This window comes from Flavobacterium sp. Root420 (genome assembly GCF_001427905.1).
Taxonomy (GTDB): domain Bacteria; phylum Bacteroidota; class Bacteroidia; order Flavobacteriales; family Flavobacteriaceae; genus Flavobacterium.
The window spans coordinates 1-57,671 of sequence record NZ_LMEF01000031.1 but is presented as its reverse complement, the minus strand read 5'-3'; the positions used below and the strand labels follow the sequence as shown (position 1 = coordinate 57,671).

Below are 57,671 nucleotides of genomic sequence, written 5' to 3'. Positions count from 1 at the left end.
TTTACTTCAATTCGAATCGCCTGATAAATCTGAGCTAATATTTTATTCTTTACTCTTTCAGGTAAAAATTTCGCCAAAACATCTTTTAATTCGTCTGTCGTTTTAATCGGACGATGTTCTCTGGCTTCTACAATTGTTCTTGCTAAAACTGGTGCATTTTTCAACTCCCCATAATCAAAAAAAACACGACGTAAATCCTGTTCTTCATATTCGTTAACCACCCGGTAAGCATTCAAATCATTTTTCTGACTCATCCGCATATCCAGTTCGGCATCAAATCTGGTTGAGAAACCTCTTTCCGGAACATCAAACTGATGTGATGAAACTCCTAAATCAGCCAAAATTCCGTCAACACTTTTTACTCCGTGAAAACGCAAAAATCTTTTTATAAATCGAAAGTTCTCATTAATTAAGGTAAACCTTTCATCCGGTAATGCATTTGCAAGCGCATCTTCATCCTGATCAAAAGCAAATAATCTTCCGTTTGGCCCTAATCTTTTCAAAATTTCTTTTGAATGACCACCGCCTCCAAACGTAACATCTACATAAATGCCGTCAGGTTTAATATTTAAACCATCAACTGTAGGATGAAGTAAAACCGGATTATGATATTCCATTGTCGTCGTCATTAATATTTCCCATTACTTCTTCGGCCAGATCTGCAAAATCCATATCTTCGCCGCTTATTGATTTTTCATATAAATCCTTATCCCAAATCTCTACAATATTAACCGCAGATGAAAAAACCACATCTTTAGCAATACCTGAAAAAGCCACCAAATCTTTTGGCACCAATAATCTTCCTAATGCATCAATCTCTACCATTTTAACTCCGGCAGTAAATCTTCGAATAAAATCATTGTTCTTTTTTACAAAACGATTGAGTTTGTTGATTTTTTGCATCATCAGGTTCCATTCATCCATCGGATACAATTCTAAACACGGTTGAAAAACAGAGCGCTTCAAAACGAATCCGTCCTGAAGAGAAGAAGCCAATTGCTTTTTCAAAGGCGCAGGCATCATTAGCCTTCCTTTAGCATCGACTTTACACTCATATGTTCCAACAATTGTGTTCAAGAAAAATCAATTAATATGTTATAGGACAAAAATATAAAAAATATTACCACATTTTACCACAATATACCACTTTGTTAATAAGTTTAACCACTTTCTTCCCACTACCGCTAATTTACAACCAATCAATACATTAGCTAATTATTATTGAATCTTCAATTACACTAATCAATCAAAAAAAATACGCACCATTTTTCTTAAAAAACTATCTATTCCGCAGGTTTCTTAACATTTAGCAATTGTACTAAAAACATCTCTAAATTCTGATTTTTAACCACTTAGATGTTCTACGCAAATTATCTAGTTAAAAAACGGTGGCAAAAATTCATTTTTATTTATTAAACCCTATATTTGTCCAAATTGAAATTGGCATTAAATTAAATGGACAAACACTACAAAAAAGAAGGCAAATACAGCTATTATGAAGCTGGAGAAGGAACTCCTATCGTTATTTTACATGGCTTAATGGGAGGCCTTAGCAACTTTGATGCTGTAGCCGAATATTTTCCAACAAAAGGGTACAAAGTTGTTATCCCGGATTTGCCAATATATACCCAAAGCATTTTAAAAACGAACGTAAAAAGCTTTGCGAAATACGTAAAAGACTTCATCACTTTTAAAGGCTTTGATCAGGTAATTTTATTAGGTAATTCGTTAGGCGGACATATTGCACTTTATCACACAAAATTATATCCTGAAAAAGTCGCAGGACTTGTAATTACCGGAAGTTCTGGTCTTTACGAAAGCGCTATGGGAGATAGTTACCCAAAAAGAGGTGATTATGAATACATCAAAAAGAAAGCAGAAGATGTGTTCTATGATCCTTCAATTGCTACTCCGGAACTTATTGATGAAGTTTACGCAACTGTGAACGATCGTATCAAATTAATTAAAACCTTAACGATAGCCAAGAGTGCAATTCGTCACAATATGGCCAAAGATTTACCAAAAATGACAGTGGAAACCTGTATTATTTGGGGTAAAAATGACGCCGTTACGCCACCAAATGTTGCCGAAGAATTTGATAAATTATTGCCTAATTCAACTTTGTATTGGATAGACAAATGTGGACACGCTGCTATGATGGAACATCCTCAGGAATTCAACAAACTTCTTGAAGAATGGCTCGTTGAAAAGAAATTATAGCATCTAACTTTCGACTTTTAGGAGGTTTAAAAAACAAAAAACATGAAAATTACAACCGCCGAATTTATTGTCAGCAATTCTGAAGTGGCAAAATGTCCTGCAGAATTTTTGCCGGAATATGCTTTTATCGGAAGATCAAACGTAGGTAAGTCGTCGTTGATCAATATGCTTACCAATCATAAAAATTTAGCAAAAACATCAGGAAGACCCGGAAAAACGCAATTAATAAATCACTTTAAAATCAACAATAATTGGTTTTTAGTGGATTTACCAGGTTATGGTTACGCTAAAGTATCCAAAAAAACCAAATCTGTTTTTCAGCAATTTATTACTGATTATTTTGAAACCAGAGAACAATTGGTTTGTGCTTTTGTTTTAATTGATATTCGTCACGAAGCTCAAAATATCGATATTGAATTTATGTCCTACATGGGTGAAAGCGAAATTCCGTTTTGCATCATTTTCACGAAAGCAGACAAAATCAGCAAGACAAAAATTGACTCCCATATTGCAGCATACAAAAAACAAATGTTTGCCAACAACTGGGAAGAAATGCCTCAATATTTCGTAACCTCATCTACAGAGTCAACCGGAAAAGAAGAACTTCTATCTTATATTGATGAAGTTAATCAAGAGGTTTTTAAAAACAACTCGCAATTTTAAAAATAAATTCCCAAAAGGAAAATATTCAATATAAAAAATCCCAAATTCCAATTTGTAAAACTTAGAATTTGGGATTTTTTATTTTTGGAATTTTAACGAAATTTTACTTCGTAAGTTCTAGCTTCTCTGCAAAATAATCACAGAAATCTTTCATAGTGTCCGACATTTTTTCGTCGTCTGTTGCACGTTTAAAAGTATCTGACATTGCTACTAAAGTCTGGTGAAAGAAAATCTTCATTTCATCAACCGGCATATCTTTTGTCCACAAATCAATACGCATTGTTTCTTTAGCTTTGCTGTCCCAAATAGACAACATAATTGCTTTTGCTTCTTCGGCTTGCACTCCACCATCTTGCGCGCTCCAGGTTAATTTTTCCGGAACACGGTTTTCGTCTAATTCTATATTGAATTTAATTTCTGAGTTTATTGTATCTGACATTATTTCTTAGGTTTATATTTTGACTTTTCAAAAATCTCTTTATTATCTGTTTTTAATAATTCCGGCAAAGTAACATTGTTGTTCTTCATGTACGAACGTACCATTTGCCATCCAATCCATGCACCTACACGTCCCGGAGAATCATTATCTATTTCTAAATAAAACTTAGAAAACGGCGCTGATGTCATAAATCGGGTTGTTAATTTAGGATCATCACTGTACAAGATTTCCTTTTCCATAAAATAGCGCCACATATACGCTTCATTTTCTTCGCACCATTTTATCTGTTCAGGTGTATAGCCAATTTTATCGGCATCTGAATATTCAGGCAAAAGCAAATCTTTTGCGTACAATTGTTTTCCTTCAAAAATCATTTGAGAAACTAAATTTCTATCTGGAAAAGCTGGAATATTTCTGTAGGCAAAACTCGAAACCACATCTGGCATAATTTGTTTTTCTTCAAAATTCTGCTTCAGATAATTTGGAAACTCATAAAATTTATGGTCTTTTCCTAAGTACAATTCCAAAGCAACAATTACCAGACTGTCTGCATAAATTGCTTTGGCATTATAATCCATTTCTCCAATTACCGTAATTACTTTAGGTGTTTTAGTTTTAGGGAAATAATATTTTACATGTTGAAAAAGAGAATTGAACTCCTCGCGTACAGGCTCAAAATCCGAATATTTCTTTTGTACTTCAGTATAAACTTCTCTCCATAAAGGATCCTGCATTTTATTTAACCAAACATTGTCATCATTACCGACCGGAAAAAAGAAAGGATATTGTCTTTTTATTTTAGCAAGATCTTCTGGTTTTGTCTCAAAAAAGACCTTATCAAAACGTTCTACTTTAATATCAACAGGAATTTCTTCAACTTCTTTTTCTACCTTACTTTTTTGATCACAAGACAAAAAAAACAAGCACAGAACCACTGCAAAGCGATATATTTTCATTTTATTTTAATTAGATTTGTGTTGCATAAATTTAAATAAACACTTATTTAGAATATTTGTGCAAATATACATCCCTGTATCTTAAAACTTGAACTATTATGACTAAAAAAAGTACTATTCAGACAGAAAAAGTAAATACCCATATTGTAGAGTGGTTAAAAAATTATGCCAGCAGCGCAAAAGTAAATGGTTTTGTAATCGGAATTTCTGGCGGAGTTGATTCGGCAGTAACCTCTACCTTGTGTGCTCAAACCGGCTTACAGGTTTTATGTGTAGAGATGCCAATTCATCAGGCTAAAAGTCAGGTTTCGAGAGGAAGAGAGCATATTGAACAATTAAAAAAACGTTTTCCAAACGTTTCAGATATTAAAACAGATTTAACTGCCACTTTTGAAGCTTTTAAAGGCTCCGTTCCAAAAACTGATGATGAAGCTAAAGTAAGCTTGTCTTTGGCTAATACACGCGCTCGTTTGCGAATGACTTCATTATATTATTTGGCTGGATTGCATGGCCTATTAGTTGCCGGAACAGGAAACAAAGTTGAAGATTTTGGAGTAGGTTTTTATACTAAATATGGCGATGGAGGTGTCGATTTAAGTCCGATTGCCGATCTAATGAAGTCCGATGTTTATGCTCTTGGGGAATTTTTAGCAATTCCGCAATCAATTTTAACAGCAGCTCCAACAGATGGATTATTTGGTGACAACAGAACAGATGAAGATCAATTAGGAGCAAGTTATGACGAACTTGAATGGGCGATGTTAGCGGCAGAGTCAGGAAAGACGGCAGCTGACTTCAATGGGAGAGAAAAATCTGTCTTTGAAATTTATAAAAGGTTAAACACCAGCAACAAGCATAAAATGGATGCAATACCGGTCTGCATAATACCGAAAACGTTAAAATAAAACTTTTTAACATTTACCTTCGATTAATTACAGAATTTATTTATTAATTTTACAGCTCCAAAAACATGATAAAACAATTCTAAAAAGGTAAAAATTATGATTAAAGTATGTCTTGCAGACAATCATCCTGTGACTCACTTTGGCGTTAAGTCTTATTTTAAAGACCACGATCAAATTTCAATTGTTGCCAATGTAGGCAATTTTTCAATGGTTAGAGATATTCTTCAAACGAAGGAGATCGACATCCTAATTCTAGATTTAGAGTTAGAAGGTCTTTCGAGCATCTTTGAAGTTAAATCAATCCTGAAAAACTTCCCAAAAACAAAAATTGTAATTTTTAGTGACCTCGCTGAACAAATGTATGCTCCAAATGCTATTAAAGCAGGAGTTTCCGGGTATGTGCACAAAACAGAAAAACTTGAAACTTTAGGTCTTTCTATTATTAAAGTACACGAAGGAAAAATTATCATCAACGAAACTGTTCGTAAAAACATGGCTCTAATTGCTAAACAAAGCAAAAGCGAACGTTTGTACAGAAAACTGTCAAATCGCGAGATTGAAGTTTTACGTTATTTAAGTGATGGTAAGAAAAACAATGAAATCTCTAAAATCTTAAATCTGAACGAAAAAACGATCAGTACTTACAAATTAAGATTATTGACTAAATTGAATGTTACTAATTTAGTTGATTTAGTTAACAAAGCGAAGACTTTAGAAATTATTTAATGGTATCTCGACATCACTCTTCCGAGTTTTTTCGAAAACGAATTAACTAGTTTTGAGTAATCGACAACCATAGACAAAAGCTCTGTATTATCTGAATTATCAGGTTGTATAGAGCTTTTTAATTCTTCAATAATACGGTCGACCAAAAACCAGCGCATAGACATAATTGTTTCGGTAACATATTGCGCTATACCTGCTTGTTTGTCTTTTGCAAAAATATTCTGCCCCTCCCAATTGTGCAGCGTTACTTTTTCATCTTCCATCAATATATCTGTTACTTCCTGAGCAAAATCAGGCTGCAAACGCATTAAATATTGTTCCAGGCTAAACTTTTCATTTTGATGATAAAATGCCATTATATCTGTAAAAATATCACGGAATAAATTATTAGAAAGCTCTACTTCATCTTCCTGCAAACTTAAATAAATACGCTGGTGAACTTTATATTGTTTCTTTTCCGTAACCATTTCTATTTCTCCTTCGTCATTGCTTTTCAAAAGAACATCCTCAAATTCTTCAGTTTTATCTCCATAAAGCAGTAGAATTTCAATTACTTTTCGCTCTAAACGATACAAAATATCAACCTTTTCAGCTTGTTGCTGTTCCGGATATCCCGGCTCTCCAGGATAACCATCTGGCGGCCCTACTCTTGGATCTTCCGGATCTCCTCCTGAAAAACCAGCATTTGGGTTTTGGTTTCTAAAAACCTGGAAAGGTTTTTGGTCCTGCTTTTGCTTTTTATTAACTTCTGTAAGATCTTTTTGAATCAACTGTGCCAATGTACTTACTAAAACCTGCTCCGATATATCCATAATTCGGGCACATTCCTGCGTATACACCTCTCGCTGAATACGGTCTGGTATTTTAGAAATACTTGTTACCATATCCCGAATCAAATCTGCTTTTTTTATAGGATCGTTCTTGGCTTCTTTCATCAAAAGTGAAGCTTTGAACTGTATAAAATCTTTGCTGTTTTCTTCTAAATAAGCCACTAAATCATCATGAGAATTTTTTCGGGCAAAACTGTCCGGATCTTCTCCATCAGGAAAAGAACAAACCCTAACGTTCATTCCTTCCTCCAAAATTAAATCGATTCCACGAATAGATGCTCTTAATCCCGCTGCATCACCATCAAAAAGTACGGTAATATTTCTCGTTAGGCGATTCACTAATCGAATCTGATCTGGCGTTAATGCTGTTCCTGAAGACGCTACAACATTCTCAATTCCGGCCTGATGAAACTGAATTACATCGGTATATCCTTCAACCAAATAGCAATTATTTTGTTTGGCGATGGATTGTTTGGCCTGAAAAATCCCATAAAGGACTTTACTTTTATGGTAAATATCACTCTCTGGCGAGTTTAAGTACTTCGCTGCTTTTTTATCATTCGTTAGAATACGTCCTCCAAACCCCAAAACACGTCCCGACATACTTTCTATCGGAAACATTACACGCCCTTTAAAACGATCAAAAGGACGATCTTCTCTGGGAATCGTCAAACCGGTGCTCTCCAGAAATTCCAATTTGTATCCTTTACCTAATGCCTCTTTGGTAAGCGCATCCCATGTTTCAGGAGAATATCCCAGACTAAACTTCTTGATGGTTTCATTTGTAAAACCTCTTTCCTTAAAATACGAAAGTCCAATTGCTTTTCCTTCCTCCGAATTTAAAAGCGTTTGATGAAAATAATCTTTTGCAAATTCAGAAACCAGATACATACTTTCCCGAACATCTGTAATAGCTTTTTCAGCATCAGTCTGCTCGGTTTCTTCAATTTCAATATTGTATTTTTTCGCTAGATATCGAATGGCTTCGGGATAGGTAAACTGGGAATGCTCCATCAGGAATTTAACAGAGTTTCCTCCTTTTCCTGTACTAAAATCTTTCCAAATCCCTTTTGCGGGAGACACCATGAACGATGGAGAGCGCTCATCTGAGAACGGACTCAAACCTTTAAAATTACTTCCGGCACGTTTTAAATTAACAAAATCACCAATAACCTCCTCTACACGAGCAGTTTCAAAAACAGAATCAATTGTACTTTGTGAGATCAAAACGTAAAATATTTTTAAAGTTGAAAGCTTGTAAAAATACACAAATCCTTCTTGAAATTTATGGTTTTCCATAAAAGAAATTTTAGGGAAAATCATAAAAAAAGCGCCTCTCTCAAAGCGCTTTTTCAACTAACCAAACTCAAACTTTGCTCTTAGTTTAAATCTAAACGTAATCCCAAAGAGATATTTTTTTCCTCTGTTAAATTATCCTGAAACAATGGATTCAAATCGTATTTTACATACAAACTCAAAGCTTTGTAACCCACGTAAGAACTTAATCCGTAAATGAAATTATTTACATTATAATCTCCTTTAATTGTCGTTTTATAATCTAAATCGTCCTGATCGTATTTTAGAATTTGTTTCGATTTTACATTGATTCCCGCATAACCTCCAATTCCGAAACGAAAGCTTTCATGTGTTCTGAAGTATGTTTTTCCGTTACTCACTTTAGGCTTCGTGAAATCAAATTCTAAATGAACCGGTAATACAATATATACGTTTCGAAAACGAGATTCGTCCAAATTTATAGCATTTACTTCTAAATTTGTCTGATTTCCATTGACTACAAAACTACGGTTGTCTGTCGGACGAATATTGTTGTACATCAATGAAAGTCCATATTTGGCATGCAATAAATTGTCGTTTTTCATTAATCTTGAATTATAGGTAAAACCCCATTCGTAAAAATGCGAACCTATAAAGCTATAATTCGAATCCTGAAGTTTTCCGTCGACCATCGTATTATTCAAACCCATTGCGAATACAAATTGTGAGGTTGTTCTTCTCTCACCGTGAATCGAGTCCTTGCTTTTTTTATTATTCCAGTTATTTTTATCCCAGTAGATAACCATCCTGTTTTTTCTTGTTGAATCCTGTTCTTTTATCTTTCCATCCACTTTTTGTTGGACCAAATCGTTTAATTCATTTTGGGCCAAAGTCACTTTTTCTTCAATAATTACAGCTCTGGCTTCGGCTAATTCTTTTTTGCGTTTGTCAGCTTGCTCCTGTGTAATTTTTCCTTCAGACAATTGCACGTTTACGGCTTCAACTTCTTCTTTTAAAGTTGCTTTTTCTTCTTTAGTAATTTTCTCTATTTTGTTGGCGATGTTTTTCGCTTTTGATTCAAAAGTTTCCTGACCCAACACTTTGCTAACAAACAAAAGGATTAGAATTACGAGATAAATGGTAAAATTTTTCATGATTGATGTTTTAAATTGATTGTTGATTGATGATGATTAATTGTTAATTATAAATGGTAAATTGTGAATGCTTTATTCCTTCTCCATCGGGTTAAAACCCGACGCTACAATATGGATCGTTCTTCCGGAACTAAAAATCTATATTCTATCTTCTTGTCTCTTTATTCTTTACTCCTGCTGATTTCTGTTTGCCAAAGCCACTTTTACTGTTTGGTAGTTTTTATTGACTTTTGTAATAACTTTTTCCCTAAAGGAAAGTTCTAATTCGCCATCAACCTGATTTAGTAAATCGTTGGCATTGACTTTTACTTTTGATTTTGGCTTAACCGAATTCTCAGCTACAACAGTTTTTTCAGCTGAATTCAGCAATTGATCAACATTTTCCTTTTTTGGAGTTTCGGCAACTGAAGTTTGATTATTAATTGATTGTTTTTCCTGATTGTTTTTGATGATGATTGAAGACTCCGCTATTTGATTTGATTCATTTTTGATGCTTTTAACTGGGTTTTGATGAAGATTTATTTTTTTTGAAATTGAAATTTTGGTTGAAGTTTCAGTTGCATCTTTTTCAGAAACAGCAATTTCCGTTTTAACCGAATCAATTATGTTTAAAGTTGGTTTTACAACCGAATTTTTCTTTTGATCTTCTTTAACAATAGTATTTTTTGGAGTTTCAATTTCGTTTTTCTTCTGATTAAAAAAGAAAGTACCAACCAATAAAAACCCAACAAGGCTTGCTGCTATATACAACCAATTTCTTTTTTTCTTAGGCTTTTTGTTTTCGACAACACTCAACATCGCATCCAATCGATCCCAGGCTTTATCGCTTGGTTCAATTTTGCGTTGGTTTAGTTTTTTACGGAAATCCTTTTCAAAATTATTCGGTTCCATTATCTTGTTTTTTTAAAATAGTAATTTGTGTTTGCAGCATCTTTCTGGCGTGCGATAATTGCGATTTCGATGTTCCTTCATTAATTCCTAACATCTTGGCAATTTCATTGTGTTTATATCCTTCAATGGCGTATAAATTGAAAACCATTTTATAACCGTCCGGTAAAGCATCAATTAAAAACTGAATCTGATCTATTGAAAACTGACTATCAATTGCATTGAAACTTTCTTCGACATAAATCTCATCTTCAACAAATTTAACCTTCTTTTGAACTCTTAAATAAGATATGCATTCATTTACCATTATTCGGCGGATCCAGCCTTCAAAACTTCCTTTATGTTCAAATTTGTTTAGATTAGTAAACACTTTCATGAAAGCCGTGATCATTACATCTTCGGCCAATTGAATGTCTTTAATATATTGTCGACAAACACTCAGCATTTTCGAAGAAAACCGACTATATAGCTGTTGTTGAGCCTGTCGATTATTTTCGACAGCCAACTTTATAAGCTTAGTTTCTTCCTGATGTAAATGAATAATTTTCATTAATAAGCGTTCTGATTTTGGTTTACTAACAGACTTCTATTAGCATAGACGAGTTAGGTTGAGAAATGGTTGCATTGGAAATAAAAAAAATCACAAAATATCGCGAGGCTTCGGGACCAAATTCCAAAATAAAAAATAAAAACAACTGATTTACAACCAAGTAAAACAATTATCTAATTTTCTAATTGGCAAATTATCTAATTACTTTTTTCTCTCAATAACGTAGTTCACCATCAAAATAAGAGCATCCTTAAACTCAGAATCGGGGTAATTCTCTAAAAGTAAAAGTGCTTCGTGCTGAAATTCCACCATTTTATTTTCGGCGTAAGCCAAACCATTATTGTCTTTTACAAAAGCAATAACTTCTTTAACGCGTTTTTTGTCTTTGTTGTGGTTTTTGATCGAGTTGATCAGCCACTTTTTTTCTTGTTGGGTACAAGTATTTAAAACATGAATTAAAGGCAAAGTCATTTTTTGCTCTTTAATATCAATTCCGGTTGGTTTACCAATGGCTTCTTCGCTGTAATCGAATAAGTCATCTTTAATTTGAAAAGCCATTCCGATAAGTTCACCGAATTTTCGCATATTTTCCACCTGAATATCATCTTCAATTACCGATTTTGCACCAAGCGCACAACAAGCCGCAATAAGTGTAGCGGTTTTTTTTCGAATAATTTCGTAATAAATATCTTCGGTAATATCAAGTCTTCGTGCTTTTTCGATCTGAAGTAATTCTCCTTCACTCATTTCACGAACAGCAACTGAAATGATTCGGAGTAAATCAAAATCACCATTATCTATAGAAAGCAGTAATCCTTTCGACAATAAATAATCTCCAACTAAAACGGCTATTTTATTTTTCCAAAGTGCATTGATGGAGAAAAATCCGCGACGGCGATTGCTGTCGTCTACCACATCATCATGAACTAAAGTCGCAGTATGAATCAATTCAATTACAGATGCACCACGATAAGTTCTCTCATTTACAATGCCTCCGGAAACCATTTTTGAAGTCAGAAAAACAAACATAGGACGCATTTGTTTTCCTTTTCGATTTACGATGTAATACGTGATACGGTTTAGTAATGCAACCTTTGAAGTCATCGATTCATGGAACTTTTTTTCAAAAAGTTCCATCTCGTTAAAAATGGGTTGTTTTATTTGAGAAGTAATATTCATTTCGACTCCAAATATACTATTTTAAATAAAAAAACGTTGTGTATTTTAAGTTAGTATATCAACAATTGTGTACTAATTTAAAAAAATCACCAAAAAAACATAATCTGATTAAAGCCTAATTTGAATTCATTAATTTAAAAATCACCTAAACAAATTATTATGAAAGCAAAATTTTTATTTATTGGAACATTAGTAGCTTTATCTTTTTTTATCAGCTGTAATTCTGATGAAAAAACAAATGACGGAGTATCAGCAGCAATTACAAAAGACGAAATTATTACAAATTCTAAAATTGACGCCTCAATAGATGATGTAACGAATATTGCTGAAGATCAATTTAGCGCACAACAAAACAGCACTAATAAACCAAGCGGACCCATTAAAAGCTTTTTACCGAGCTGCGCTACAATTACAACAGTTTTAACCAATAATACCTGGACAAAAACTGTCGATTTTGGTGTTGAAGGTTGTACTCTTGAAAACGGAAATACAGTAAAAGGAAAAATGGTTATTTCTTTTTCTAATGATTTTTCGACAGCTACACAAACAATCAGTTATACTTTTGATGGATTTTATCACAATGGCAAAAAACTTCAGGGAAGTAAAAGCATTGTACGAACTGTAAAAACTACAGATTTACTGGCAACAGCACATCCTGTTTTGACCGCTGCAATCGATATGACCATTACTTTTGATGACGGAGGTGTTTATACCAGAAAAGGTTCTTTGGTAAAAGAAATGGTTGAAGGTTATGATACCTGGTTCAATTGGGAAGATAATGCTTATCTTGTAACCGGAAGCGGCACCACTACTTTCCCAAATGGAGACACTTATACAGCTGAAATCACAACACCTCTACAATTTAAAGCGGTGTGTAAAAAATCATTTGCTGTAAAAGGTATTGTAACAGTATCTAAAAACGGAGCTTCAGCAGTTGTTGATTACGGAGACGGAAGCTGCGATACACTTGCTAAAATAACTAAAGACGGAGTAACGGAAGAGGTTGATTTGAAAAAATAATAACCCTTTTTGCCCAGAAAAAAAGCATTAAGAACAAGAAGACCTCTCGTTTTTAATGCTTTTTTGTTTTTAATATTTAGAATCCAAGTTTAGTCACTATTGGGCATTTTATCATTTTTCTTTCATTAATTTTCTACCAACATTTAATTCCTACGGAATAATTATAGTAACGAATATTTTATTTACATTCTACAATATGTCTCGTAGAGACTATATATTGGTAAAAAAAAATCATTATAACTGTCTTGTCCCGTAGGGACTACACATGTTTTTCTATTTATCCTTCTTTGTTTGCCAATTGCCCGCACGCAGCATCAATATCTTTTCCTCGGCTACGACGTACTTTTACCACAATTCCAATGTTTTCCAAAGCCTTTATATAAGCCATAATAGACTCTTCTGAAGCTTGTTGAAACTCACCATCGTCAATTGGATTATATTCAATTAAATTGACCTTACAAGGCACATATTTACAGAATTTTACCAAAGCATCAATTGAAGCTTTGTCGTCGTTTATTCCTTTCCAAACCACATATTCGTAAGAGATTTTACTTTTGGTTTTTCTATACCAATATTCTAAGGCTTCACGTAATTCAGATAAAGGGAAATTTTTGCTGAAAGGCATGATTCGCGCACGAATTTCGTCGATAGCCGAATGCAATGAAACTGCCAATTTGAATTTTACATCATCATCAGCCATTTTCTTAATCATTTTCGGAATTCCGGAAGTCGATACTATGATTCGTTTTGGCGACATTCCCAAACCTTCTGTTGATGTAACCATATCAATTGCTTTAATGACATTATTATAATTCATCAAAGGCTCTCCCATTCCCATAAAAACGATATTCGAAAGCGGATGATTGTGGTACAACCGACTTTCTTTATCGATTGCCAAAATTTGATCGTAGATTTCGCCCGGTTCCAGATTTCGCATTCTTTTCAATCTTGAAGTTGCGCAGAAATTACAATCTAAACTACAACCCACCTGACTTGACACACAAGCTGTTGTTCTGGTGTCTGTCGGAATCAAAACCGATTCGACTACTAAACCATCATGAAGACGAACTGCATTTTTTACCGTTCCGTCACTACTACGCTGCATAGTATCAACCTTAATATGATTGATTACAAAATTATCTTCAAGCATAGAACGCGTTGTTTTGGCAACATTCGTCATATCCTCAAAACTGTGTGCTCCCTTGCTCCACAACCATTCATAGACTTGATTTCCACGAAAAGCTTTGTCATTATTTGCGACAAAAAAATCTCGTAATTGATCTTTTGATAAGGCTCTTATGTCTTTTTTCTCGATTTGCATGGTGCAAATTTAAGGATTTGTTCATTTCTAATGGCACAAACCGCTATACAATCTTAAAAATTGATTAGGAAGCTATTCTAAAAACGACTAATTCTAAAAACTTTAACACGCATTTATACAATTAAAACCTGTGGAAAAATTATTGAAATCGATGTAGTTATAAATATCATTTTAATAAAATTTTAACAATGATTTTTATCAGTAAAATCTTCGGATATGAGAGATAAATTTGGTTCAAGTTAACAAAGGATGCTTTTAGTACTAAGGCAGAATTGGCTAAAAAGCCATAAACATTTCAATAAATATTATCAAATGAAATCAATAAAAATAAAATTACTTGTAATTGTAATTTCCTTTTTAGGAATTACGTCAGTCGCATCTGCACAAAAAAATTATGCTTTAGACAGTAAATCAACCTTTTCTGTTTCAGGAACGTCAACGCTGCATGATTGGGAAATGAAATCGGGTTCAGGAAGCGGAACGGCCAATTTTACGATTGTCAATTCTAAACTAACTGAAATCGAATCATTGTCTATAACGCTATTAGCAGAAAGCATTAAAAGCGAGAAAAAAAGTATGGATAAAGTAGCTTACGAAACTTTGAAAACAGACAAGCAAAAAAACATCAAATATATTTTAAAATCTGCCGAAAAAGTAAACGAATCTAATTGGGAACTAACCGGAACTTATACCATCGCAGGAGTTAGTAAAATCTTAAAGACAATTGTCAAAGCTACTCTTACTAAAGATGGAGTAAACCTGCAGGGCTCAAACAAAATCACTTTTGCCGATTTTGGAATGAAGTCACCAACTGCTTTACTCGGCACCATTAAAACCGGTCAGGATTTGACCTTAAAATTTAATTTAAACTTTAATTTATAATCGCCATGAAAAAAATCTATATCCTGTTTATAGCCTTAGTAAGTACGTTTGCTGTAAATGCACAAGTCAGTTTTGGGCACATTCAGAACCAAATTCCAAGGAATCAAAAAGGCATCAATCAGTTTGACGTTAAAAAAGATACTGTTGCTTTTAAAGGTATTAGTGTGGATATGGGAGCTGCATTTGCACTTCAGTTTCAAGCTTTAAACTCCTATAATGATCAGGCAAATTTAGCAACTGCCCCTAATTACAGATTAAATAATCTGGAAAACAACTTCAACTTACCTAATGCTAATTTCACTATTGGAGCACAGTTATTTGACGGTGTGCGTGTAAACTTGGATGTTTACTTAGCCTCAAGACATCATAATGAAACCTGGGTGAAAGGTGGTTATTTACAAATTGACAAACTTGACTTCATTAAAAAAGATTTCTTAGCCGACTTCATGCAATATACAACGATCAAAATTGGTCAAATGGAGAATAACTACGGTGATGCTCATTTTAGAAGATCTGATAATGGAAATGCCTTTATGAATCCGTTCGTAGGAAATAATATTATGGATGCTTTTATCACCGAAATGGGAGCTGAACTTTACTACAACAGATCTGGATTTGTTAGTATGATTGGAGTTACAAACTCTAAATTAAATCAGGATGTTAAAGAAATTGTTCCGGCACCAACTACTGCTATAAAACCTGACAATAATACAACTATAAGTCCTTCTATCCTTGCTAAATTAGGCTGGGACAAGCAAATTAATCCGGATTTGAGAATTAGGCTTACAGGATCCTATTATCACACCGCAAATTCTAGTGGAAATTTATATGCGTCAGACAGAGCAGGAAGTCGTTTCTATGGCGTAATGAGCCATGCCGATTATAATGTTATAAATCCTGCAACAGGAGCTATTACACCTGTCTTAAATAATTTTGATCCAACTGCAAACAAAGATACCGGAAGATTTAATCCGGCTTACGGAAACTGGGCAACATCTTATATGGTTAATCCATTTATAAAATATAAAGGTCTTGAGTTTTTTGGAACTTTAGAATTTACTTCAGGAGGTGATTTCAAAGGAACGGATGACACTCGTAAGGTAAATCAATATGTTGGAGATCTGGTATATCGTTTTGGTGAAGGAGAACGTTTTTATATAGGCGGAAAATACAATTTAGTGGATGGAAAACTGGCTAATGCAAATACTCAGGCAATTCAGATTAACAGATTCGAAGCTGCAGCAGGTTGGTTTATGACAAAAAATGTTTTGGCCAAAGTAGAATATGTGGATCAGAATTATAAAAACTTCTCTCAATTTAACGGAGCAATTCCTAACGACTTATACGGAGGCAGTTTTAAAGGATTGATGTTTGAAGCCGTAATTTCATTCTGACATAATGTTTAACAGAATACTAATTTTAACTTTGGGTTTAGTAATTTTCTTTTTCTTGGGAAGTGCTAAACCCACTTTTTTAGAAGATGATGCTGTGATCATAATTAATAAAATCAGAATTGAAATTACGGGAACATCTACTGTTGGCAAGTACAACTGTTCCAATTTATTTATGACAAAAGATACCGTGTACTTAAACTCAATCAAAAAAAACATTTTTAACACTGAAATCAAAATGTCAAATTTTGATTGTGGAAATAAAATAATGACAAAGGACTTACAAGGAACGGTAAAAATAAAACAGTTCCCAAATAGTACCGTTTGCATTAGGGATATTAGACAGGTTGGGAAAAATTACAAATGCAACCTTAACTTCCTGATCACTAATAAAACCCTTAAATACAAAGATTTTATACTTTATACAGATGTTAACAAAATTCAGGGAACACTTAACTTAAAATTTTCTGATATCGAACTAGAACCACCAACAAAAATGGCTGGTTTAATTAAGGTCAAAGACGAACTTGTTATCAATTTCAGCTTATACAAATAATTGTTAACCAAATCTGATTAAGGCTTGCATCAAATGTTTTCATGTTTATTTTTTTTTTCGAAAAGGTATCGTTCTATAGGGTACCTTTTTGTTTAAACAAAACTTCTAATTATTCTTTTCTAAATTATAAAACTTGGCACGGGAATTGTCTTCTACTCAAAAGGAAAATAATCTTACAAAGCGCGCAATCATTTTAAAATTTGTATCTTTATTTTTCAGCTTTATAACCTTTAAATTTTATAACCTAAAAAAAATTGATTCATTATGAAAAAACAAATTTTAAGCTTAGCTGTTGTTGCTTTGTTAGCATTCGCTGTTCAATCTTGTGAGAAGAAAGAACCAAAACCAGGAGAAGACGAATTAACTCTTGGAAACAAGGTTGATACTTTGACTACAGATATCGAACAGGCAAAAGACAGCGCTGTAATTAAAGCTGAAAACGCTGCCGCGAAAGCGAAAGAAGCTTCTGAAAATGCTGCCGAGGATGTGAAAGACGCTACAACCAAAGCTGCACAAGATGTAAAAGAAGCCACTAAAAAAGCTGCAGACAAAGCAGAAGCTGCTGCAAAAGCTGCTAAAGACGGAACAGTAAAAACTGCTAAAGACGTTAATGAAGCATTGAAGAAATAATTGAAGAATTTACAAACTAAAACCATCCCACGGCGGATGGTTTTTTTATGAAAAAAAGTGAGCGAATATTTTTTGTATTTTTGCTTTAAATTAGAAGATACTACAACATGCATTTTATTTCACAAGACTTAGAAGACTATATCGAACAGCATTCTGAAAACGAACCAGAATTGTTAGCAAAACTGAACAAAGAAACCTACCAAAAAATTCTTTTACCAAGAATGTTGAGCGGGCATTTTCAAGGAAGAGTTTTAAGCATGTTATCCAAATTAATTCGTCCGGTAAATATTCTGGAAATCGGGACTTATACGGGTTATGCGGCTTTGTGTCTGTGTGAAGGAATACAGGAAAACGGTCAATTGCACACCATTGATATTAAAGAAGAATTAATTGATTTTCAGCGAAAATATTTTGATGCCTCGCCTTGGGGGAAACAAATTTTTCAGCATTTAGGAGAAGCAATTGCTATTATTCCGACTTTGGATGTGAAATTTGATTTGGTTTTTATTGATGCTGATAAGGAAAACTACCTAAATTATTGGGAAATGATTGTTCCGAAAATGAATAAGGGCGGAATCATTTTATCTGATAATGTTTTGTGGAGCGGAAAAATCCTCGAACCAGTTCATCCAAATGATGTTAGCACGAAAGTCCTTTTAGAGTATAATTTACTTTTGAAAAATGATCCGAGAGTGGAAACGGTTTTGTTGCCTATTCGTGATGGATTGACAGTGAGTAGGGTTCTTTAGAAAAAGGTCCACACTAAGGCTCTAAGTTGTTTTTAATATCGTTAATTATAGATTGAATTAAAAGATGGATTCTTCAAAAGAAATAGATGCTGAAGGTTTTACAATTATAAATAATGTTTATACTGAAAATGAAGTTGAAAAATTAATTTCGTTAATTGAAAATCTAACCAAAAATGATAGTGACAATGCAACATTCAGAAAATCTCAGGATTTATTTGCCATCAGACAATTTCATAAAGAAGTTCCAGAAACTTTAGATTTCATTTTCAATCAAAATTTAAAAGACATTATTGCATCTACATTTGGAGAAGACTACTTTATAACGAAATCAATCTATTTTGATAAACCCGAAAAATCAAATTGGTTTGTCGCTTATCATCAGGATTTAACGATTTCTGTTGACAAGAAAATTGAAATCGAGAACTTCTCAAACTGGACTATAAAACAAAATCAATTTGCAGTTCAGCCTCCACTAGAAATCCTGGAAAATAATTTCACTATCAGAATACATCTTGATCATACCACTAAAGAGAACGGCGCATTAAAAGTCATTAACAATTCGCATTCAAAAGGAATTTTTAGAGTTGAGAATCTTCAGACTGAAAATGAAACGATTTGTGAAGTTGAGAAAGGCGGAATCATGATTATGAGACCCTTACTTTTTCATGCTTCAAACAAAACTACCAATAACGAAAGACGAAGGGTTATTCATATTGAATTTAGTAATCACCAACTTCCTAACGAATTAGAATGGAGTGAGAAAACGTTTTTTAACAACTAAACTTCTTTTGAAAATAGTTCCCTAGCCCGGATGGAAGCGGTATCCTTTTTCTGGCTCCTTTAGCCAGGAAAAGATATAGCGGACAGCCGGAAATAGCTCCTGAAAATTATCCCGGAAAATATAAAGGTTTTAGTTTTCGATAAACCAAAAATAGCAGTGATCCAAAAACAGCTCCGAAGAAATAACCGGTAAGAATGTCTCCAGGATAATGCAATCCTAAATAAATTCGGCTATAAGCGAAGATTAAAGGCCATAAAAACAAGAATCCTAAATACTTGAAATGGCGTTTTAAAATCAAGAATAAAAAGGTTGCAACAGCCATTGTGTTAGCGGCATGACCTGAGAAAAAACTATAGGAAGTACGAACCTGAACAATACGAATAAATGAATTTATTTCGGGATTATTACACGGGCGTAAACGTTCGAAAGTATGTTTGAACAAATTAGTCATCTGATCTGTAAATGCAATTAAAACTGCAATGAAAAGAAGAATATATAAGGTTTGTTTTATCCCTATCTTTTTATAAATAATAAAAAACAGGAATAGAAAAAAGGGTGTCCAATACAATTGATTGGTAATAATCAGCCAAAGTTTATCGTATGTTTCAGAACCTAAACCATTAAGATACACAAAGAGATTGGTATCTAATTCTTGTATTTTTTCAAGCATATTACATTTGGCGTTTTACAGGTCCGGAGATTGAATCGATGTCTTCTTTTACTTTGTCTATTTCTGTCGCAGTATCACCTAATAAATTACCAGACAAACTGGTAGTATCACCTAAAAGGTTCGATTTTGCGTCGTTAATCTGTGCGTTAATATTCCCTGTGATATCCGTTAAAGATTTTGTATCAAGTCCATTTGCCTCTGCTCCTTTTTGAATCTCACTTTTAATGTCGTTGGTTGCGTTCTTTAATTGCGCCATAGCTTTTCCCATGGTACGAGCAATTTCAGGCACTTTATCAGACCCAAAAAGCATTAGTACGATAAACAGTATAAAAACTAATTCTCCTCCTCCTATACCAAACATAACTTTTATTTTTGTGTGCCACAAAGATATTAAATTTTGCAGCCGACTGTTTTAAAATTTACTTAAAAAAAAAGACTCTAAATTTTTAGAGTCTTTTTAGTTTATTCTTAATCAAATTTTGATTTTTCTTCTGTCTTTGGCCACGAGTTATTGGTTACATCAATATCAGCGGTCATCAATTTTGGATCTACCTGAATACTTTTGATTGCTTTTTCAGTTGCATAAACTTTCTTAGCGGTATCATTGTTTTTTCTCCAGATTTGTGCCGGATACTGGAAGTTTTGTTTTGAACCATCTTCGTAAGTGATTTCAACCAAAATTGGCATAATCATTCCGCCTGGTTTATTAAATTCCACTTCGTAGAAATATTTTGGCGACTTTAAACTTGCTTTTTCTTCAGCGGTAAAACTTTGATTTACGTAATCTGCCAATAATTTCACATCGTCCACTTTCAAAGCTTTTTTCTTTGAAGCATTTACTTCTGCATTATCGCTTGCCACTAAATAAACGAATGGTCCTTTATCAAATCCGAAACGTCCTTTTTTTACTTTTACATCTTTTAAATCAGCTGTTGGAGTATCAGAAACATAATATTGTTTTACGTCTTTAATTCCGATATCTACAAAATCAGTGGAGTAAAACCATCCTCTGAAAAACCAATCTAAATCTACTGCCGAAGCATCTTCCATAGTTCTGAAGAAATCTTCAGGAGTTGGATGTTTAAACTTCCATCTGTTTGCGTAGGTCCTGAATGCATAATCAAACAATTCTCTTCCCATTACTACTTCTCTTAAGATATTAAGACCTGTAGCCGGTTTTCCGTACGCATTATTTCCAAACTGTGCAATTGTTTCAGAGTTAGACATAATTGGCTCTAAAAACTTTTGATCCCCACTCATGTAAGGGACAATGTTTTTTGCCGGTCCGCGTCTTGAAGGGAAATTTGGATCTAATTCCTGCTCTGCCAAATATTCTAAAAATGAATTTAAACCTTCATCCATCCACGTCCATTGACGCTCATCTGAGTTTACAATCATCGGAAAGAAAGTGTGTCCTACTTCGTGAATTACAACACCAATCATTCCGTTTTTAACTTCTTTGCTTGTCACTCCATTTTCATCAGGACGACCAAAATTCCAACAAATCATCGGATATTCCATTCCCTGATCTTCAGCAGAAACTGAAACTGCTTTTGGATAAGGATAATCAAAAGTATGAGAGGAATAGCTTTTTAAAGTATGCGCTACTGTCATTGTAGAAGTTTCTCCCCAAAGCGGATTTGCTTCTTTGGGATAAACAGATTCTGCCATAACAATTTTACCACCCAATTTTACAGCCATTGCATCGTAAATAAATTTTCTTGAAGAAGCAATTCCGAAATCGCGTACATTTTTAGCACTGAATTTCCATGTTTTTTTCTTTTCAGAGAAACCTTTTTCAGCAGCTTCAGCCTCAGCCTGAGTAACAATCACCACAGGTTTATCAAATGATTTCTGAGCTTGTTCGTAACGTTTAACTTGCTCTGCAGTAAAAACTTCAGCTCTGTTTGTTAATTCTCCTGTTGCATCAATAACGTGATCTGCAGGAACCGTAATATTTACATCGAAGTTTCCGAAAGGAAGAGCAAACTCTCCGCTTCCCCAGAATTGCATATTTTGCCATCCTTCAACATCGTTGTAAACTGCCATTCTTGGATAGAATTGAGCAATTACATATAATTTATTTCCGTCTTTTTCGAATAATTCATAACCTGATCGTCCGCCTTCTTTTCTATAATTATTGATGTTGTACCACCATTTTATAGCTAATGAAATTTTTTCACCTGGTTTTAAAGGAGCAGCCAAATTAATACGCATCATCGTTTCGTTGATCGTATAGGACATCGGGTTTCCTTTTGCATCTTTTACTTGTTCGATGTTGAAACCACGCTCTAAATCTTTCTTCAGATATTTACTAGAAAAACCATCCAATGGCAATACCTGATTGATTTTTTCGCTTTCAGCTAATGGCGCCTGAGTATTTGCTTTAGCCTGATTTTGATCTAACTGAATCCATAGATATTCTAAACTATCCGGAGAATTGTTTGAATACGTAATTACTTCAGAGCCTGTTAATTTTGAATTTTTATCGTCTAATTCAATATCGATTTTATAATCTGCCTGTTGTTGGTAATACGCAGGACCTGGTGCTCCGGACGCCGTACGAAACATATTTGGCGTTGCCAGCAAATCGTACATTTGACTGAATTTGTTGGTATCGTACTTACCTTGTTGTTTTGGAGCAACTGTGGTATTTTTTTCCTGAGCCATTAATAAGGCAGGGAAAATTAATAATAATGAAAGTTTTTTCATAAAATATAATAGGTAATTTTATCAGGGTGTGAAAATAACAATTAAAATGATAATTATATCTATTCATTAATACTTTAACACTTCTTTCCTTGAAGATTCCGTAAAGAGAACACTCTTTTTAGTACCGAATGCTGAAATATGTGTAATATTTTGCTGCTCAGCATTCCAATCTACTAAAATAGTATTTGAAATTTCAAGTGTCTTAAATTTATCGATCTCTTTTATTCGGGAATAACAAACCAGTACATCGCCAGCCTCAACTTCTTTAGATAAAAAAGTAATTGGTTTTGGCTGACCGTTTACTTTTATTGTGAAATTTTCTGAAAGGTATTTTTTAAATAATTCTAAATCTTCGGGAGTTTCTTTCTCCGTTCCGATGAAAGTTTTTTTATGGTATTTTTTTTCCATCCCGTTATTCAGATCATCAATAAAAATACGGGATGTAATTTGTATCATTTTCTTTTCGGCCGCGTAATTCACCTGAAAAACGCCCATATAAAATTTATGAAAAGCAAACGAGGATAGCGATAAAAATAATACCCCAATTAAGGGGTAGATTAATTTATTTTTCATTTTTAGAAACTGTAATATTCTTAAAATCTTTATTCTTATTAATCATAAAATCAATTAACTGAAATTTATCATCTGGTTTTAAATAGCGCTTAGATTCCGGGTCATTAGAGCAATACATTAAAAACAGTTCTATTTCATCGTCTTTTAGATTCAGTGTTTTATTAAAAAAATCAGGTGTAAAATTATCCCTCGCATAAGCCGTAAAAGCAATATCACTTATAACTTCTTCCTGAACCTCATCATTTTTACGCAAAAGCTTCTTAACATCCTTAAATATTCGAACAAAATCAGTTCCGTATTTAATGGTTTGATCAGAATACATTACGGTATTTTTTGCTGTCGACTGTTTGTCATCTTCAAACTGTAAATCGACTATTGCCTGAGAACCACCTCCTAATGCTTTTACTTTTAAATCTTTATGAACCAAAACTTCCTTAAGCTGATTGTTTACTAAATCTAAAGGAACATTAAAGAGAATTTGGGCACAATCTTTTTCTGTCAAAACAATCTTTCTGGACTGAAATGCCATTCCGGTAAACAGCAAAGTATCTTTGGGTTTTGCCATAATATCAAACAATCCGCCAGAACCAATAAAAGTTCTGACATTGGCATTTATATTCATTACATATCCACTTTCAATAGCAAGTGATGGGTTTGTAACTTGTCCGTGTAACGGTTTCCTTGTTTCATTTTGTCCGAATGAAATTTGACAAAAAAGGCACAAAACGAGTATTCTTAGGCTACTTTTCATTTTCGAGGATTTTAAGATATTTTCTGGCTAATTCAGTGATTAAAAACATACTCATTGTTTTGTTTTTACTATTCAAAGATACGGCAAATTCAGAATCCTCTACACAATATAATTGAAATCCTTTAATATCTTCTAACGAAATCTTTAATCTTTCTGTATAGTAATTCTCATCAAAAAGATATTCCAACTTCCTGAAAAGCATCTCCTTTTTCTCTACTTTTATCTCTTTTTTCAGCATTGAAGTACGACCTGACATTGCATTTATCAACTTGTCTACCGAAGTTGATTTGGCCGTATAAAGTTTTCTTTCAGCCGGAGTATAGGTCTTTTGTCCATGCGGAACAATCCCAAGATTTTCAGCATTAATACCTGCATTGTCGTTTACAACAACCTCTTTCAGCTCGATTTGTTTTGCGGTCATTTTGATCTGAATCGAAGTAGAATTCAAATCTTCTGCTGAGATTCTATGTTTTAAGGGCTCCAGATTAACAGAAGAAAAAATTAAAACATCTCCTTCTTTCGCTGTAATCGAAAACATTCCATTTTCATCCGTAACAGCAGTAATTTGAGTATTATTATTGATGACATTCACCCCTTCAACGAAAGATGATTGTTCAAATACCTGCCCCAGAATTTCTTTGGTGCCAGAAGTTTGACCAAATGAAATTTGAGCAAGTACTAAAAATAAAATCAATAAGGTATTATTTGTTTTCAACAGCTAATATTTCTTTGTATTTAACAGCCAATTCAGCTAATAAAAATTCTGTCGAAGTTTTATTTTTAGAATTTAAAATAACTGTAAACTTATCATTTTCTACAGCATAATACTCGAAGCCTTTCACATACTCAGTCGGAATTTTCAATCTGTTAACAAAATGATCGAGACTAAACATATTTTCTAAAAGCTTCATGAAAAATTCCTTTTTTTCAACTATCAGTTCTTTTTTAAGCATTTTTGTCCTGCCTGATAAAAAATTCAAAAAAGGATCTGCAGAAATCGAACCACCTGCCATTCCACTTGCACTTGCAGTCGCGTCTAACGCGGTAGCAGTACGTAATTTTCTCTCACTTTCTGTATATGTTTTTTGATTTCCCGGAACAATTCCCATTGCCCTAGCATTTATATTATCGTATCGTTTTACAATCACTTCCTGCAATTGATGCATTACCAGACTTAGCTTTATAGTAAAATTAAGATCCGTAAAGTTTTCACTGGTCAACAAAACCCGATTTTCTTTAAATTGAATAGAAGAAAAAACAAGCGTATCTCCGGGTTTAGCCATGATAGAAAAAGCGCCTTCGGCGTCTGTCGTCACCATAACTTCAGTTTGTGCGTTTACTACATAAACACCTTCCAAATCATTTGTATTCGAAACGATTTTGCCGTTTACAATAGCACGATCCTGATTTTGAGACCACGCAGTCTGACTCAAAATAATAACCAAAACGCATAAAACTCTGTTGATCAAAATAAAAAAATTAAAATTACCGTTAAAAGTGTAAAAATATCTTAATGTGTTCCAAAATTAGTATTAACGGCTTGGTAAAAATATGTTAATTAAACTCTTGTTTTCTCTTGTAAAAAAAGAGTTTTTAATACCTTTAACCTAAACAATCTGAGTACATAATTTATGAAAAGCATCATTATTGCCAGCACTTCTACGCTGCACGAAGGCAGTTATTTAGAGTATTTATTACCTACCTTACAAGTACATTTTAAAAATTGCAAAAGCATTTTATTTATTCCATTTGCCCGCCCTGGCGGAATTTCACATAACGATTACACTGAAAAAGTAGCGCAGGCATTTGCAACTATTAACATTTCTGTAAAAGGAATTCATGAGTTCGAAAATCCTGCGGAAGCAATAAAAACTGCAGAAGGGATATTTACCGGTGGAGGAAATACGTTTTTATTGGTTACGCAATTGTATCAAAAAAATATTATACAGCTTCTTTCTGAAACTGTAAAAAATGGGACACCCTACTTAGGAACCAGTGCAGGAAGCAATATTTGCGGTTTATCCATGCAGACAACCAACGATATGCCAATTGTTTATCCTCCAAGTTTTCAAACGTTAGGATTAATTCCCTTCAATTTAAACCCACATTATTTAGATCCCGACTTACAATCGAAACATATGGGTGAAACGCGCGAAACCAGAATTAAGGAGTTTCATGCTTTTAATGCAATCCCGGTTTTAGGCTTAAGAGAAGGAAGCTGGCTTGAAGTAAAAGGCAATAAAATCACTTTGAAAGGAAGTCTGACCGCTCGTTTGTTCAAACAAAACGAAATTCCGACAGAACTGGAAACAGAAAGTGATTTGAGCGACTTAAAATAATTTTTCACCATATAAGTGACATAAGCTCATTTAAATAAGGCCTGCGTAAAAACGGATCAACGCTAAATGTTGTGGAAAAACATAAAAGAATATATTCCCTAATTATTTTTTACCACAGAGAACACAAAGATTTTTATTTGTGAATGCCGCAGAAAACACAGAGTTCGCAAAGCGAGATCAATATAAAGCCTTGCGTCCCGAGGCTTCGGGATACCTTTTTATAAAGTTAAGAATAAAACTTAGTGCTTACTGCGGTAATTTTTTTTACTCTCTCCCACGTTTTGGTTTGTTTAACCGCAAGGGACGCAAAAGGGTTACGCAAGGGACGCAATGTATAGCTTTGCGAACTTAATAAAGATCCTGCAAACACAGCAGAAAAAAAACTTTGCGTGCTTTGCGATAATTTTTTTTACAGATCCACAGGTTTTCGTGTTGATCCTTTCTTATAGTACTTATATGGTTTAATAAGGTCCTAAAAAGCAAAAAATCCCCAAACAAATTGTTTGAGGATTTTGAAGAGCGAAAGACGAGGCTCGAACTCGCGACAACCAGCTTGGAAGGCTGGAGCTCTACCAACTGAGCTACTTTCGCATTAACAGGGTGCAAATATAAATAATTAAATCATTTAAAAAAATAAAAATCAATAATTATTTAATTTTGATAAAAAAACCGAAACAATTAAGTTTCGGTTTTTAGAGCGAAAGACGAGGCTCGAACTCGCGACAACCAGCTTGGAAGGCTGGAGCTCTACCAACTGAGCTACTTTCGCATTACTGGTGCAAATATAAAAAATAAGTTCAGTTCAAAACAAGCTTTTTTTCAAAAAAAATGAATTAAAAGCAACAATTTCTTATAACCTATTTAAAACTAAAAAGTTAAAGAGCCAATTATTTTTCATAAATTATGATTCAAATTAAAGAAATACCATCAAAAGAAACTTATATCGTTCGTCAATCTGTTCTCAGAAAAGGAAAACCTATAGAAAGTTGTATCTTCGAGGGAGATGACTTAGAAACAACACATCATTTTGATCTTTTTGATAATGAAAATTTAATAGGAATTATTTCGTTATTCGGAAAAATCAATACTATATTTGCCGAACAGAATTAAGCACAAATTCGCGGGATGGCCGTTTTAGAAACGCATCAGAAAAAAGGATTTGGGGAGGCTTTAGTAACATTGTGAAACCTACTGCAATGCAAACAAAGTCGATTTGATTTGGTTCAACGCCAGAACCGCCGCTGTAGGCTTTTATAAAAAATGGAATACCACCCCCTGGATAAACCATTTGAGATTAAAGATGTTGGCGAACACTATTTGATGTATAAAAAATTATAAAATGAGAAAACTTTACTTTCTTATAATCGCATGTATTTTTATTAGTTGCAAAAAGGAGACTCCAAAAGTTATTCCTGCAAAAACAACAACTCCACCCCCAGCAATCATACTTACCGACGAAAGAAAAGTTTCTATCGATACCGCTTTAATAAATACTTTTAAAAGCAAAACTCTCGGCGAATTCTACACTTCTTCAAACAATCAAACTGTTTGGGGAAATCTCAAAAAGAGAACTTATGTTTTGTCCCAATTAAAAAATTGTAAAGCATTAGGCTTAAATCCAGCCGATTACAAATCTGTAACGCTTGAAAAATACGAAAAACGAATCAGTATGCTAAACGACAAAGAATTAGCAACTTATGACATTTTGCTAACGTATAACTTCGAATTGTATCTGAATCATTTGCACAAAGGCAAACTAGATCCTAAAAAACTATACGCGGACTGGGATCTTCAAGAAAAAAAATTGGATGTCAACAGTGTTCTGATAAAAGCATTTAATAAAAACAAATTAGATAGCATTGTTGACAATATTCAGCCAAAATCAGATACTTACAAACAGCTTTTAAAGGCACTTGAAATTATTGATACATTTCCGAAAGACGATATCGGAATAATTACTGTTGACTCTCTGACAAAGAAAATATCTTTAAATGAAAGCAATAAAGCTTTAGTTACTATCAAAAAAAGGCTTTTGTTTTGGGGCGATATGTCCGGAAAAGATAGTTTAAGTACTACATACAATCAAAAGACATTTGAAGCGGTAAAAAGGTTTCAGGAGAGACATGGTTTGGCGCCTGACGGAGTAATTGGACGAGGAACAATAAGCGCCCTAAATTATTCTAAAGAAAAAAGAAAACAACAAATTATTGCCAATTTAGAGCGTTGGCGTTGGTACAACAATGACTTCGCCGAAAATTATTTCATCATCAATATTCCAAATTACAGCTTAAATGTTGTTGAAAGTCAAGACACTACTTTAGTCCGTAACATTGTCGTTGGAACAAGTAAAAGAAAAACACCAATTATTACATCGGTACTAAAAACAGTTGTTTTTAATCCAACCTGGACAGTTCCTCCGACCATTTTAAAAGAAGATGTAGTTCCTGCGATGAAACGTAATCGTAATTATTTAAAGAATAAAAATATAACGATTTATGATACTACAGGCAATGAAGTTGACCCAAATAACTGGAACGAAAACAAACCAGGCAATTATAAATATGTACAAAGTCCGGGTTATAATAATTCGTTAGGACTGATGAAAATCTTATTCCCGAATCATCATAGCGTTTATTTGCACGATACCAATCATCGTAATTATTTTGGAAGAAATAACCGTTCACTGAGTTCCGGATGCGTTCGTATTGAAAATCCGCTAGAACTTGCTGAACATATTTTAAATGATAGTATTTCGACAAATTGGCCTAAGGAAAAAATCGATTCAATTATTGAAACCAAAACCACAACCAACATTCGCATAAGAAAAAAATATGCTTTGTATCAGTGGTACTGGACAGCCTGGAGCAAAAAAAATCAGCTCATTTTCAGAGCTGATATTTATAATTTAGATTCGGATTTGTATGCTAAATTAAGAAATTAGTCTTTCTTCCATCGCAAAACTTCTTGACGGATGGTAGATATACAAACACGATTTGTTTTTTATAGTTTCAATTATTTTGTCTCTTAATTCAAACGGAATTGCAGGACAGCCCTGGCTTCTGCCTAATCTTTTATTATTCCTGATAAAAGACTCTGAAACATAGTCGGCAGCATGCATTACAACACCTCTTTCACGAGCGTTATCATTCACGCCATTTTCTAAACCATCTAAACGAAGAGAAACTCCGTGTTTTCCCTGATAAATTTCGCCTGTAGCATAAAAACCAAGACTGCTTTTATTAGATGAATTATTGTTTGAAAAAACAGATGCATATTCTTCACCAGTATTTCTTCCGTGAGCCACTAAAGATTGAAACAAAACAGTATTTGTTGCCAAATCAATTACCCAAAGACGTTTGGTATTGGATGACAAACTGAAATCAATTAATGTTAAGATATCTTTTTGAATAACTCCTCTTTCCTTTAATAAATAAAATCCCTTTAAGGCTTCAGAAAAAGTTCTAAGTTCAGGCAACTGATAATTGTTTGGATTCAAGGCATAATATACACCTTCAATTTTAGCTTCAACTGTAAGCTTCTCAACTTTAGCAATACTTTTAGTTGCTTCTTTTTTAATTTCGGGGGTGCTTTTTGAATCTTTACCAAAAGATAATAAGAAAAACACCAGCAGTGGATAAATTTTGTAAATCATTGAATTTCTTTAGGTTAATAACAAATTTGGGTTTGACAAAAGTATAAAAAAAATATGCGGCACAAAATAAATCGCTGTAAATCAGGCACGTTTTGTTTAAAATTTAACAGATCAAAAACAAAAAATTGGCATACTGACGTAAAAATCTTATTTTTACACATTATTTTAACTTTTATTACGTAGCGATATACTTACAATAGTAAAAAGATGTAATTTTTAGATTTTAAAGTGTAACATTTAACAGAATTGAATGTCTATATTATCTCAAGCATCCTTCATCATACCAAATGAAAAAAGTAGTTTTCCTTTATTTTCTGCTCTGTGTAACTTTCGGCTACAGCCAAAAGAAAACCCTACAAGCACAATCTACCTCGCAGTCCATTATTATCGATGGAAAACTAGATGAGACCGCTTGGGAAAACGCTCCGATTGCTTCTGATTTTGTCATGTTTGAGCCCGATAACGGAAAACCAATTCCCGAATCTCAAAAAACAGAAATCAAGGTTATATACAATAATGACGCTATTTACATTGGTGCCATGATGTATGATAACGAACCGAACAAAATTTTAAAAGAAATTTCACAACGTGATAATTTTGGAACTGCTGATATTTTTGGCGTTTTCATCAACGGGTTTAATGACGGACAACAAAATTTTGAGTTTTTTGTTTCTGCAGCAGATGTCCAGGGCGATTGTATCATGACAGATGTCATTGGAGAAGATTATTCCTGGGATGCTGTCTGGATTAGCAAAGCAAAAATAACGGATAAAGGCTGGATTGTTGAAATTAAAATTCCGTACGCCGCTTTGCGATTCTCTGCAGAAAATAAGCAAACCTGGGGAATTAATTTTTTCAGGGAAATAAAAAGAGAACGTAGAAAATATACCTGGACACTAATTAACACCAAAATAGGAACGTTTACACAACAAAATGGGGAATTAACCGGAATTGAAAACATCAAACCTCCTACCCGATTATTTTTTATGCCCTATGCGTCATATTATTTAAATGCTGCTGATGGTCAGAAAACCTACGGCACAATGAAAGGTGGTATGGACATTAAATACGGAATTACAGACGCCTTTACTTTAGATGCGATTCTGGTTCCTGACTTTGGACAAACAAAATACGATGATCAAATTTTGAATTTGAGTCCGTTTGAGCAACAATTCAACGAAAACAGAGCCTTTTTTACAGAAGGAACGGATTTGTTCAATAAAGGAAATATCTTTTACTCCAGAAGAATTGGGGGCGCACCTTCTATAGACCCCGAATTAAATGATAATGAAGAAGTAATTGAAACTGTTCAGAATGTCAATCTTATAAATGCTTTGAAAGTTTCAGGAAGAACAAAAAACGGATTAGGAATTGGAGTTTTAAATGCCGTTACTGAAAAAACTTTTGCCACTGTAAAAGATACCATTTCAGGAGACACAAGAAAAATAGTTGTGGAACCTTTGACCAATTATAATGTTTTGGTTATAGATCAGCGCTTTCGGAAAAATTCTTCCGTAACCTTTATAAATACAAACGTTACAAGAAATGCACATTACAGAGACGCCAATGTTTCGGGCCTAGTCTGGGATTTAAATACAAAAGCAAATACCTATAATTTATCTGGAAATGTAAAATACAGTATTATAAATGAAACTGAAGATAAAACGGGTGTCTTCTCAACAATTGGCTTTGCCGAAACTACTGGAAAATACCGATATAGTGTAGGTACTGATTTTGTTACAAAAGGTTACGATCCCAACGATCTCGGAATTAACTTTTATACCAATTATTACAATTTCTACGGAAATGCAAATTATAGAATTCTAAACCCAACAAAGCTTTTTAATAGCTTTAAGGTAAACTATAATATGTATGTTGAATTCAATAAAGAATCAGGAAAAATACAAGACAATAATATTGAGGCAAATGTAAACCTGAGCACGGTAAAAAATAATTATTATGGCGGAGGATTCACAGTATTTCCTTTAGTCTCCCATGATTATTATGAACCAAGAGCAAACAATCGTTATGTTATACTTCCGAGAAGAGTTGAAGCTTGGGGCAGTATTTCTACAAATTACAACCATAAATTTGCTTTAGATCTAAATCCGTCAATTGCTATTGCTGATGAGCCTGGAAGAATGGCTTACGGTTTTGATATTGGGCCCAGATATCGCTTTAGCGATAAACTTTTAATGGTTTATACTTTTAGCTATTTTAGAAAAAATAACAACAAAGGGTATATCGACGGTTATGATGATGATGACAACGAAAGCACTCCGGAAACTATTGTTTTTGCCAATCGAAATGTGATTACCTATTCGAATACCATTACTGGAAAATATGCTTTAAACAGTGCGATGACTTTGAATTTGGCACTTCGTCAATATTGGTCTTATGCAGAAAACAAAGATATTCTTGAATTACAGCAAGACGGGACTTTAACACCTTATGCTGAATATACTGAAAACAAAAATTCAAGTTTTTACTCCTGGAATGCCGATTTATCGTATTCATGGTGGTTTGCCCCCGGAAGTCAGGTTTCGGTTTTATACCGTAATAGTGCTTCTAATTTTGAGCGTATTATCGATAAAGAATTTAAGGGCAATGTAACTGCATTACTCAACAACGATGCTTTAAAACACATATTTTCAGTCAGTGTAAAATATTTTATTGACTATAATGCTGTCAAAAATAAGCTCAGAAAGAGAGCGTAGCGTGAATTAATTTTAAAAAATAAGTCCTTCTTCAATTAAATTATTATTTTTTCACATACTTCATTTTATTAAACATAAATGTAACATTGCTTTCTTTGCACATTTTAGAAATGGCTTATCTTTGTACAAAACAAAAAGTAATGAACAAGAAAGTTATCCTTATGATTTTAGACGGTTGGGGAAAATCTCCTGACCCTAAAGTATCCGCAATAGACAATGCAAATGTTCCTTTTATAAACAGTCTTTACAAAAATTACCCAAGCGCCCAACTTCGTACCGATGGATTAAACGTAGGTTTACCGGAAGGCCAGATGGGAAACAGCGAAGTGGGACATATGAATCTTGGTGCCGGAAGAATTGTGTATCAGGATTTAGCCAAAATTAACTTAGCCGTAGCACATCAAACATTAGCCAAAGAACAAGTTTTGGTTGACGCTTTTACCTATGCTAAAGAAAACAATAAAAAAGTACACTTTTTAGGATTAGTTTCTGACGGAGGTGTTCACTCTCATACTTCGCACTTACGTGGATTAATCGATGCTTCTCAGGAATATGGTTTAGATCAGGTTTATATTCATGCCTTTACAGACGGACGTGACGTTGATCCAAAATCAGGAGCAAAATACATTCACGACTTAGAAGAACATATTAAAGATACTCCTGTAAAAATCGCATCAATTATTGGTCGTTATTATGCAATGGACCGTGACAAACGTTGGGAACGTGTAAAATTAGCTTACGATTTAGTCGTTAACGGTACCGGAACCCCTTCGCAAAGTGCCGTTGCCAGTGTTCTTGATAGTTATGCACACGATATTACTGACGAATTTATTGCACCAATTGTAATGGTTGACGAACAACAAAAACCACTGGCAACAATTGTTGAAGGTGATGTTGTGATCTTCTTTAATTTCAGAACTGACAGAGGTCGTGAACTTACAGAGGCGCTTTCGCAGCAAGACTTCCACGAGCAAAACATGCACAAATTGAATTTGTATTATGTAACGCTTACCAACTACGACGAAACGTATCAAAACGTAAAAGTTGTGTATAACAAAGATAATATCACTGAAACTCTTGGTGAAGTTTTAGAGAAAGCAGGTAAAACGCAAATTCGTATTGCTGAAACAGAAAAATATCCGCACGTAACATTTTTCTTTTCCGGAGGAAGAGAAACTCCTTTTGAAGGCGAATCTCGTATTTTAAGAAATTCTCCAAAAGTTGCCACTTACGATTTACAGCCAGAAATGAGTGCCTATGAATTGACTGCTGCACTTGTTCCTGAATTAAACAAAGGTGAAGTAGATTTTGTTTGTCTGAATTTTGCTAATGGAGACATGGTTGGACATACCGGAATTATGAGCGCTGCAATCCTTGCTTGTGAAGCTGTTGACGCTTGTGTAAAACAAGTAATTGAAGCCGCTCTTGCTAATGATTACACTACAATTGTAATTGCCGATCACGGAAATTGCGAAACAATGATTAATCCTGACGGAAGCCCTAATACAGCACACACAACGAATCCGGTGCCGATTATTTTAGTTGACAAGAATCTGAAAAACATTCAAAATGGTGTTTTAGGAGATATTGCTCCAACTATTTTAGAATTAATGGGCGTTCCTCAGCCAAATGCAATGACTTGTCATTCCTTATTATAGAAACCACTTTTTTTTAATAGAAAAAGAGACAAGTTTTCGGATTTGTCTCTTTTTTGTTTTTATTGATTTCACCATATAAGTAATATAAGTTCATTTAAAAAGCAGACTTAAAAGCTTATTTAAGATTACTTATATGACTTATATGGTTTAAAATTAATCACATTACAAAATAATGATACGTCCACTCCACACCATAAATTATGAGTCCAATAAGTCCACCAACTAAAGTCCCGTTGATTCTGATATATTGAAGATCTTTTCCGATTTCTAATTCTAATTTTTCTGAAACTTCTTTTCCGTCCCAGCTTTTTACTGTTGAAGAAATTAAATCTCCTATTACCTTTTTATTGTTTAAAAGCACTTCTAATAAATCATTTTTAATGAAATTATTAATCTTGTCAATCATTACCGGATCTTCTTTTAATCCGTTTCCGAAACGCTGAATCAAGCTTGAAATATTATTTTTGATGGAAGATTCATCCCCTTTTTCTAAATCAGTAGAGATTGACAATTTTATTTCATCCCAAATTCCGTTGATGTACTCCTGAACTTCTTTTTTACCGGCAAAACCAAGAATTAAATTGTTGATTTTGATTCTCATTTCTTCCGAGTTTTTTACTTTATCCAGAAAATCGGCTACATATTCGTCGATTTTAATTCTAATTTCACTTTCCGGTTTTTTCGCTTCATCTAAAAACTCTTGCAGTCCATTAAAAATTCCTTCTGAAATACTTTTATCGGCTAGGCCGAAACTCAAAAAAGGTGTGGATTGTTTTACTTTTTTCCGAATCAAATCTTTATTGTTACTCAGTTCGGAACTCATAACTTCCAAAAGATTGGTCAATAATTGATCTTTTACATTTCCTTTTTGCAGGGGTTCTAATGCCAGCGCAACCCAATCCCCAAAATTAATGGCCTCCAGTTTTTCCTTAAACTGAACCTGAATAAAGCGCTTTATATCTTCGTCTTTGATCGTTTTTAAAACGCCCGGAATAATATTTACGGCAACCACATTAGCAATTTTATTAGTATTTTCTATTTCCGAAAGCCAATCTGAAGCTTTTGTCGCAAAGTTGAATTCTTCTAATTTAATTTCTAATTTTTCACGGTTCAGAAATTCCTCCGAAACAAAATTCCCAAGATTTTCTCCTATCTCATTTTTCTTGGTTGGAATAATCGCAGTATGCCAAATCGGAATCCCAAGCGGATGGCGAAATAAAGCGACAACCGCAAACCAGTCTGCGATTCCACCCACCATTGCGGCTTCACTAAATGCCTGAAGGATGGGGATTTTAAAGTAAATGGCAACTATAAACAAAAGCACCGCAGCACCTAAAAGGGACAAGGCACTGGCCTTCATTTTTTTCAAAGCTTTTAATTTAACTATATCCTGATCTGTAGAAGTTTCCATAATTGTAATCGTTTATACTACTAATTTACGGTTTTTCTGTCAAATAATAAACCAGAAAAGCTTTGAGTTTATAAGAAATCAACGAGAATTAAAAAGGTTTGCCACGAATTGCACTAATTTTCACTAATTATTTCGGTGCAAATTTTACATAAATGAAATTCTGGAATTCGGTTTTTATATTAAATTTGAATTCGTGCTAATTCGTGAAATTCGTGGCAAAAAAATAATATTAAAATTGTACTTTTGCGAACTGAAAATCTGAAAAATATGATTATCCAAAAAAGTAGAGAGGAAATCGAATTAATGCGCGAAAGTGCTTTGATCGTATCTAAAACATTAGGAATGATTGCTTCTGAAATTAAAGAAGGAGTTACCACATTATATCTTGACAAATTAGCCGAGGAATTTATTCGTGATCATGGTGCAGTACCAAGTTTTCTTGGATTGTATGATTTCCCGAATTCCCTTTGTATGAGTCCGAATGCACAGGTTGTACACGGAATTCCGAACAATACACCTTTGAAAAGCGGAGACGTTATTTCGGTAGATTGTGGTGCGTTCAAAAACGGATATCATGGTGATCATGCTTATAGTTTCGAAATTGGAGAAGTTGCTCCGGAAGTTAAAAAACTTTTGAAAGTAACTAAGGAATCTCTTTATGTTGGAATAAGAGAGTTTAAAGCTGGAAATCGCGTTGAAGATGTTGGAAATGCGATTCAAAAATATACTGAAGCTCACGGTTACGGAGTAGTTCGTGAATTGGTGGGTCACGGTGTAGGACAAAAAATGCACGAAGAACCAGAAATGCCAAACTACGGAAAACGTGGTCGCGGAAAACTTTTTGTTGAAGGAATGGTGGTTGCCATTGAACCTATGATCAATATGGGAACCAAAAATATCAAACAACTAAAAGACGGCTGGACAATCTTAACTGCTGACGGAAAACCAAGTGCGCATTTCGAACACGATGTGGCCTTAATTGATGGAAAACCAGAGTTACTATCGACTTTTCAATACATCTACAAAGCGTTAGGAATTGAGAGCAATGAAGAAGATGAGTTCAGAAAAGTGCCTTTAGTATTGTAAAATTATTCCACAGAGATTCACAAAGATATACGCCAAGATTCACAAAATAATTTATTTTACATGCCTTTTAAATGTTTGAAGAAAACAATGAATCTCGTAATAGGTTAGATACAATTACATATAAAATTATTGGTTTAGCTATTGAAGTTCACAAACAGCTTGGTCCTGGTTTATTAGAATCAGCTTATCAGGAATGTTTGTATTATGAAATTGTAAATTCTGGTTTGATTGCTGAAAAAGAGAAAATTTTACCAATAGTTTATAAAGACATAAGACTTGATCATGGTTATAGAATTGATTTGCTAATTGAGAACACAATTGTGATTGAATTAAAGACTGTCGAAGCTTTTACGGATGTACATTTTGCGCAGATATTAACCTATTTAAAACTTGGCAATTATCCATTAGGCCTTCTTATTAATTTTGATTCAAAAATTTTAAAAAATAATATAAAAAGATTTATAAACACTTTGTGAAACTCTGTGTCTCCTTTGTGTAACTCTGCGAAATAGCCCCTCATGAAAAAACTTTTTAAACTAGTACTTAATACAATACCACGTCCATTATTAATTCGTTTGAGTTATGTGGCGCGTCCAATTTTGGCTTTATCATTAAAAGGAGACCGATTTACTGATCCTATTGATGGGAAAAGTTTTAGATCATTTTTGCCTTATGGATACGGAAAGCAACGTAACAATGTGCTTTCGCCAAGTACACTTTCTTTAGAAAGACACCGTTTGCTTTGGCTGTATTTAAACGATCAGACTGATTTTTTTACAGCACCAAAAAAAGTGCTTCATTTTGCACCGGAACAGGCTTTTTATAAGTTATTCCGTAAGCAAAAAAATCTGGATTATACAACAACCGATTTATTTTCGCCTTTGGCAGATGTAAAAGCAGATATCTGTAATTTACCTTTTAAAGACAACGAATACGATGTGATTTTGTGTAATCACGTTTTAGAACATATTCCGGATGACACAAAAGCAATGCAGGAATTATTCAGAGTTTTAAAACCAGGCGGAATGGCCGTTTTGCAAATTCCACAGGATTTATCGAGAGAAGTGACTTTTGCTGACGACACTATTACAGACCAAAAAGAACGTGCTAAAATATTTGGACAATACGATCACGTTCGTATTTATGGCCGCGATTATTTTGATAAATTAAGAAGCATTGGTTTTATCGTAATCGAAGAAGATTACACCAATAAAATTGCACCAGAATTGGTAGAGAAATATTGTTTGGCAAAAGGCGAAATTATTCCACTTTGCTTTAAACAGGAAAACTAATTTTTTTTTCACCATATAAGTGATATAAGTTCATTTAAAAAGTTTTCAAATTATTCTTATTTTGAAAACTTTTTCTTTTTTCGACCATCCCAAATTACAACTAAACCAAACCACCTACATCTTGGAACCTTCAAAATCATTTCAATTTTGTTTTGACGTCAGTTTTGAAAAAAATCTGAATACGTATATTCCAACAGCCTATATTGTTGAGAATACGGATGAAATCAAATATCTGGATAAAAAAGCAACAGCCGGCGTACTAGAAAGCTTTGGAATTGTTTTTGAAAATTTAGATTCCTCTACAAAAAAAATACTCACCGTTTGCGAGTCTTTGAAGTCTGACTTTATTTTCAAAAAATTCAGTGCAAAGATCAAATCAGCAAAGACCATTGCCGACCTGCAAAAAGATTCCAAAATTGATTTTGCGATTCGTCAGCATTTGCAATTAAATTTAAGCTCTTTTTACGCTGTAATTGTGCAGGAACAATTTCCGCTGTCAATCAACATGAGCTCTGAAAAGGACTTTTATCGTTCCCGGGTTGATGTCAATCCTCGCTGCTTCGAACCTCTAATTCAATTTGACAAACATGCTGAAGGAATTACGTACACGCTTTCTTTAAAGGAAAATGAAACGGTATTTTTACCAATGGATCATAGTGTTGATATCTTATTGGATGAACCGGGATGGTTGATAATCGATAAAAAATTAGGGCAGTTAAAAGATCTTAATTCTAAAAAGCTTTTGCCTTTCTTAAAGAAAAAATCGATCGAAATACCTTCAAAATTAGTTGATGATTATTTTAAAAGTTTTATTCCTGAAATCGCTAAAAAAATTGACATTGAAGCAAATGGTTTTGAAATTGAACTTCGAGATAAAATAGTTTCCTGCACGATTCAGCCTGTTTATGATTTTTTCAAAAACTGTTATTATCTCAATCTTTATTTTGATTATAATGGGTATTCATTTGATGGCAGTAAAACGAAAAAGACACATTCGTTCGTGGATTTCAGCATTGTTAACGAGCCCAAAATAATTCAGTTTAAAAGAAGTGCTGACGAGGCTTTATATACCACCAAATTAACTGAAATTGGATTACTAAAAATCAAAAATGAATTGTTTGCATTGAATTCTGATACAGAAATTCAGGATACGTACGCCAATATTCAATGGGTTATCGATCATAAAGAAGAGCTTGAAAATTTGGGTTTTACAATTCAAAATTTAAAACTCGAGAGCAAAGAAATCATTACCGAAAGTCATACTGTTTTAGCTTCAAAAGAAGAAACAAAAGAAGACTGGTTTGACATTAAAATAATGATTACTATTGAGGTTTTCACTATCAATTTCAGTGAAATTATTCCCAATATCAAAAGCAGGGAAAGACTCTTTTTATTACCTGACGGAAACTATTTCCTGATTCCGTCGGAATGGCTCAGCAAATACAGTTCACTGGCAAAATTGGCAAAAACAGAAAATGAAAATCTGCTTTTACGTAAAAGTAATTTTACCGCTTTGGATACTATTCCTGAAATTAAAAATGAGGTAATTCAGCAGGCAGCTTATACCGCTTCTCCTTTACTAAAAGCAACTTTGAGACCGTATCAAATTGAGGGCGTAAAATGGCTTTTGGGTCATTTCAACTCCAACTTAGGCGCTTGTCTGGCCGATGATATGGGACTTGGAAAGACATTACAAACTTTAGCCGTTTTGGTTGCCGTACAAGAACAACTTGGATTTACAACAAAAACCACCAATTTTGATTTATTTCAAAATGAAACGACTATTGAAAGAGAACCTTTAAAAACCCTGATTGTTTTACCTTCTTCATTGGTTTTTAACTGGTACAATGAATCTTCAAAGTTTACACCGCATTTTTCAAAAATGCAATATGTTGGTAACGACAGAAAATTATTAGCCAACAGATTAGAATCAACAGATCTAATTTTTACCAGTTACAGTATTGTGCATCGTGACATTTCAATTTTAGAGAAATACAACTTCCGTTATTTAATTTTGGACGAAAGTCAATACATTAAAAATAAAAATTCGAAGATTTTTAAAGCCATTAATAAAATAAATACGGCTCACAAAATCGCTTTAAGTGGTACTCCTATCGAGAACTCACTGGACGATTTATGGTCGCAAATGCAATTTATTAATCCGGATATTTTGGGAACTTATACTTTTTTTGCAGAAAACTTTAAAATCCCGATCGAAAAAAAGCAAGATGAAAGCAGTTTATCTGAATTAAAAAATTTGGTTCAGCCTTATATTTTGCGTCGAACCAAAGAGCAGGTTTTAAAGGATTTACCCGAATTAACAGAGCAGATTTATTATTGCGATATGGATCCTGAGCAGGAAAAATTATATGAGAAAGAAAAATCAAAAGCTCGTAATTTTCTATTAAAAACGGATGGGACCAGTCCGGATAAAATTAGTATTATCAACACTTTGATGAAGTTAAGACAGTTGAGTAATCATCCAAAAATGGTCGATCAGGAGTCGGAAATTGATTCGGGGAAATATATTGCAGTCACTAATTATCTGGAAAATTTAGTTAAAGGAAAACAAAAGGCTATTATTTTCAGCTCATTTGTTACTAATTTGAATTTTTACACCTATTGGTGCACCGAAAACAAAATAAAATATTGTGAAATTACGGGCGAAACTCCTGCCAGTAAAAGAGAGCAGCAAGTAAAGCTGTTTCAGGAAAAAGAAGAGCCTTTATTGTTTTTTATTTCGCTTAAAGCTGGTGGCGTTGGCTTGAATATCACCAAAGCTTCTTATGTTTTGTTTTTAGATCCGTGGTGGAATCCTTTTGCAGAAAAACAAGGAGTTGGAAGAGCGCATAGAATTGGACAATTAAACAAAGTAAACGTTATCCGGTTTATCTCAAAAAATACGGTAGAAGAAAAAATAATCAAACTACAGGAAAACAAAAAGCTGTTATCTGATTCACTTTTGGAAGAAAGTTATATTAACGACGAAATCGAAGTTAATTTGAAATACATACTTGGTTCATAACAAATTGTTCTTAAAACCAATAAATCGTCTTATTTTTCGTTGTATAAATTGTTATATTTACAATCTTACAACGTAATAAGATGTCAAAATTTTTGTTTCAAAGTCTATTTTTGCTTTTCCTTTTTACTTCGGCGAAAGCCCAGGAAGTACAAACCGAAGTTACTCCTCCGTATAACATCAAAACGGTTTCATTTATTCAGAATGGAAATAATGTCGTGCCGATTTTCGAATTGGGTTCAACATTTGAATTGCAATTTGATGATTTGTTTGGTAATGAAGCCAATTATTATTTTGATGTCATACATTGCGATTATAACTGGATTCCAACTGATATTCCGAAAACGGATTATATTCGTGGTTTTGACAATCAAAGAATTACAGATTACTCCAATTCTTTCAATACCCTTCAGGCTTTTTCGCATTATCGACTTTCTTTCCCGAACCAGTTTACTACGCAATTGAGAATTTCAGGTAATTATATGTTAAGAATATTGAATGAAGACAGGGAAGTTGTTTTCTCAAGAAAATTCATTTTATTTGAAGATCATTCTACGGTTGGCGCTGTCGTAAAACGAAGCCGAAACCTCAGCAATATTGATTACAAGCAAAATCTTGAATTTACGGTGCTTTCAAATGATATTGTTTTTCAGACCCCTTTGCAAAACTTAAAAGTGTTGTTATTGCAAAATGGGGATTTTAATACGAGTATCAAAAATATTCCTCCACAATATACTATCGGAAATCAAATGGTTTATAAATACGATAAAGAGACACAATTTTGGGCAGGAAATGAGTTTTTGTATTTTGAAAATAAAGATATTCGGGCTGCAAGTAATAATGTGGCAAAAGTGGGTTCGGCGAACGATATTTACAGTTCCTTTTTATACACCAATCAGGCAAGAGCGAATCAAATCTATACATTATATGAAGATGTTGACGGAAATTTTGTGGTGAAAAACATAAACGCCTCTAATAATGAAATCGAAGCAGATTATGCCTGGGTTTATTTCAGCCTTTCAGCTCCGGCTTTCCAGCTAAATAAAGACATTTATATTGTTGGAATGTTCAACAATTACAGCATATCTCCGGAATATAAAATGGACTATAATGAAAAAAAAGGAGTGTACGAAAAAGCAGTCATGATCAAACAAGGTTTTACCAATTTTAAGTATCGTGTAGCCGATAAAAAAGGAGTAATTGATTATGAAAATGCGATCGATGGTAATTTCTATCAAACAGAAAACGAGTACACTATACTGGTTTATTACAAACAAAGTTCAGATCGATACGAAAGAGTAATCGGAAAAGGAAACGCAAACTCCATAAACATCACCAATTAAAACATTGTTAAAGGATTTCTTTGAACGATTTTTTTTCGTAAGTTTGCAACTATAACACACACATATATACTACGTTAGTATGGTTTCTCAGATTACAAGAGGCATAAAAATATCAGTTTTGACTAGTTTTGAAGGTACTTACTTCAAGAACTACAAAATTCACTTTGCCTTTAGTTACGTAGTTACAATTGAAAACCACAGTAAAGATTCAGTACAATTAACTTCTCGCCACTGGGAAATATTTGACTCGCTTAACGATTTAGAAGTTGTTGACGGAGAAGGTGTTATTGGAAAAAAACCAGTTTTAAAACCTGGAGAAAACCACACATACAGCTCTGGCTGCCTCTTATCATCTCCTTACGGGGCCATGAAAGGTCATTTCAATATGATCAATTTTACGACTACCAAAACATTCAAAGTAATTGTTCCGACTTTTAGAATGTGCGCTCCGTTTGCTTTAAATTAATTTATCGAAATTTCTATTACGCCTTCCTTTGTAATTGCATAGGCTTTGTCATGTTCTGTCGGCGTCATATATGAATTTCCTGTAAACTCGCCAAAAGCCGGAAAAATCAATTGATTTGGTTTTCTAAAAAAACAAGGTAAAGTTAAAAACTGTCTCCCCAATCCTCTTAATTGTATGGCAGGATGAATATGTCCGCAAAAGTTAAAAAATCCTTCTTTTTCTGTTGGATGATGTGTTAGCAAAAAATTATCAATAATCAATTCACTGTAAATATCAATATTCAGGTCTTCATAATTTATTTTTGAAATGATATCGTGGTTGCCTTCCACTAAAATTATTTTCTGCGAATGTTCTTTTATCCAATCCACGAAAAAACCCCATTCGGTATTGATTTTACTGTGAAATAAATCTCCCAAAAAAACAATGGCTTCAGAATCAAATAATTCCAAAACCTTTTTTAAACGATTAAAATTTTCTAAAATAGCTTCTTTCGGAATTCCGATTCCGTGTTTCCTAAAATGGGTCACTTTTCCCAAATGAACATCAGAAATCAAAAGCATCTTTTTTTCCTCCCAAAAAACAACACCAGATTGATGCAAAATAAATTTCTGATTATTAATTAGTATTTTCATAAACATTATTTCATGTAACTGGCTGTCATTTTTTGGATTCTTTCTGCTAAGGTTTCGCTTGATAATTTTTCCCTGAGTCGATCTGTAATTATCGGAAAACTAAAAGGCGTTGGTTTTTTGCATTGTCTCCATACAATCGTTTGCCGATTAATTCTTTCTAAAGCCTGAATCAGACGCCCTTCTTCCAATTGATGTTCGAATGTTTCTATAAACGCCTGATGCAGTAATAAATTGTCAGGCTCAAAATCTCTAAAGACTTCAAAAAGCAACTGGGAACCACTTTGCAAATGTTTGGTTTTAACTGGTCGCCCTGGCAGACCGGTAAAAACCAAACCGGCGATTACCGCAATATCCCTGAATTTCCTTCTTGCCATTTCGGTCGAATTGAGGCTTTTTTGCAAATCGTGGTGCACGTATTCTGTCGAAAATAAGTCATTATCAAAAACAGCTTCCATATCAATTTCCTGATCGGAAAGTAATTCAAATCCGTAATCATTATAAGCTAAAGAAAAAGTAATAGAGAACAACAAACTAATTCTATAAGACAACATACTTGCCAAAGCTTCATGCACAAATCGACCTTCAAAAGGATAAAAAATCGCATGGAATCCTTCTCTGGTTTTAAAGGTCTCTATTAAAAATTCATTTGCATCAGGAACGATACTTTCTTTTCGCTGCCTGTCAAAAATAGGTTTTAATGCTTTTAATTCAGGAGTTAGATTATCAGTGTTTGCTGCATATAATTCTTCACGCAATAATTCACTCATTTGCACAGACAATGCCATGCGTCCTCCCATCCAACTTACCGTTTTAGAACTTTTTTTCGGATCTGCTTTCCGTACCAAAACCTGCATATTTTTTACCCTGAATAATTCGAGTCGTTTTCCTGCAAACGTAAAAACATCTCCCGGTTTTAGTTTTGAAGCAAACCATTCTTCGATTGTACCAATATATCCGCCGCTTAAATATTTGACATTAAGAACTGCATCTCCAACAATAGTTCCGATTTGCATTCTGTGGTGCATGGCAATTAATCGGCTATTGATTTTAAAACGACCGTCTTCTTCAATTTCTACTTTTTTGAATTCATCATAAGCTTTCAGGCTCTGACTTCCGTTGGTAATAAAATTGAGGATCCAGTTCCAGTTTTCTTTAGTTATATTTTGATAACAGAAGGTTTGTTTTACTTCTTTGTAAATTTCATCCGGAAAAAATCCTTCCGAAACGGCCAGCGTATTTAGATATTGAACCAAGACATCCCAACTGTTCAAATACGGAATGCGGTCTTCGACAATCGTTTTTGCAGCTGCTTTTTTAAGTGCCGATGCCTCAATTAATTCGATGGCATGCGTGGCAAGAAAATAAATAACACTTTCTTTCCCAGGTTGATGTCCGCTTCTTCCTGCTCTTTGCAAAAAACGGGCAACACCTTTTGGGCCGCCAATTTGAATAATCGTTTCGACTGGGGCAAAATCTACTCCTAAATCCAGACTTGAAGTACAAACTACTACTTTTAATTCTTCATTTCGAATCGCATTTTCAACCCATTGCCGAACCTCTCTACTGATACTTCCATGATGCATAGCCATATCACCGGCAAATTCTGGATATTTCTCTAAAATTGCCTGATACCACATTTCGCAAACAGAACGAACATTGGTAAAAATTAAAGTAGTCTTACTTTTTCTGATGATTTTTGCAACCTCATCAATTAAATGCAAACCCAAATGGCCTCGCCAGGGATAACTGTCCATTTTCTCCGGAAGAATTGAAATCACTTTTATTTTCTTGTTGATATTCGCTTTTATCAAAAGCGAATTTTTATACGCTTCAGAATCCAAACCCAACAGTACCTGTTGTGCTAATTCCAGATTTCCAATGGTTGCAGAGATTCCCCAAATTTTCATTTTTGGTGCCACTGTTTTTAATCGCGACAAAGCCAATTCCATTTGAACACCGCGTTTTGTTCCTAATAATTCATGCCATTCATCAACTACAATAGCAGAACAATTGGCAAAAGTTTTTGCAAATTCTTTTGATGCGAGAAGCAATTGCAAACTTTCAGGAGTTGTAATCAGCAAATCGGGCATTTTTTTACTTTGCTTTGTTCTCTCACTTTGCGAAGTATCTCCGGAACGAATTCCGACGGTCAACGGCAAATCTAAATCTTCAACAATTCTTTCTGCAGCTTGCTTTATTTCGACAGAAAGGGCTCGCAGTGGTGTAATCCAGATCGCTTTTAATCCTGATTTATGTTTAGCTACGCTCCGTTCGGCTTTGCCTCGGGTTGTTTTGAAATCCGCATTTGTTTTGATGTAATCGAGAACGATAGGAAACCATAAAGCATAGGTTTTTCCGCTTCCTGTCGGAGCGTTTAACAAACCGTTTTTGCCTTGCAGAAATGCGGTCCAGGTTTGCGTCTGGAACGGAAAAGATTTCCATCCCTGATCCTTAAACCAGTTTTCAGCAATTGCGTATAGTTCTTCTCTGTTCATTTTTTTTTATAAGGTTCAAAGTTGCAAAGGCTCAGAGGGACAAAGTTTAGCTGTTTCCTAAAGTTTTTTTTCTTTGAAACTCTGTTACTTTGTCCCTTTGAACCTTTTACGAAATCATACTTTTTAAATCTTCAATCGAATTGGCGTCTTCAATTTTTTTATCGTGTCGCCATCTTAAAATCCTTGGAAATCTTGTTGCAACACCGCTTTTATGTCTTTTTGAAAGCGCAATTCCTTCAAAGCCAATTTCAAAAACCAATTGCGGCGTCACACTTCGGACAGGACCAAATCTCTCTAAAGTATTCTTCTTTATAAAATCATCCACTTGTCGGAATTCGGCATCGGTTAAACCGGAATAGGCTTTTGCGAAAGTCACCAGTTCTTTTTCTCCATTATCATTGGTTTGCCAAAGTGCAAAAGTATAGTCGGTAAATAAATTTGAACGTCGTCCGTGACCTCGCATGGCGTAAGTCAAAACGGCATCGATTACTAAAGGTTCGATTTTCCATTTCCACCAATCGCCTTTTTTTCTTCCCACCTGATAAGTTGAATCGTTGCGTTTTATCATCAAACCTTCGCTCTTCATTTCTCGGGCACGCATTCTTTCGGCAGTAACATCTTCCCAGGAATGGAGCAAGACTCTTTCTGATAATTGAAAAGAAGCGGTTTTATCTTTTATTGCATCGTATAATTGTTCCAGTAATAATCTCCTTTCCGCATAAGGCAAATGGCGAATATCCTGTCCTTCCCATTCTAAAATATCATATGCTTTCAAAATTACAGGGACTTTTTCGAGTAAACTTGCTGATATTGTTTTGCGACCAATTCGGGTTTGCAAATCATTGAAAGTCCCGATTCCGCCTTCGGGAAAAGCTAAAATTTCGGCGTCGATCACCGTTCCATCAGGAATCAAACCAACAAAAGATTGAAGCTCAGGATATTTATCGGTTACTAACTCCTCCCCTCTTGACCAGACATAAATTTCGCTTTCGCGAATGATCGTTTGTGACCGAATCCCATCCCATTTATGTTCGACGGACCAGTCTTCCGGGTTTCCTAAATTGTTCACTTCGCCTTCAATCGGATATGCCAGATAAAATGGATACGGCTTTGATAAATAATCACTATTTTTTTCGTCTAGAATCAATTCCTGAAAAGTAATCGTATTCGGATCCCAATTCCCCATTAATTTATAAGCTAAAGCATCTTCATCCACCTCTTCTGCTTTAGATAAAGCGCGAGTCATTAATTTTTGGCTTACGCCGATTCTGAAACTTCCGGTAATTAATTTCGTAAAAACAAAGCGTTCATAATAATTCAATGCCAGCCAGTTCTCCTGTAAATATTCTTTTTTTTCTACGTCAGTTTTCTTTTTTAAAGCAATAATCTCCTGAAGGTATTCAGTTAAACTTTTATCAGAATGTTCTTTTGTCGTCGGAATAATCAAAGCAATTGTCTCTGCCAAATCACCTACAATATGATAACTTTCTTCGAAAAGCCATAAAGGAATATTGGCTAATTCATTTGCCCAATTTCGTAATAAAGTAGTGTTGACAGGTCTCGGCGGACGACGATGTGAAAGAATCGCAATGGTCCAGACTTTATCCTCTGCCGATGCATTTTTAAAATACATCGTCAATGCATCAACTTTTACATTCGTCTTGTTTGAACTGTCAAGGACTTTTATGAGTTGGGCGAAATTTTTCATTCTCGAATTTCTTTTTCGGTTTCCACTTCTTTTTCCATTTCTTTTTCCATTTCTGCTGTTTCACCTTCGTATTGTGTTTTCTCGGTTCTGGCGTCGTAACCCAATTCTCTTAAATATTTGGAGAAAATATCGGTATAACCATGGGTACAAATCACTCTTTCGGCGCCGCTCGCCTTAATGCTGTCCAGTAACGAGAACCAATCACAATGATCGCTTAAAACAAAACCTTTGTCAATCGCACGTCTGCGTCTGGCGCCACGAAATGCCATCCAGCCGCTAGCCGAACCGGTAACAAAAGGTGTCATTTTTCGGATCCACACGCTTCCGTGTGCACTTGGTGGTGCGAGAACAATATTTCCTAATAAATCTTCTTTCTTGGTTTCGTACGTCACTAAAGTAGTTGGCGGAAGATCTACTAATGGTCGAACAACATTGGTCATATTCTCAATAGCGCCATGTGTATAAATGGTTCCGATATCTGTATCTAAATATTTTAAAAGTCTTTGTGCTTTACCTAAAGAATATCCAAAAAGGACGGATGTTTTTCCCTCTGCTTTGTTTTCTGCCCACCAATTATTGATTTCTGTAATTACTTCAGCCTGTGGAGTCCAGTTGAATGCCGGTAAACCAAAAGTACATTCGGTTATAAAAGTGTGACATTTTACAACTTCATAAGGAACAGAAATTCCGTCGTCTTCAACTTTATAATCTCCTGTAAAAACCCAAACTTCGCCTTTATGTTCCACCCGAATTTGGGCACTTCCAATAATATGTCCGGCGGGATGAAAAGAGAATTTTACGTTGTTGATTACAAAAGTTTCGTTCCAGTTTTTCCCAGTAACATTTATTTCGCCCAAACGATGTCGGATTATAGGAATATTAGTGTGATGTGTAATATAATTTTGATGTCCCCAGCGTGCATGATCAGAATGTCCATGTGTAATAATTGCATTTTTTACCGGCCGCCACGGATCGAGATAAACATCGGCTTGTTGACAGTAAATTCCATTATCATTAAAAGCTAAAAGTGGGATTTTCATATTGCTACCATTTTAATGTTGATAAACCATTTTGGCACATTCTATCAAATTTAACTATTTATCAATCAAGCTGTTTTACAGTTTTGTGGGATTACTTTATTAAATTACAACTTTTTAATATTGTATTGTGATATATTCAAATTATCATTTGTACTTTTGTAAAAAATTAGACAATTCGTAATTTTAAAAATAATTTATCCCATGTTAAAAGGATTCTTTCATGTACCAAAAGCGGTAAACGAACCTGTAAAAGGTTACGCGCCAAACTCGCCAGAAAAAGCGGCTGTACAAGCAGCTTACACTACAATGTGGAACTCAAAAATTGATGTGCCCTTATACATTGGAAGTGAAGAAATCAAAACTGGAAATACAAAAACAATTTCAGCTCCTCACGATCACAAACATATCGTTGGAACGTATCATTTAGCTGAAAAACAACATATCGAAAAGGCGATTGCCAATGCACTTGAATCAAGAAAAGCATGGGCAAACATGGCATGGGAACAGCGTGCTGCTATTTTCTTAAAAGCTGCTGAACTTATTGCTGGTCCGTACCGAGCGCGTATTAACGCAGCAACTATGATCGGACAATCTAAAAATATTCACCAGGCAGAAATTGATGCTTCTTGTGAATTAATTGACTTCTTACGTTACAACGTAGAGTTCATGACTCAAATTTACGGAGATCAGCCAAAATCTGATTCTACAACATGGAATCGTTTAGAATACAGACCTCTTGAAGGCTTTGTTTACGCGATTACTCCTTTCAACTTTACTGCTATTGCTGCAAATCTTCCTGCAAGTGCTGCTATGATGGGTAACGTTGTAATCTGGAAACCAAGTGATAGCCAGGTTTTCTCAACAAAAATTATTATTGAAGTTTTCAAAGAAGCTGGTGTTCCTGATGGCGTTATCAACGTTGTTTTTGGAGATGCTTTAATGATTACGGATACTGTTTTGGCAAGCCGTGATTTCGCCGGAGTCCACTTTACAGGATCAACTCATGTATTTAAAGATATCTGGGCTAAAATTGGCGCAAACATCCACAACTACAAAACATACCCAAGAATCGTTGGGGAAACTGGTGGTAAAGATTTTATCATTGCACATCCAAGTGCTAACGTAAAACAAGTGACTACTGGTATTGCTCGTGGTGCATTTGAATTTCAGGGGCAAAAATGTTCTGCAGCTTCAAGAGCTTATATTCCACAAAGTTTATGGCCAGCTGTAAAAGAACAATTAATTGCTGATGTAAAATCTATGAAAATGGGTTCTCCGGAAGATTTCGGAAACTTTATTACTGCAGTTATCCACGAAGGTTCTTTTGATAAATTAGCTAGTTATATAGATCAGGCTAAAAAAGATGCTGACGCAGAAATTATTGTTGGTGGAAATTACGATAAATCTGTAGGTTACTTTATTGAGCCAACGGTTATCGTAACTACAAACCCAAAATATACTACAATGGAAACCGAATTATTCGGACCAGTAATTACTATTTATGTTTACGAAGACGCAAAATGGGAAGAGACTTTAGAATTAGTTGATACTACTTCTGAGTACGCTTTAACAGGAGCTATATTTAGCCAGGATCGTTATGCTATTGAAGTAGCGACTACGAAATTGCAAAATGCTGCCGGTAACTTCTACATCAACGATAAACCAACAGGAGCTGTTGTTGGAATGCAACCTTTTGGCGGAGCAAGAGCTTCAGGAACGAACGACAAAGCTGGTTCTGCATTGAACTTATTGCGTTGGGCTTCTCCAAGAACTATTAAAGAAACTTTTGTAACTCCGGAAGATTATAGATATCCGTTTTTAGGATAGTCTTAAAGTTGGAAAGTCGAAAGTCAATATTATAAGCCGAATCTAAATTTAGATTCGGCTTTTTTGTTGCTTTATTTCCAGATCGGAATTTTTACAAAACTATCATTGTACCATTTTACTTTTAATGGTTCTTTTGCGTCTTCGATCGTTTCTTCGGTTACAGTTTTTCCGGTTCCATAATTCAATTCTGAAAAGCGATTTTTGTTTACATTAATTACAGCGACTAACTGACTGCCTTTACTTAGTTGTTTACTTACTAAATGTGTATTCGAAAAAGGAATTGATTCTATTTCATTTGGCTTTAGCAAATTTCTTTTAGTAGTATCTTTTGCATAACTGACTCGTCCTAAAAAATAAGACAGATGAAAATATTCACCATTAGGCATTAATTCATATAAAGTCACTCCGATATCCAAATCTTTTTTATTGATACTTAGTTTTAGTTCTCCTAAAAAAGAACCATTAATCAACATTGATTCTTTCAAGGGGTCACTAATAAAAACAAATCCGCTACTGGTATCAATTTCTTTTCTAATAATAGGATTTGGGTAATATTCGTTGTTTTCGGTTTGTCTGTCAGCAAAATTAACTTCCTGATACAGGTAATTTTTTTGAATTGGCTTTTTCTCATTCAAGGCATAAAATTTTCCTGATTTGTTATCGGTCAAATATAGCTGTAAGAAACCATTAGCCATTTTGTCAAGAGAGGGAGCACTTCGCCATTCATTTGTTCCCATAACTTCATAATTAATTTTGTCTTTCAACATTTCTGGTTTTGCTCCATTTTTCAGGATAAAATCAAACCATTGATAAGTTATTTTTTTAATGTTGATTATTGCAACTGAATCAACCTTGTAATCATTCAACTTAATTTCACCACCAATCTGAGTACCAAAATGACCGTATGGGCCAATTATTACATAAGCCGGAGTTTTTGGATTGTATTTCTGAAGTTCTCGTATGTAATACAAACTTGAATTTTGAGAATCATTATAATAGCCATCAAGAGCTAAGACAGGAATATTAATTTGTTCAAACTCTTTTTTGTACGGTGCCATTTTTTGCCAATATTCATCAAATGAGGGATGATTTGTCCATCGTTGAAAATGTCTGTTTGGATGGTTATCAATACTATCCATCTTTTTATAAGCAACACCCGTTTCCCACCAAATATTCTGCATTTTTCTAAATCGCTGCCTATCATTTCCTGCAATTGTATCCAGATATTTATTATTACCAACATAAAACGACCATTCATAATTGGGATTTACAAAAATATTATTTTCCATTGGCAGGCCCATTCCAGGTCTGTTGGCAACATAAGGTACAATTGTCTTGAGCGCCGGATGCATCTTCTTACAGGCCGCCCATTGTGTATATCCATTATAACTTCCGCCATACATACCGACACTTCCGTTGCACCATTCTTGTTTACTGATCCAATCAATGACATCATAGGCGTCGTTGGCATCATTTTCATACGGAAATATTTCATCTGGACTAAATCGCTTACCTCGCGAGTAGGCGATAACACCAACATAATCTTTATCTGCCGCTTCTTTTAAGGATTTAATATCTCTTCCTTTATCTCTCACATAAATAGTATATTGAAGTATTACAGGTTTTGGAACAGAAACTCCTTTTTTTCGAATGACCATTGCAGATATAAAAGCACCATCACGTGTTTTGATCATTACGCTATCCTGAATGTCATAAGCGCTTTTTAAATCTTCTGCTTTTGTTACGCTTGTTTGCTGTGAGAATGTATTTGATACTAGTAAAATAAGAAATATAAAATTTAAAATTGTTTTCATTGAATTATTTTATTGATAGCTTTCACTAAATCTCGTTACTGTTTTTAAATTTGACTGATTGACGATTTGAAACCTTTAGCAATTCGCCCGTCTTTAGTTTTATTTCCAGCCCGCTTCCAACTGTTTTTTTTACTTCCTGGATATAATTAATATTTACAATCTCAGTCCTGTTTATTCTGAAAAAAATATTTTCATCTAACATCTCTTCCCATTGACGGAGAGAACGCCTTTGCAGGGCTTTTTTATCCTGAAAATAAAGTCTGGTATAATTTTCAAGTGATTCTATTAAGTAGATTTCGTGCAATTGAATAAAGAATCGCTTCTCTCCATCCTTAATGAAAATTTTACGATCATTTGTTAAAGAATCATTCGAAGAAGATTTTAAGCGTATAGCATTTCTTATTTTTTCAATTGCTTGCAAGAATCGTTCTTCTCGTATAGGTTTCATTAAATAATCCAACGCATTAACTTCAAATGCCTGCACAGCAAACTGGTTATAAGCAGTTGTAAATAATACTAATGGTACATTATTTAAAGACTCCAATAAATCGAAACCGGATTTCTCAGGCATTTGAATATCTAAAAAAATTAAATCGGGCATATTTACCTCAATTAAATCCTTAGCATCATCAGCATTTTCTGCCTCGCCTAACAGAATGAAATCTTCATAATCATTTAATGCCCTTTTCAGTTCTTCCCGGGATAACCGTTCATCATCAACTATTATAAATTTTATCTTTTTCATTTCGTTGGAAGTATCATCGTTGTCAAAACCGTTTCGTCATTCATCTCTTTAATTTCAAAAGAAGCATTTCCGTTATATTGCAGAAGCAAACGTTCTTTCAGATTATTTAATCCAATACCGGAATCTTTAATTCCTATACTCAGCTTACCCGAATTTTGAACAATAATTTTCAGAAAACCGTTTTCCTTTTCAACTATTACATTAATAAATCCGCCATTTTTTCTTTTTTCAATTCCATGTTTTATGGCATTCTCCACCAAAGACTGAATGCTCAAAGGCAGAACAAAATGTTCAGTTAAGTCTAAATTTGTTTCAATTTTAATTTGCAAACGTTCCTCAAATCGTATTTTTTCTAATTCCAGATAATCTTTGACAAGATTAATCTCGTCTTCTAATGGTATTAATCTTGCAACATTATTATTTAAAGAATTTCGTAGCAACTCAGACAATAAATCAATTGCTCTTCTGGCCGAATCTGGATTTTCTAAGATCAAAAATTTTATATTGTTCAATGAGTTAAAAAAGAAATGCGGATTTAACTGTGCACTCAGATTGTTCAATTGTGCTTCTTTCACTATAAGCGACAATCGGGCGTTTTCTTTTACCGTTTCTATTTCAAGTCTTGAATAATGATAAAGATGGTAAGCCAATAGCCAAATAGACATTAATCTCATGCCTGTGATAAAAATCTGCAATTGTGTTGATTTTAAAAATGATATAAACGAAACAGGATTGCTCTCTAAAATCAGTAAACGTACCAGATAAAGTTTACCAACAATTAAAAACATGTACAAAACTGAAAGCACCAAAACACTAATTGCAATTCTCGGAACTAACATTTTTAGACTTAATTTATTCCATCTGTTTTTTAAAGAAAAGTTTCTATAAATATGTGTCAATGTAATTCCAATGGTTACATCCAATATTAAATCTGCTATGCCTATTTTCCATATAAAAGTACCGCTGAAAAAGGCAGAAAACCCCCAATACAAGGAAGTTGTAATCCAACCGATTAATTGAATTGTCCAATATGTCGGTATTCTGGTAATTCTTTTCAATACAAATGTTTTAGTGTTGTAGTAAAGATATTCCTCTAATACAGATTGGACAAATAAAAGTACATGAGCGGAGAATAATAGAGGATGAAGCAGATTTCAGGTTTCAGGTCAAATAAAAAATCCCAAATTCCTTAAATTGGAATTTGGGATTTTATTACATAGATTCCAACAAAACCTGAAACCTGAAACTTTTAAACTTGAAACCTTTTTCTAAGGCTGAAACTTCAAAGGCAAATGCACCACTTTTTTAGTTTCAAAAAACTCGTCTTCAAAAATATCTGCCAAATCATATAAAGTAGCCTTTGGAAAAGCAGCTAATTCTTCGGTCAAATCTCCACCTTTTAAATAAAGGATTCCGTTTTTTAAAGTGTGTTTGTGCTGCTTTTTGATTTTATCTTTTATCCAGGAAACAAAATCCGGCATATTGGTTACCGCACGGCTCACGATAAAATCGAAATCACCTTTCACCAATTCAGCACGTTTTTGTTCTGCTTTTACATTTTTTAATTCTAAGGCATCAACAACACCCTGAACCACTTTTATTTTTTTCGCAATAACATCAATTAAATAAAAACGCGTTTCGGGAAAAAGAATCGCTAACGGAATTCCAGGAAATCCCCCCCCGGTTCCAACATCCAAAACAGTTGCTCCAGGTTCGAATTTCATGATTTTTGCGATTCCAAGCGAATGCAAAATGTGTTTTGTATATAAGGCGTCAATGTCTTTTCGCGAAATTACATTGATTTTTTCATTCCAATCGTGGTATAAAAAGTCTAATTTTTGAAATTGTTCGATTTGAAGTTCAGTCAAATTTGGAAAATATTTCAATATCTCATCCATTGTAGTAAATTTTTAACAAAAGTACTACTTTACGATTGAAATATTTAACTCAATTTTGCAAATTGAAAATTTATAATAATTACCTTTGAAAACTATTTAAAATAATTATGAATAACATTGCGCCTACATTTGCTAAGCAAGACAATCTGAAGTTTTTCAGAACACTTAACTCACGAGTAAACAATTACTTCAAGGAGAATAACATTCAGAAAACCGGAAACTGGAAACTGCATTTAAAAGCCGTTATTCTTTTTGCCGTTTTTCTAACGCCTTACTTTTTGATATTAACTCTTAATATGCCTTTTTGGGCACAATTGCTATTAAACATCCTGATGGGAGTTGGAATGGCAGGAATTGGAATGAATGTTATGCATGATGGAAATCACGGATCTTATTCTTCTAAATCCTGGATCAACAAAATTATGGGTGGAAGTATTTATGTTTTAGCCGGAAATGTACACAACTGGCAAGTACAACACAATGTACTTCACCATACTTATACTAATATTCACGGTCACGATGAAGATTTGGATGCGGGAAGAATTATACGTTTTACACAAAATGCCGAATGGCACCGTTTTCACAAATTTCAACACTATTATTCTTTTTTCTTATACGGACTATTGACTTTTAATTGGGCATTAACAACCGATTTTAAGCAAATGAAAAATTACTTAAAAAGAAAATTATCTTACGGAGCTCCTCAAAGTCCAACTAAATTATGGACGGTTTTAGTAATTACAAAAATAATTTACGTTTTAATCTGGATGGCTTTGCCAATGATTTTAGGCGTAACATGGTGGAAAGTAGTTATTGGATTTTTTGTAATGCACTACACGGCAGGATTAATTTTAAGTATTGTTTTTCAGTTGGCACACGTAGTGGAAGAAACTTCAAACCCTGTTCCGAATGAAGAAGGTGAAATAGAAAACACCTGGGCAATTCACCAATTATACACTACTGCCAATTTTGCTCCAAAAAACAAAGTAATCAATTGGTTTACCGGAGGATTAAATCATCAGATTGAACACCATATTTTTCCAAATATCAGTCATGTACATTACGGAAAAATTGCTGAAATTGTAAAACAAACTGCAATCGAATGCAACTTGCCTTATCATGAATTCAGAACCATGAGAGGTGCCATTATTGCGCATTATAAGCATTTGCGTGATCTTGGAATGAAACCTGAACTAGCATAAAAAATCTATTAATAATTAACCTTCCTTAATTAAAGTTGAAATTAAGGACAATCAAAATTTTTATAATGAATCATATTCTTTCGGACAGAATTAACAACTTAGCGACCTCACAAACTTTGGCTATGGCCGCTTTAGCACGCGAATTAAAAGCACAAGGAAAAGACATTATCAGTTTAAGTTTAGGTGAACCAGACTTCAATACACCAGAATTTATTAAAGAAGCTGTTAAAAAAGCAGTTGACGAAAATTATAGCACATATTCTCCAGTAGAAGGTTATTTAGAATTGAGAGAAGCAATCTCCAGAAAATTCAAAAGAGACAACGGATTAGAGTACAAACCAACTCAAATCGTAGTTTCTACAGGAGCAAAACAATCTTTATACAACATTGCACAAGTAATGTTAAACGATGGTGACGAGGTTATTTTACCAGCACCTTACTGGGTTTCTTACTTCGAAATTGTAAAACTTTCAGGCGGAGTTCCGGTTGAAGTTCCAACTTCTGTAGATACTGATTTCAAAATCACTCCGGAACAATTAGAAGCTGCTATCACACCAAAAACAAAAATGATGTGGTTCAGTTCTCCTTGTAATCCTTCAGGTTCTGTTTACAGCAGAGAAGAGTTAACAGCACTTGCAAAAGTCTTAGAAAAGCACCCAAATATATATGTAGTTGCTGACGAAATTTATGAGCACATCAATTTCTCAGGAACTTTCTGCAGTATCGGTTCAATTCCTGGAATGTTAGAAAAAACAATCACTGTAAATGGAGTTGCAAAAGCATTCGCCATGACAGGATACAGAATTGGTTACATCGGAGCACCGGAATTCATTGCAAAAGCATGTACAAAAATTCAGGGACAAGTAACTTCAGGAGCAAATTCTGTAGCACAACGCGCTACGATTACTGCTGTAGATGCAGATCCAAGCGTATTAAACCACATGGTTCAGGCTTTCCATACTCGTAGAGATTTAGTAGTCGGATTATTAAAAGAAATTCCAGGAGTAAAAATCAACGTTCCGGAAGGAGCTTTTTATGTTTTCCCGGACGTTTCTTCTTTCTTCGGAAAAACGTTAAGAGGAACTGAAATTAAAGATGCAAACGATGTTTCAATGTATCTTTTGGCTGAGGCTAACGTAGCAACCGTAACAGGTGACGCTTTCGGAAATCCAAATTGTATTCGTTTTTCTTACGCAACAAGCGATGATATTTTAAAAGAAGCATTACGCAGAATCAAAGAAGCTTTGACTCTATAAAATATAAATAAGTTTATTAAAACGGCTTAAGGTTCAAAGTTTCATCACTTTATACTTTAAGCTGTTTTTTTATGTTTATTTTGGGCGTGTCCCTCCGGGCCGGGCTATCCGCTATATTTCCGATTAACAAAAACTACGGCTAAAAAGCCTACCGTCTGGACACATCTCTAAAGAGTATCCAGCCTTGCATGACTGAATTGAATTTTTGCAGGCCAATCCAAAAGGTTGTGATACCAGGTTTTCTTTC

The 57,671-nt window shown here is 34.2% G+C and carries 52 protein-coding genes and 2 tRNA genes (1 of these 54 running past the window's edge); 25 read left to right on the top strand and 29 right to left on the bottom strand.

The features are described from left to right. Together rsmH and mraZ are read right to left on the bottom strand one after the other, a co-directional pair. On the bottom strand, window positions 1-629 hold the 5' portion of the coding sequence (rsmH, locus tag ASC72_RS19310) for a 16S rRNA (cytosine(1402)-N(4))-methyltransferase RsmH (protein ID WP_198528527.1). 280 nt of this gene lie to the left of the window's left edge; the window shows 629 of its 909 coding nt (coding positions 1-629); the start codon lies at window positions 627-629; its stop codon lies off the left edge, out of view. Continuing rightward, window positions 604-1,077, bottom strand: a complete 474-nt coding sequence (gene mraZ, locus ASC72_RS19305; protein ID WP_056194701.1) for a division/cell wall cluster transcriptional repressor MraZ — start codon at window positions 1,075-1,077, stop codon at window positions 604-606. The genes rsmH and mraZ overlap by 26 nt, the downstream gene beginning before the upstream one ends. Before the next feature lie 378 nt (window positions 1,078-1,455). Here mraZ and ASC72_RS19300 point away from each other — a divergent pair, with 378 nt between their 5' ends. Continuing rightward, the gene (locus ASC72_RS19300) at window positions 1,456-2,220 is read left to right on the top strand and encodes an alpha/beta fold hydrolase (protein ID WP_056194698.1); all 765 of its coding nucleotides are present in this window, start codon (window positions 1,456-1,458) and stop codon (window positions 2,218-2,220) included. A 42-nt stretch (window positions 2,221-2,262) separates the two neighbouring features. Continuing rightward, window positions 2,263-2,883 carry a ribosome biogenesis GTP-binding protein YihA/YsxC gene (gene yihA, locus ASC72_RS19295; protein ID WP_056194695.1) on the top strand — a complete coding sequence of 207 codons (621 nt, stop codon included), beginning with the start codon at window positions 2,263-2,265 and terminating at the stop codon, window positions 2,881-2,883. A 103-nt stretch (window positions 2,884-2,986) separates the two neighbouring features. Here the strand turns inward: yihA and gldC are convergent, their stop codons facing one another. Continuing rightward, window positions 2,987-3,322, bottom strand: coding sequence for a gliding motility protein GldC (gene gldC / locus ASC72_RS19290; RefSeq protein ID WP_026985662.1), 336 nt, complete (start codon window positions 3,320-3,322; stop codon window positions 2,987-2,989). Then, a complete protein-coding gene (gldB, locus tag ASC72_RS19285; protein WP_056194691.1) occupies window positions 3,322-4,278 on the bottom strand; it encodes a gliding motility lipoprotein GldB in 957 nt (318 codons plus the stop codon). The genes gldC and gldB overlap by 1 nt, the downstream gene beginning before the upstream one ends. A gap of 98 nt (window positions 4,279-4,376) precedes the next feature. Between gldB and nadE the strand changes: the two genes are divergently transcribed. Beyond that, on the top strand, window positions 4,377-5,183 hold the full coding sequence (gene nadE, locus ASC72_RS19280) for an NAD(+) synthase (RefSeq protein WP_056194686.1): 807 nt from the start codon (window positions 4,377-4,379) through the stop codon (window positions 5,181-5,183). A 96-nt stretch (window positions 5,184-5,279) separates the two neighbouring features. Beyond that, a complete protein-coding gene (locus ASC72_RS19275) occupies window positions 5,280-5,909 on the top strand; it encodes a response regulator transcription factor (RefSeq protein WP_026730588.1) in 630 nt (209 codons plus the stop codon). On the opposite strand, the gene dnaG is transcribed toward ASC72_RS19275, so the two are convergent. From dnaG to ASC72_RS19250, 5 genes are all read right to left on the bottom strand, one after another. Beyond that, complete coding sequence (dnaG, locus tag ASC72_RS19270; RefSeq protein WP_056195173.1) at window positions 5,906-7,966, bottom strand: DNA primase; 2,061 nt, start codon at window positions 7,964-7,966, stop codon at window positions 5,906-5,908. The two genes, ASC72_RS19275 and dnaG, sit on opposite strands and share 4 nt — an antisense overlap. 152 nt (window positions 7,967-8,118) lie before the next feature. Further along, window positions 8,119-9,168 carry a hypothetical protein gene (locus ASC72_RS19265; protein WP_056194682.1) on the bottom strand — a complete coding sequence of 350 codons (1,050 nt, stop codon included), beginning with the start codon at window positions 9,166-9,168 and terminating at the stop codon, window positions 8,119-8,121. A 168-nt stretch (window positions 9,169-9,336) separates the two neighbouring features. Continuing rightward, window positions 9,337-10,059, bottom strand: coding sequence for a hypothetical protein (locus tag ASC72_RS19260; protein ID WP_056194676.1), 723 nt, complete (start codon window positions 10,057-10,059; stop codon window positions 9,337-9,339). Beyond that, window positions 10,046-10,606 carry an RNA polymerase sigma factor gene (locus ASC72_RS19255; RefSeq protein WP_056194673.1) on the bottom strand — a complete coding sequence of 187 codons (561 nt, stop codon included), beginning with the start codon at window positions 10,604-10,606 and terminating at the stop codon, window positions 10,046-10,048. Before ASC72_RS19255 ends, ASC72_RS19260 begins: the two co-directional genes overlap by 14 nt. A gap of 201 nt (window positions 10,607-10,807) precedes the next feature. Beyond that, entirely contained in the window at window positions 10,808-11,785 is a 978-nt protein-coding gene (locus ASC72_RS19250) for a polyprenyl synthetase family protein (RefSeq protein ID WP_056194671.1), read from the bottom strand. A 159-nt stretch (window positions 11,786-11,944) separates the two neighbouring features. Here ASC72_RS19250 and ASC72_RS19245 point away from each other — a divergent pair, with 159 nt between their 5' ends. After that, window positions 11,945-12,805 carry a hypothetical protein gene (locus ASC72_RS19245; protein ID WP_056194668.1) on the top strand — a complete coding sequence of 287 codons (861 nt, stop codon included), beginning with the start codon at window positions 11,945-11,947 and terminating at the stop codon, window positions 12,803-12,805. A gap of 277 nt (window positions 12,806-13,082) precedes the next feature. On the opposite strand, the gene rlmN is transcribed toward ASC72_RS19245, so the two are convergent. Further along, window positions 13,083-14,126, bottom strand: coding sequence for a 23S rRNA (adenine(2503)-C(2))-methyltransferase RlmN (rlmN, locus tag ASC72_RS19240; RefSeq protein WP_056194665.1), 1,044 nt, complete (start codon window positions 14,124-14,126; stop codon window positions 13,083-13,085). A gap of 312 nt (window positions 14,127-14,438) precedes the next feature. Here rlmN and ASC72_RS19235 point away from each other — a divergent pair, with 312 nt between their 5' ends. The 6 genes from ASC72_RS19235 to ASC72_RS19210 all read left to right on the top strand — a co-directional run bounded on the left by ASC72_RS19235 (window position 14,439) and on the right by ASC72_RS19210 (window position 19,115). Then, window positions 14,439-15,008, top strand: a complete 570-nt coding sequence (locus ASC72_RS19235; protein WP_056195170.1) for a YceI family protein — start codon at window positions 14,439-14,441, stop codon at window positions 15,006-15,008. Between the two features lie 5 nt (window positions 15,009-15,013). Then, window positions 15,014-16,402, top strand: coding sequence for a hypothetical protein (locus ASC72_RS19230; RefSeq protein WP_056194662.1), 1,389 nt, complete (start codon window positions 15,014-15,016; stop codon window positions 16,400-16,402). Between the two features lie 4 nt (window positions 16,403-16,406). Beyond that, the gene (locus tag ASC72_RS19225) at window positions 16,407-16,955 is read left to right on the top strand and encodes a hypothetical protein (protein WP_056194659.1); all 549 of its coding nucleotides are present in this window, start codon (window positions 16,407-16,409) and stop codon (window positions 16,953-16,955) included. Between the two features lie 264 nt (window positions 16,956-17,219). Beyond that, on the top strand, window positions 17,220-17,585 hold the full coding sequence (locus ASC72_RS19220; RefSeq protein ID WP_056194656.1) for a hypothetical protein: 366 nt from the start codon (window positions 17,220-17,222) through the stop codon (window positions 17,583-17,585). A 107-nt stretch (window positions 17,586-17,692) separates the two neighbouring features. Next, window positions 17,693-18,334: an O-methyltransferase gene (locus ASC72_RS19215; protein ID WP_056194653.1), complete on the top strand. Its 642-nt coding sequence runs from the start codon at window positions 17,693-17,695 to the stop codon at window positions 18,332-18,334. A gap of 64 nt (window positions 18,335-18,398) precedes the next feature. Then, entirely contained in the window at window positions 18,399-19,115 is a 717-nt protein-coding gene (locus ASC72_RS19210) for a phytanoyl-CoA dioxygenase family protein (protein ID WP_056194650.1), read from the top strand. A 106-nt stretch (window positions 19,116-19,221) separates the two neighbouring features. Here the strand turns inward: ASC72_RS19210 and ASC72_RS19205 are convergent, their stop codons facing one another. The 7 genes from ASC72_RS19205 to ASC72_RS19175 form a co-directional block, all read right to left on the bottom strand. Beyond that, a complete protein-coding gene (locus tag ASC72_RS19205; RefSeq protein ID WP_056194647.1) occupies window positions 19,222-19,785 on the bottom strand; it encodes a phosphatase PAP2 family protein in 564 nt (187 codons plus the stop codon). 1 nt (window position 19,786) lies between these two features. Beyond that, window positions 19,787-20,146, bottom strand: a complete 360-nt coding sequence (locus tag ASC72_RS19200; protein WP_056194644.1) for a twin-arginine translocase TatA/TatE family subunit — start codon at window positions 20,144-20,146, stop codon at window positions 19,787-19,789. Window positions 20,147-20,253: 107 nt separating this feature from the next. Then, the gene (locus tag ASC72_RS19195) at window positions 20,254-22,497 is read right to left on the bottom strand and encodes a M1 family metallopeptidase (protein WP_056194642.1); all 2,244 of its coding nucleotides are present in this window, start codon (window positions 22,495-22,497) and stop codon (window positions 20,254-20,256) included. Window positions 22,498-22,563: 66 nt separating this feature from the next. Then, complete coding sequence (locus tag ASC72_RS19190; protein WP_056194639.1) at window positions 22,564-23,070, bottom strand: DUF6702 family protein; 507 nt, start codon at window positions 23,068-23,070, stop codon at window positions 22,564-22,566. After that, window positions 23,060-23,821 (bottom strand): hypothetical protein, encoded by a 762-nt coding sequence (locus tag ASC72_RS19185; RefSeq protein WP_056194637.1) that lies wholly within the window; start codon window positions 23,819-23,821, stop codon window positions 23,060-23,062. Before ASC72_RS19185 ends, ASC72_RS19190 begins: the two co-directional genes overlap by 11 nt. Next, the gene (locus ASC72_RS19180; protein ID WP_056194635.1) at window positions 23,811-24,536 is read right to left on the bottom strand and encodes a carboxypeptidase-like regulatory domain-containing protein; all 726 of its coding nucleotides are present in this window, start codon (window positions 24,534-24,536) and stop codon (window positions 23,811-23,813) included. The genes ASC72_RS19185 and ASC72_RS19180 overlap by 11 nt, the downstream gene beginning before the upstream one ends. Further along, window positions 24,523-25,290: a carboxypeptidase-like regulatory domain-containing protein gene (locus tag ASC72_RS19175; protein ID WP_056194633.1), complete on the bottom strand. Its 768-nt coding sequence runs from the start codon at window positions 25,288-25,290 to the stop codon at window positions 24,523-24,525. The genes ASC72_RS19180 and ASC72_RS19175 overlap by 14 nt, the downstream gene beginning before the upstream one ends. A gap of 162 nt (window positions 25,291-25,452) precedes the next feature. Between ASC72_RS19175 and pepE the strand changes: the two genes are divergently transcribed. Further along, window positions 25,453-26,160 carry a dipeptidase PepE gene (pepE, locus tag ASC72_RS19170; RefSeq protein WP_056194630.1) on the top strand — a complete coding sequence of 236 codons (708 nt, stop codon included), beginning with the start codon at window positions 25,453-25,455 and terminating at the stop codon, window positions 26,158-26,160. A 518-nt stretch (window positions 26,161-26,678) separates the two neighbouring features. Here pepE and ASC72_RS19165 read toward each other — a convergent pair. Both ASC72_RS19165 and ASC72_RS19160 read right to left on the bottom strand, forming a co-directional pair. Next, window positions 26,679-26,751: transfer RNA gene (locus ASC72_RS19165), tRNA-Gly, on the bottom strand. Window positions 26,752-26,856: 105 nt separating this feature from the next. Further along, a tRNA-Gly gene (locus ASC72_RS19160) sits at window positions 26,857-26,929 on the bottom strand. A 134-nt stretch (window positions 26,930-27,063) separates the two neighbouring features. Between ASC72_RS19160 and ASC72_RS24660 the strand changes: the two genes are divergently transcribed. Both ASC72_RS24660 and ASC72_RS19150 read left to right on the top strand, forming a co-directional pair. Continuing rightward, window positions 27,064-27,270, top strand: a complete 207-nt coding sequence (locus ASC72_RS24660) for a hypothetical protein (protein ID WP_241775760.1) — start codon at window positions 27,064-27,066, stop codon at window positions 27,268-27,270. Between the two features lie 229 nt (window positions 27,271-27,499). After that, complete coding sequence (locus tag ASC72_RS19150) at window positions 27,500-29,101, top strand: murein L,D-transpeptidase (protein WP_056194627.1); 1,602 nt, start codon at window positions 27,500-27,502, stop codon at window positions 29,099-29,101. Here ASC72_RS19150 and ASC72_RS19145 read toward each other — a convergent pair. Continuing rightward, window positions 29,090-29,812: a murein L,D-transpeptidase catalytic domain family protein gene (locus ASC72_RS19145; RefSeq protein WP_056194624.1), complete on the bottom strand. Its 723-nt coding sequence runs from the start codon at window positions 29,810-29,812 to the stop codon at window positions 29,090-29,092. The two genes, ASC72_RS19150 and ASC72_RS19145, sit on opposite strands and share 12 nt — an antisense overlap. A 287-nt stretch (window positions 29,813-30,099) precedes the next feature. On the opposite strand from ASC72_RS19145, the gene ASC72_RS19140 reads away from it, so the two are divergent. Next, the gene (locus ASC72_RS19140; protein ID WP_056194621.1) at window positions 30,100-32,529 is read left to right on the top strand and encodes a DUF5916 domain-containing protein; all 2,430 of its coding nucleotides are present in this window, start codon (window positions 30,100-30,102) and stop codon (window positions 32,527-32,529) included. A gap of 140 nt (window positions 32,530-32,669) precedes the next feature. After that, window positions 32,670-34,187, top strand: coding sequence for a 2,3-bisphosphoglycerate-independent phosphoglycerate mutase (gene gpmI / locus ASC72_RS19135; protein WP_056195166.1), 1,518 nt, complete (start codon window positions 32,670-32,672; stop codon window positions 34,185-34,187). Between the two features lie 157 nt (window positions 34,188-34,344). Here the strand turns inward: gpmI and ASC72_RS19130 are convergent, their stop codons facing one another. Then, window positions 34,345-35,598: a DUF445 domain-containing protein gene (locus ASC72_RS19130; RefSeq protein ID WP_056194618.1), complete on the bottom strand. Its 1,254-nt coding sequence runs from the start codon at window positions 35,596-35,598 to the stop codon at window positions 34,345-34,347. 267 nt (window positions 35,599-35,865) lie between these two features. Between ASC72_RS19130 and map the strand changes: the two genes are divergently transcribed. The 6 genes from map (at window position 35,866) to apaG (ending at window position 42,807) form a co-directional block, all read left to right on the top strand. Then, window positions 35,866-36,684 carry a type I methionyl aminopeptidase gene (gene map / locus ASC72_RS19125; protein ID WP_056194615.1) on the top strand — a complete coding sequence of 273 codons (819 nt, stop codon included), beginning with the start codon at window positions 35,866-35,868 and terminating at the stop codon, window positions 36,682-36,684. Window positions 36,685-36,755: 71 nt separating this feature from the next. Next, the gene (locus tag ASC72_RS19120; RefSeq protein ID WP_056194612.1) at window positions 36,756-37,160 is read left to right on the top strand and encodes a GxxExxY protein; all 405 of its coding nucleotides are present in this window, start codon (window positions 36,756-36,758) and stop codon (window positions 37,158-37,160) included. Between the two features lie 42 nt (window positions 37,161-37,202). After that, entirely contained in the window at window positions 37,203-37,976 is a 774-nt protein-coding gene (locus ASC72_RS19115) for a class I SAM-dependent methyltransferase (RefSeq protein ID WP_056194609.1), read from the top strand. A gap of 121 nt (window positions 37,977-38,097) precedes the next feature. Further along, the gene (locus tag ASC72_RS19110; protein WP_056195163.1) at window positions 38,098-41,001 is read left to right on the top strand and encodes a DEAD/DEAH box helicase; all 2,904 of its coding nucleotides are present in this window, start codon (window positions 38,098-38,100) and stop codon (window positions 40,999-41,001) included. Between the two features lie 80 nt (window positions 41,002-41,081). Further along, window positions 41,082-42,341, top strand: a complete 1,260-nt coding sequence (locus ASC72_RS19105; protein WP_056194606.1) for a DUF5103 domain-containing protein — start codon at window positions 41,082-41,084, stop codon at window positions 42,339-42,341. Between the two features lie 79 nt (window positions 42,342-42,420). Beyond that, the gene (apaG, locus tag ASC72_RS19100; RefSeq protein WP_008467225.1) at window positions 42,421-42,807 is read left to right on the top strand and encodes a Co2+/Mg2+ efflux protein ApaG; all 387 of its coding nucleotides are present in this window, start codon (window positions 42,421-42,423) and stop codon (window positions 42,805-42,807) included. Here the strand turns inward: apaG and pdeM are convergent. From pdeM to ASC72_RS19080, 4 genes are all read right to left on the bottom strand, one after another. Then, window positions 42,804-43,439 carry a ligase-associated DNA damage response endonuclease PdeM gene (gene pdeM, locus ASC72_RS19095; RefSeq protein WP_082564370.1) on the bottom strand — a complete coding sequence of 212 codons (636 nt, stop codon included), beginning with the start codon at window positions 43,437-43,439 and terminating at the stop codon, window positions 42,804-42,806. The two genes, apaG and pdeM, sit on opposite strands and share 4 nt — an antisense overlap. 5 nt (window positions 43,440-43,444) lie before the next feature. Further along, the gene (locus tag ASC72_RS19090) at window positions 43,445-45,934 is read right to left on the bottom strand and encodes a ligase-associated DNA damage response DEXH box helicase (protein ID WP_056194601.1); all 2,490 of its coding nucleotides are present in this window, start codon (window positions 45,932-45,934) and stop codon (window positions 43,445-43,447) included. Between the two features lie 106 nt (window positions 45,935-46,040). Then, the gene (locus tag ASC72_RS19085; RefSeq protein WP_056194599.1) at window positions 46,041-47,642 is read right to left on the bottom strand and encodes an ATP-dependent DNA ligase; all 1,602 of its coding nucleotides are present in this window, start codon (window positions 47,640-47,642) and stop codon (window positions 46,041-46,043) included. After that, window positions 47,639-48,682, bottom strand: a complete 1,044-nt coding sequence (locus ASC72_RS19080) for a ligase-associated DNA damage response exonuclease (RefSeq protein ID WP_056194596.1) — start codon at window positions 48,680-48,682, stop codon at window positions 47,639-47,641. The genes ASC72_RS19085 and ASC72_RS19080 overlap by 4 nt, the downstream gene beginning before the upstream one ends. A 201-nt stretch (window positions 48,683-48,883) precedes the next feature. Between ASC72_RS19080 and pruA the strand changes: the two genes are divergently transcribed. Beyond that, complete coding sequence (gene pruA / locus ASC72_RS19075) at window positions 48,884-50,509, top strand: L-glutamate gamma-semialdehyde dehydrogenase (RefSeq protein ID WP_056194593.1); 1,626 nt, start codon at window positions 48,884-48,886, stop codon at window positions 50,507-50,509. A gap of 71 nt (window positions 50,510-50,580) precedes the next feature. Here pruA and ASC72_RS19070 read toward each other — a convergent pair whose 3' ends face one another. From ASC72_RS19070 to rsmG, 4 genes are all read right to left on the bottom strand, one after another. Continuing rightward, window positions 50,581-52,323 (bottom strand): CocE/NonD family hydrolase, encoded by a 1,743-nt coding sequence (locus ASC72_RS19070; RefSeq protein ID WP_056194590.1) that lies wholly within the window; start codon window positions 52,321-52,323, stop codon window positions 50,581-50,583. A gap of 25 nt (window positions 52,324-52,348) precedes the next feature. After that, window positions 52,349-53,068 carry a LytTR family DNA-binding domain-containing protein gene (locus ASC72_RS19065; RefSeq protein WP_056194588.1) on the bottom strand — a complete coding sequence of 240 codons (720 nt, stop codon included), beginning with the start codon at window positions 53,066-53,068 and terminating at the stop codon, window positions 52,349-52,351. After that, window positions 53,065-54,126 carry a sensor histidine kinase gene (locus ASC72_RS19060; RefSeq protein ID WP_056194585.1) on the bottom strand — a complete coding sequence of 354 codons (1,062 nt, stop codon included), beginning with the start codon at window positions 54,124-54,126 and terminating at the stop codon, window positions 53,065-53,067. The genes ASC72_RS19065 and ASC72_RS19060 overlap by 4 nt, the downstream gene beginning before the upstream one ends. Window positions 54,127-54,336: 210 nt before the next feature. Beyond that, complete coding sequence (rsmG, locus tag ASC72_RS19055) at window positions 54,337-54,966, bottom strand: 16S rRNA (guanine(527)-N(7))-methyltransferase RsmG (RefSeq protein WP_056194582.1); 630 nt, start codon at window positions 54,964-54,966, stop codon at window positions 54,337-54,339. Window positions 54,967-55,073: 107 nt separating this feature from the next. Here rsmG and ASC72_RS19050 point away from each other — a divergent pair, with 107 nt between their 5' ends. Beyond that, window positions 55,074-56,168, top strand: a complete 1,095-nt coding sequence (locus tag ASC72_RS19050; RefSeq protein WP_056194579.1) for an acyl-CoA desaturase — start codon at window positions 55,074-55,076, stop codon at window positions 56,166-56,168. Window positions 56,169-56,233: 65 nt separating this feature from the next. After that, window positions 56,234-57,424: a pyridoxal phosphate-dependent aminotransferase gene (locus tag ASC72_RS19045; RefSeq protein WP_056194575.1), complete on the top strand. Its 1,191-nt coding sequence runs from the start codon at window positions 56,234-56,236 to the stop codon at window positions 57,422-57,424. Window positions 57,425-57,671: the final 247 nt, after the last annotated feature.

What these genes read in the sequence shown, in the direction of transcription:
- gldC (WP_026985662.1), bottom strand. Translation starts at nt 3,322, where the DNA reads ATGTCAGATACAATAAACTCAGAAATTAAATTCAATATAGAATTAGAC.
- nadE (WP_056194686.1), top strand. Translation starts at nt 4,377, where the DNA reads ATGACTAAAAAAAGTACTATTCAGACAGAAAAAGTAAATACCCATATT.
- rsmG (WP_056194582.1), bottom strand. Translation starts at nt 54,966, where the DNA reads ATGGATGAGATATTGAAATATTTTCCAAATTTGACTGAACTTCAAATC.
- ASC72_RS19190 (WP_056194639.1), bottom strand. Translation starts at nt 23,070, where the DNA reads ATGAAAAATAAATTAATCTACCCCTTAATTGGGGTATTATTTTTATCG.
- ASC72_RS19050 (WP_056194579.1), top strand. Translation starts at nt 55,074, where the DNA reads ATGAATAACATTGCGCCTACATTTGCTAAGCAAGACAATCTGAAGTTT.
- ASC72_RS19090 (WP_056194601.1), bottom strand. Translation starts at nt 45,934, where the DNA reads ATGAACAGAGAAGAACTATACGCAATTGCTGAAAACTGGTTTAAGGAT.
- ASC72_RS19045 (WP_056194575.1), top strand. Translation starts at nt 56,234, where the DNA reads ATGAATCATATTCTTTCGGACAGAATTAACAACTTAGCGACCTCACAA.
- ASC72_RS19260 (WP_056194676.1), bottom strand. Translation starts at nt 10,059, where the DNA reads ATGGAACCGAATAATTTTGAAAAGGATTTCCGTAAAAAACTAAACCAA.
- ASC72_RS19105 (WP_056194606.1), top strand. Translation starts at nt 41,082, where the DNA reads ATGTCAAAATTTTTGTTTCAAAGTCTATTTTTGCTTTTCCTTTTTACT.
- ASC72_RS19215 (WP_056194653.1), top strand. Translation starts at nt 17,693, where the DNA reads ATGCATTTTATTTCACAAGACTTAGAAGACTATATCGAACAGCATTCT.
- ASC72_RS24660 (WP_241775760.1), top strand. Translation starts at nt 27,064, where the DNA reads ATGATTCAAATTAAAGAAATACCATCAAAAGAAACTTATATCGTTCGT.
- apaG (WP_008467225.1), top strand. Translation starts at nt 42,421, where the DNA reads ATGGTTTCTCAGATTACAAGAGGCATAAAAATATCAGTTTTGACTAGT.
- ASC72_RS19210 (WP_056194650.1), top strand. Translation starts at nt 18,399, where the DNA reads ATGGATTCTTCAAAAGAAATAGATGCTGAAGGTTTTACAATTATAAAT.
- ASC72_RS19080 (WP_056194596.1), bottom strand. Translation starts at nt 48,682, where the DNA reads ATGAAAATCCCACTTTTAGCTTTTAATGATAATGGAATTTACTGTCAA.
- yihA (WP_056194695.1), top strand. Translation starts at nt 2,263, where the DNA reads ATGAAAATTACAACCGCCGAATTTATTGTCAGCAATTCTGAAGTGGCA.
- ASC72_RS19230 (WP_056194662.1), top strand. Translation starts at nt 15,014, where the DNA reads ATGAAAAAAATCTATATCCTGTTTATAGCCTTAGTAAGTACGTTTGCT.
- ASC72_RS19245 (WP_056194668.1), top strand. Translation starts at nt 11,945, where the DNA reads ATGAAAGCAAAATTTTTATTTATTGGAACATTAGTAGCTTTATCTTTT.
- ASC72_RS19300 (WP_056194698.1), top strand. Translation starts at nt 1,456, where the DNA reads ATGGACAAACACTACAAAAAAGAAGGCAAATACAGCTATTATGAAGCT.
- ASC72_RS19205 (WP_056194647.1), bottom strand. Translation starts at nt 19,785, where the DNA reads ATGCTTGAAAAAATACAAGAATTAGATACCAATCTCTTTGTGTATCTT.
- pruA (WP_056194593.1), top strand. Translation starts at nt 48,884, where the DNA reads ATGTTAAAAGGATTCTTTCATGTACCAAAAGCGGTAAACGAACCTGTA.
- ASC72_RS19140 (WP_056194621.1), top strand. Translation starts at nt 30,100, where the DNA reads ATGAAAAAAGTAGTTTTCCTTTATTTTCTGCTCTGTGTAACTTTCGGC.
- rlmN (WP_056194665.1), bottom strand. Translation starts at nt 14,126, where the DNA reads ATGCAAATCGAGAAAAAAGACATAAGAGCCTTATCAAAAGATCAATTA.
- ASC72_RS19265 (WP_056194682.1), bottom strand. Translation starts at nt 9,168, where the DNA reads ATGAAAAATTTTACCATTTATCTCGTAATTCTAATCCTTTTGTTTGTT.
- ASC72_RS19255 (WP_056194673.1), bottom strand. Translation starts at nt 10,606, where the DNA reads ATGAAAATTATTCATTTACATCAGGAAGAAACTAAGCTTATAAAGTTG.
- ASC72_RS19120 (WP_056194612.1), top strand. Translation starts at nt 36,756, where the DNA reads ATGTTTGAAGAAAACAATGAATCTCGTAATAGGTTAGATACAATTACA.
- ASC72_RS19115 (WP_056194609.1), top strand. Translation starts at nt 37,203, where the DNA reads ATGAAAAAACTTTTTAAACTAGTACTTAATACAATACCACGTCCATTA.
- gldB (WP_056194691.1), bottom strand. Translation starts at nt 4,278, where the DNA reads ATGAAAATATATCGCTTTGCAGTGGTTCTGTGCTTGTTTTTTTTGTCT.
- ASC72_RS19225 (WP_056194659.1), top strand. Translation starts at nt 16,407, where the DNA reads ATGTTTAACAGAATACTAATTTTAACTTTGGGTTTAGTAATTTTCTTT.
- ASC72_RS19145 (WP_056194624.1), bottom strand. Translation starts at nt 29,812, where the DNA reads ATGATTTACAAAATTTATCCACTGCTGGTGTTTTTCTTATTATCTTTT.
- pdeM (WP_082564370.1), bottom strand. Translation starts at nt 43,439, where the DNA reads ATGAAAATACTAATTAATAATCAGAAATTTATTTTGCATCAATCTGGT.
- pepE (WP_056194630.1), top strand. Translation starts at nt 25,453, where the DNA reads ATGAAAAGCATCATTATTGCCAGCACTTCTACGCTGCACGAAGGCAGT.
- ASC72_RS19200 (WP_056194644.1), bottom strand. Translation starts at nt 20,146, where the DNA reads ATGTTTGGTATAGGAGGAGGAGAATTAGTTTTTATACTGTTTATCGTA.
- ASC72_RS19070 (WP_056194590.1), bottom strand. Translation starts at nt 52,323, where the DNA reads ATGAAAACAATTTTAAATTTTATATTTCTTATTTTACTAGTATCAAAT.
- ASC72_RS19250 (WP_056194671.1), bottom strand. Translation starts at nt 11,785, where the DNA reads ATGAATATTACTTCTCAAATAAAACAACCCATTTTTAACGAGATGGAA.
- ASC72_RS19130 (WP_056194618.1), bottom strand. Translation starts at nt 35,598, where the DNA reads ATGGAAACTTCTACAGATCAGGATATAGTTAAATTAAAAGCTTTGAAA.
- ASC72_RS19195 (WP_056194642.1), bottom strand. Translation starts at nt 22,497, where the DNA reads ATGAAAAAACTTTCATTATTATTAATTTTCCCTGCCTTATTAATGGCT.
- ASC72_RS19185 (WP_056194637.1), bottom strand. Translation starts at nt 23,821, where the DNA reads ATGAAAAGTAGCCTAAGAATACTCGTTTTGTGCCTTTTTTGTCAAATT.
- ASC72_RS19275 (WP_026730588.1), top strand. Translation starts at nt 5,280, where the DNA reads ATGATTAAAGTATGTCTTGCAGACAATCATCCTGTGACTCACTTTGGC.
- ASC72_RS19235 (WP_056195170.1), top strand. Translation starts at nt 14,439, where the DNA reads ATGAAATCAATAAAAATAAAATTACTTGTAATTGTAATTTCCTTTTTA.
- ASC72_RS19065 (WP_056194588.1), bottom strand. Translation starts at nt 53,068, where the DNA reads ATGAAAAAGATAAAATTTATAATAGTTGATGATGAACGGTTATCCCGG.
- ASC72_RS19085 (WP_056194599.1), bottom strand. Translation starts at nt 47,642, where the DNA reads ATGAAAAATTTCGCCCAACTCATAAAAGTCCTTGACAGTTCAAACAAG.
- ASC72_RS19150 (WP_056194627.1), top strand. Translation starts at nt 27,500, where the DNA reads ATGAGAAAACTTTACTTTCTTATAATCGCATGTATTTTTATTAGTTGC.
- map (WP_056194615.1), top strand. Translation starts at nt 35,866, where the DNA reads ATGATTATCCAAAAAAGTAGAGAGGAAATCGAATTAATGCGCGAAAGT.
- ASC72_RS19220 (WP_056194656.1), top strand. Translation starts at nt 17,220, where the DNA reads ATGAAAAAACAAATTTTAAGCTTAGCTGTTGTTGCTTTGTTAGCATTC.
- gpmI (WP_056195166.1), top strand. Translation starts at nt 32,670, where the DNA reads ATGAACAAGAAAGTTATCCTTATGATTTTAGACGGTTGGGGAAAATCT.